The organism is Streptacidiphilus cavernicola (assembly GCF_042510955.1).
GTDB lineage: Bacteria > Actinomycetota > Actinomycetes > Streptomycetales > Streptomycetaceae > Streptacidiphilus > Streptacidiphilus cavernicola.
The window spans coordinates 1-45512 of sequence record NZ_JBHFAB010000041.1; the positions used below are offsets into that span (position 1 = coordinate 1).

Genomic DNA, 45512 nt, shown 5'->3' on the forward strand with positions numbered 1-45512 from the left:
TTGGCGTTGACTTTTGGCACGCTGTTGAGTTCTCAAGGAACGGACACTTCCTTCAGGACCCTCACCGGGACCCTCCGGGCGCTTCGTTCTTCGTTCTGTTTCAAACCTTAGCGGATTCCAGCTTCACAAGCCAAATCCGCCGATTTCCCGATAAACGGCATCACAAAACAACGCCACACCATCTGATCAGGGGGTTCGCCGCCACCACTCAGTCGTAGGGCAACTCGAAGGACACTACACGCCGCCACCAGCAGGGTCAAACCAGGACCTGGGCCAGGAATGCGTCCAGATTGGCCCGGGTCCGGGCGAGCTGTTCGTCCAGGGTCAGGGTCTCCTCGATGCGCTGGGCCTGGCCGCTCCGCTTCAGACCGCGTACGTACAGCGAGCAGGCGAGGTCCGCGCAGAGGTACGCGCCGACGGTGTTGCCCTCGCGGCCGGCCGGGCCGGCCTTGCGGGCGGTGAGCAGCGCCACACCGGAGCCTGCGTGCGAGGTCACGCAGATGGAGCAGAGGTTGCTGCGCAGGAAGCTCTTGCGCGGGCCGCTCGGTGCCCGGAGGGTGACGCCGACCAGGCGGTCATCCAGTTCGGCGACGAGGTATCCGCGATCCGGGGCTCCGGGGTCGCGCCAGCCCAGGTAGTCGAGATCGGGCCACCGGACGGCGTCGAGCGGCTTGGGTACGGAAAGCCTGCCTGCCTCGCCCTTGGAGCAGTTCACGAAGGAGGCGCGGATCTCGTTCTCGTCGAGCGGTCGCATGGGCGTAGAACCTAACAATCTCTCTGTCCGTTGTCGTCCGATTTACGCACGGGTGCCCCCGCCGGAGACGTCTGGGGACGTCCGGCGGGGGCACCCGGTGAAACGGGACCTGGCCTGCGGAGCGGTCAGACCTCGACCACGACCGGCAGGATCATCGGGCGGCGGCGGTAGGTGTCGGACACCCACTTGCCGAGCACCCGGCGGACCAGCTGCTGCACCTGACGCGGCTCGATGACGCCGTCCTGCGCGGACTTCGACAGCGCGTCCTGCATCTTCTGGATCGCCGGCCCGAAGGCGTCATCCTCGATGCCGGAGCCGCGGGCCTGGATGTTGGGGCCGCCGACGATCTTTCCGGTGGCGGAGTCCACCACCAGGAAGACCGAGATGATGCCCTCTTCGCCGAGGATCCGGCGGTCCTTGAGCGAGCCCTCGGTGATGTCGCCGACCGAGAGGCCGTCCACGTACACGTACCCGGCCTGGACCTTGCCGGCGATCTTGGCGACGCCGTCGACCAGGTCGACGACCACGCCGTCCTCGGCGAGGACGATGCGGTCCTTCGAGATGCCGGTCTTCTGCCCGAGGTCGGAGACCGCCCGCAGGTGGCGCCACTCGCCGTGGACCGGCATCAGGTTGCGCGGCTTGCAGATGTTGAAGAAGTACAGCAGCTCGCCGGCCGAGGCGTGGCCCGAGACGTGCACCTTGGCGTTGCCCTTGTGCACGACGTCGGCGCCCCACCGGGTGAGGCCGTTGATGACCCGGTAGACCGCGTTCTCGTTGCCCGGGATCAGCGACGACGCCAGGATGACCGTGTCACCCTCGACGATGCGGATCTGGTGGTCCCGGTTGGCCATCCGCGACAGCGCGGCCATCGGCTCGCCCTGCGAACCGGTGCAGACCAGCACCACGTCCTCGTCCGGCAGGTCGTCCAGCGTCTTCACGTCGACGACCAGGCCGCCCGGCACCTTGAGGTAGCCGAGGTCACGGGCGATGCCCATGTTGCGGACCATGGAGCGGCCGACGAAGGCGACCTTGCGGCCGAACTCGTGCGCCGTGTCCAGGACCTGCTGGATGCGGTGGACGTGGCTGGCGAAGCTGGCCACGATGATCCGCTTGTCGGCGCGGTCGAAGACCTGCTGGAGCACCGGGCCGATGTCCCGCTCCGGCGCGATGAACCCGGGGACCTCGGCGTTGGTGGAGTCCACCAGCAGCAGGTCGATGCCCTCCTCGCCCAGACGGGCGAAGGTCGGCAGGTCGGTCAGCCGCTTGTCCAGCGGCAGCTGGTCCATCTTGAAGTCGCCGGTGGCGACGACCATGCCGGCCGGGGTGCGGATGGCGACGGCAAGCGCGTCCGGGATGGAGTGGTTGACCGCGATGAACTCGCAGTCGAACGCGCCGATGCGCTCGCGGTCGCCCTCCTTCACCTCCAGCGTGTACGGCCGGATGCGGTGCTCGGTCAGCTTCGCCTCGATCAGCGCCAGCGTCAGCTTGGAGCCGATCAGCGGGAGGTCCGGCTTCTCGCGCAGCAGGAAGGGGACGGCCCCGATGTGGTCCTCGTGCCCGTGGGTGAGGACGATGCCGTCGATCTTGTCCAGGCGGTCCCTGATGGAGGTGAAGTCCGGCAGGATCAGGTCGACACCGGGCTGCTGCTCCTCCGGGAAGAGGACACCGCAGTCGACGATGAGCAGGCGGCCGCCGTACTCGAACACCGTCATGTTGCGGCCGATCTCGCCGAGCCCGCCCAGCGGGGTGACGCGGAGCGCTCCCTCGGCGAGTGGCGGCGGGGTGCCCAGGTCAGGATGCGGATGACTCAAAAGGTTCTCCTCTCCGCGCACGCCGCACACCCCAGGTGGGTGCACAGCGCACACGGCATCGATACGTCGTTGTTCGTGGTGCAACACGTCACCGCGCGAGGCAGGACGTGGAAGTCTGTTGTCAGAGGTGTACCCCGCCGGAGGCGAGATCCTTCCTCAACCGGTCGATCTCTGCCGCCGTGGCCTGGACCAAGGGCAGGCGCAGCGGACCTGCCGGCAGCCCCTGGAGGTTCAGGGCCGCCTTGGTGGTGATCACGCCTTGCGTACGAAACATACCGGTGAAAACGGGCAGCAGGCGCTGGTGTATCTCCGCGGCCTTGGCCACGTCGCCCGCGAGGTGGGCTTCCAGCATGCTGCGCAGTTCCGCTGTGACCAGGTGGGCGACCACGCTGACGTAGCCGACCGCGCCGATCGAGAGCAGCGGCAGGTTGAGCATGTCGTCGCCGGAGTACCAGGCCAGGTCGGCGCGGGAGAGCGCCCAGCCGGCGGCGGCGAGGTCGCCCTTGGCGTCCTTGTTGGCGACGATCCGGGGGTGCTCGGCGAGCCGGACCAGGGTCTCGGTCTCGATCGCGACCCCGCTGCGGCCGGGGATGTCGTAGAGCATCACCGGCAGCGCGGTGGCGTCGGCCACGGCGGTGAAGTGCTGGAACAGGCCCTCCTGCGGGGGCTTGTTGTAGTACGGGGTGACCACGAGCAGGCCGTGGGCTCCGACCCGTTCGGCCGCGCGGGCCAGCTCCAGGGTGTGCCGGGTGTCGTTGGTGCCGACGCCCGCGACCACGTGGGCGCGGTCGCCGACGGCCTCCAGTACCGCCCGGACCAGGTCGCTCTTCTCGGCGTCGGTGGTGGTCGGCGACTCGCCGGTGGTGCCGTTCACGACGAGTCCGTCGTTGCCCGCGTCGACCAGATGGGCCGCCAGACGCTGGGCGCCTTCGAGGTCGAGGGATCCGTCGACGGTGAACGGGGTCACCATCGCGGTCAGCGCTCGGCCGAAGGGGATCTCAGGAGTGGAGGTCGGAGCCATGAACCCAACGCTACTCGTTGCGGGTGTGTGCCAGCACAACCGGTCCACCAGGAGAAACCGGAAAGGTGAGCCCGGTGCTGCCTGCTCGGGGGTTCAGGCAGCACCGGGGCTCGTGATTTGAGACTAGGGAACGCTCCGATATCCCGCAAATGGGACATACGGGAGATCTGACTCGAAGTGAGATCGCACCGCTACGGCGCGACCCGTCCGTGCTCGTTGAAGGCGGCGTGAGTGAGCGGCATAAGCGCAGCCCAGTGCGCCTCCAGCTGCTCCGCGACCATCTCGATCTCACGCTGCGGGAAGGACGGCACCTTGGCCCGGTCGTCCTTGGTCCGAAGGGAGAGGAAGTGCATCAGCGAACGGGCGTTGCAGGTGGCGTACATCGACGAGAACAGCCCGACCGGCAGCACCGCCCGCGCCACCTCCCGGGCGACGCCCTCGGCGAGCATCGCCTGGTAGGCGTCGTACGACTGGCGGTAGGAGGACTCCATCGCGGCCGTGGTCGCCTTCTGCTGCTCGGGCGTCCCCTCGAAGAACTCGTACTTCCCCGGACGGCCCTTCTGGACCAGCTTGCGCTCCGCCCCGGGCACGTAGAACACCGGCTGCAGCTCGCGGTAGCGCCCGCTCTCCTCGTTGTACGACCATCCGCTTCTGTGGCGGTGGAACTCGCGGAAGACGAAGATCGGGGCGGTGACCAGGAAGGTCATCGAGTTGTGCTCGAACGGGGTGCCGTGGCGGTCGCGCATCAGGTAGTTGATGAGGCCCCTGGAGCGCGCCGGGTCCTTGTCCAGCTCCTCGATGGACTGCTCGCCCGCGGTGGAGACGCGGGCGGCGAACAGCACGTCGGCGTCCTGGGCGCTGCTGCGAACCAGCTCGACGGTGACGTCGTCCCTGAAGACGGGCTCCGGTACGGCGGGGGCTTCGTCGGTCACCTGGCACATTCCTTTCGTCGCCGGTCCGGTTGCGAACCGCCCACAGCGTAGCGGTCGCCGCCGACAGGTCCTGTTTATCCTGTTCGTCTTGAAGCGCCGACAGCCATGGAGGGAGCACCGTGCCGGGACCGCTGACAGCGCTCGCACCGCTCGCACCGGTGCGGGTCAGGCCCGCCACCGACGCCGACATCGGCGCGGTGCGGCGGCTGCGGGCGGCGTCGTGGCGGGCCGCCTACGCCGGGATCCTGCCGCCGGTGTACCTGGAGGCGATGGACACCGGGCCCGAGGAGGTCGCACGGGCGGTCCGCGACTTCCGGCAGAACCCGCCGGACCGGCATCTGCTGGTGGCCGAGCGGGACGGGCGGATCGTCGCCTTCGTCAGCTGCGGGCCGGAGCGGCCGATGCCCGAACACCTGCGCACCGGAGTGCCGCACGGCGAGGTGTACGCGCTGTACGCCCATCCGGAGGCCTGGTCCACCGGCGCGGGCGCGCCGCTGCTGGCCGCCGCGCTGGAACGGCTGCGGGCGGACGGGCGGGAGCGGGCCGTGCTGTGGGTGCTGGCGGCGAACACCCGGGCCCGTGCCTTCTACGAGCGGCAGGGGCTGCGCCCGACCGGCCGGTGCGGCGAGCTGCGGCTCGGCGGGGCGGTGCTGCCGGAGCTGCAGTACGGCACCACCGCGGTGCCGGTCGGCCCTGCCCCCGCCGCCGCTGCCCCGCTTGCCGAAGGAGCACCTGTGCACGCTCAGCGGCAGACGGCCGTCACGCCCGTGCGTCGTGGAGCTTGATGGCGTGCTGCATGGCCTTGCGGGCCCGGGGGGTGTCCCGGGCGTCGGCGTAGGCGACGGCGAGCCGGAACCAGGCCCGCCAGTCCTCCGGGGCGGCCTCGGTCTCGGCCTGGCGGCGGGCGAAGACCGCGTCGGCGGAGTCGCGGTCGATCCGGCCGCCCGCGCTGCGGGCCAGCTCGTCCACCGGCAGCGCGCCCTCGGCCTCCAGTTCGCGGGCCAGCGCGCCGCTGCGGCGGCCGAAGCGGTAGGTCTTCCAGAGGAACCAGACCCCGAGGAGCACCAGGACCTCGGCGCAGATCCCGATGCCGACGGCCAGGCGGTCGCCGGTGGACATCAGCTGGACCCCGGTGGCCACGATGACCAGGAAGCCCAGCAGCAGGGCGGCGGAGACGACGGCATAGGTGACGCGGGAGATCATGGGCTCATTCTCCGGGGAAGAGGAAGTGCTCCAGGCCGAAGGTCAGGCCCGGGGTGTCCACCACGCTGCGCACGCCGAGCAGGATGCCGGGCATGAAACTGCTGTGGTGCAGCGAGTCGTGACGGATCGTCAGGGTCTCGCCGGTGTCGCCGAACAGCACCTCCTGGTGCGCCAGCAGCCCGCGCAGCCGGACCGAGTGCACCGGGACGCCGTCCACGTCCGCGCCGCGCGCGCCGGGGAGGCCGTGCGTGGTCGGGTCGGCCGGGGCGGTGAGTCCGGCCCCGGTCCTGGCGGCGGCGATCAGCTGCGCGGTGCGGGTGGCGGTGCCGCTGGGGGCGTCGGCCTTGTTGTTGTGGTGCAGCTCGATGACCTCGGCGGTCTCGAAGAAGCGGGCCGCCTGCTGGGCGAAGCGCATGGTCAGCACCGCGCCGATGGAGAAGTTGGGCGCGATCAGCATGCCGGTGGACGGGGAGGCGGCGAGCCAGCCGCGGACCGTCGCCAGCCGCTCGTCGGTCCAGCCGGTGGTCCCGACCACCGTGTGGAGGCCGTGGGCGGTGCAGTGCTCCAGGTTGCCCATGACCGCGTCCGGGTGGGTCAGGTCGACCACGACCTGGGCTCCGGCCTCGGCCAGCGCGTCCAGCTTGTCGTCCCGGTCCAGGGCGGCGACCAGTTCCAGGTCGGCGGCGGCCTCGACCGAACGGGCGGCCTCGGAGCCGATCCGGCCCTTCGCGCCGAGGACGGCCACACGCAGCGGGGTGCTCATTGTCGACAACTCCATAGGTAGACCAGGAAAGGGACTAGGAGACGGCTTCGGTGAGGCGGGTGGCGCGCTTGCCGTTGACCGGGCCGATGACGGCCAGCGACGGCCGGTACGCGCCCAGCACGGACCCGGCGACCTCGCGGACGTCGTCCAGGGTGACCGAGGAGATCTTGGCCAGCAGGTCGTCCACCGAGAGGTGGGTGCCGTAGCAGAGCTCGGCCTTGCCGACCCGGGTCATCAGCGAGCCGGTGTCCTCCATGCCCAGCACGGTGGAGCCGGAGATCTGGCCGACCGCCCGCCGCAGCTCCTCCTCGGTGATGCCGTGCTCGGCGACCTTCTGGAGCTCCTCGCGGCAGATCGACAGCACCTCCTCGACCCGCTTGGGCTGGCAGCCCGCGTAGATCCCGAAGAGACCGGTGTCGGCGTAGGAGGAGGAGTAGGAGTACACCGAGTACGCCAGCCCGCGCTTCTCCCTGACCTCCTGGAACAGCCGGGAGCTCATCCCGCCGCCGAGGGCGGAGTTGAGCACGCCGAGCGCCCAGCGCCGGTCGTCGTTGCGGGCCACCCCGGGCAGGCCGAGCACCAGGTGCGCCTGCTCGGTGGGGCGGTCCAGGATCTCGACCTTCCCGGCGGTGCGCAGCGCCCTGACCCCGGCGCGCGGCCCGGCCGGGGCGGTGTCGGTGCGGGTCAGCGCGCCCGCCGCGGCGAAGGCCCGCTCGACCTGGCGGACCACCTTGGCGTGGTCGACGTTCCCGGCCGCGGCGACGACCAGGTGCTCGGGGCGGTAGCGGCGCTTGTAGAAGCCGGCCACCTGGTCCCGGGTCAGCGCGTTGATGGTGTCGACGGTGCCCAGCACCGGGCGTCCCAGCGGCGAGGAGCCGTACATGACCTGGGCGAACAGGTCGTGCACCACGTCGCCCGGGTCGTCCTCGGTCATCGCGATCTCTTCGAGGACCACGTCACGCTCGGTGTCGATGTCCTCCTGGCGGATCAGCGAGCCGGTCAGCATGTCGCTGACCACGTCGATCGCCAGCGGCAGGTCGTTGTCGAGCACCCGCGCGTAGTAGCAGGTGTACTCCTTGGCGGTGAAGGCGTTCATCTCGCCGCCGACCGCGTCCAGCGCGGAGGAGATGTCCAGTGCGCTGCGCCGCTCGGTGCCCTTGAAGAGCAGGTGCTCCAGGTAGTGGGTGGCGCCGTTGAGGACCGGGGTCTCGTCGCGGGAGCCGACGCCGACCCAGATGCCGAAGGCCGCCGAGCGGACCGTCGGCAGGGTCTCGGTGACGACCCGCAGGCCGCCGGGGAGGACGGTGCGGCGGACGGTGCCGGCGCCGTCCACGCCCTTGAGGAGCGTCTTGGTGGTGCCGGGGCGCTGCTGGGCAGCCGTGGGCTGCTGTGCCACGTGGGTTCCTTAGACGAGCGAGGGGTGACTACGGAGTACGGCCCGGCCCTCCTGACGGGGGGCCGGGCCGCGTGACCTGCGTGTGCCGACTACTTGGCCTCGGCCTCGGCGGCCGGGGCCGCCTCCTCGCCCTCGACCACGGGGATCAGCGAGAGCTTGCCGCGCGGGTCGATCTCAGCGATCTCGACCTGCACCTTGGCGCCGACCGCGAGCACGTCCTCGACGTTCTCGACGCGCTTGCCGCCCGCGAGCTTGCGGATCTGCGAGATGTGCAGCAGTCCGTCCTTGCCCGGCATCAGCGACACGAACGCCCCGAAGGTCGTGGTCTTCACCACGGTGCCCAGGTAGCGCTCTCCGACCTCCGGCATGGTCGGGTTGGCGATCTGGTTGATCGTCGTGCGGGCAGCCTCCGCCGAGGGACCGTCGACAGCGCCGATGTAGATGGTGCCGTCGTCCTCGATGGTGATGTCCGCGCCGGTGTCCTCCTGGATCTGGTTGATCATCTTGCCCTTGGGGCCGATGACCTCGCCGATCTTGTCGACCGGGATCTTGATGGTGATGATCCGCGGTGCGAACTCGGACATCTCGTCCGGGACGTCGATCGCCTCGTTCATCACGTCCAGGATGTGCAGACGCGCGTCGTGGGCCTGCTTCAGCGCGGCGCCCAGGACCGAGGCGGGAATGCCGTCGAGCTTGGTGTCGAGCTGCAGCGCGGTGACGAAGGTCTTGGTGCCGGCGACCTTGAAGTCCATGTCGCCGAACGCGTCCTCGGCGCCGAGGATGTCGGTCAGCGCGACGTAGTGGGTCTCGCCGTCGATCTCCTGCGAGATCAGGCCCATGGCGATACCGGCGACGGCGGCCTTGAGCGGCACACCGGCGTTCAGCAGCGACATGGTGGAGGCGCAGACCGAGCCCATCGAGGTGGAGCCGTTGGACCCGAGGGCCTCGGACACCTGGCGGATCGCGTAGGGGAACTCCTCGCGGGTCGGCAGCACGGGGATCAGCGCCCGCTCGGCGAGCGCGCCGTGGCCGATCTCGCGGCGCTTGGGCGAGCCCACGCGGCCGGTCTCGCCGACCGAGTACGGCGGGAAGTTGTAGTTGTGCATGTAGCGCTTGCGGGTCTCCGGCGCCAGGGTGTCCAGCTGCTGCTCCATGCGGAGCATGTTCAGCGTGGTGACACCCAGGATCTGGGTCTCGCCGCGCTCGAACAGGGCGGAACCGTGAACGCGCGGGATGACCTCGACCTCGGCGGCCAACGTGCGGATGTCGGTGACCCCGCGGCCGTCGATGCGGACCTTGTCCTTGATGACGCGCTGGCGGACCAGCTTCTTCGTCAGCGAGCGGTACGCGGCGGAGATCTCCTTCTCGCGGCCCTCGAACTGCGGGAGCAGCTTGTCGGAGGCGAGGCCCTTGACCCGGTCCAGCTCGCCCTCGCGGGCCTGCTTGCCGGCGATGGTGAGGGCCTGCGCGAGCTCCTCGCTGACCGCGGCGCTGAGCGCCTCGAACACGTCGTCCTGGTAGTCCAGGAAGATCGGGAACTCGCCGGTCGGCTTGGCGGCAGCGGCGGCCAGCTCGGACTGGGCCCGGCACAGCTCGCGGATGAAGACCTTGGCGGCCTCAAGACCGGCGGCCACGACGTCCTCGGTCGGCGCGGTGGCCCCGCCCTTGACCAGCTCGATGGTCTTCGCGGTGGCCTCGGCCTCGACCATCATGATCGCGACGTCGCCGTCGGCGAGGGTGCGGCCGGCGACGACCATGTCGAACACGGCCTCCTCCAGCTCGCTGTGGCGCGGGAACGCCACCCACTGGCCCTTGATCAGGGCGACCCGGACGCCGCCGATCGGGCCAGAGAAGGGCAGGCCGGCGAGCTGGGTGGACGCGGAGGCGGCGTTGATGGCCACCACGTCGTACAGGTCGTCGGGGTTGAGCGCCATGATCGTGCAGACGACCTGGATCTCGTTGCGCAGGCCCTTGACGAAGGACGGGCGCAGCGGGCGGTCGATCAGACGGCAGGTGAGGATCGCGTCCTCGGAGGGGCGGCCCTCGCGACGGAAGAACGATCCGGGGATGCGCCCTGCGGCGTACATCCGCTCCTCGACGTCCACCGTGAGCGGGAAGAAGTCGAAGTGGTCCTTGGGCTGCTTCGAGGCGCTGGTGGCCGAGAGGATCATCGTCTCGTCGTCCAGGTAGGCGACGGCGGAGCCGGCGGCCTGCTTGGCCAGACGGCCGGTCTCGAAGCGGATGGTGCGGGTGCCGAAAGAGCCGTTGTCGATGACGGCTACGGCCTCGTGCGTGGTGTTGTCTTCCACCTGGAAGATCTCCTTCGTGTTCCTCAGGTGGAGCGTCCCCGCACGCTGCCTGGTGAGGCGGCCCGGCTGGGCCGGTCTTCGATCGAAGCCTCCGGGCGGTCACGGCGCGTCGCGCTGTCACTCCTCCGGCGGCCACTACCGAGGACCGGCGCCTGGTGGCGCCTGCGGTCGGCATGCGTGTGGACGCTCCGCGTCTTTGCGGGCGGCGACCGGTCCGGTCGTCCCGCGGCGTCGGACCGCCTCTCCTTCACGCGCGGCGCGCGTGCCGGGGCGTCCTTCACCCTTCGTTCCCACCTTACGCACGCAGTCTTTCCCACGCGTGCGCCCTGCCCAATCATCGCTCCGGCATTCACCGGGGAGAGGACGCGGGCCAGGGTGTGCCGAAGGGCGGCTCCCACAGATTGGGAGCCGCCCCCGGGCGAGGTGCTAGCGAGCGGCGCCGGCGGCGCCGCGGCGGATGCCGAGGCGGTCGACCAGCGTACGGAAGCGCTCGATGTCCTTCTTGGCCAGGTACTGGAGCAGGCGACGGCGCTGGCCGACGAGCAGCAGCAGGCCACGACGGGAGTGGTGGTCGTGCTTGTGGGTCTTGAGGTGCTCGGTCAGGTCCGAGATACGGCGGCTGAGCATGGCGACCTGGACCTCGGGGGAGCCGGTGTCGCCCTCCTTGGTGCCGAACTCGTCCATGATCTGCTTCTTGACAGCGGCGTCGAGGGCCACAGCAACTCCTTGTGGGTCTGGTGCCGGGTGGTCCTGGTCTGCTTCACAGGAACTGGTGGAACCCGGCGGCGGGGCTTACGCCCTGCTCCAGCCTACCAGCGCGGCAGAGCGCCCCTGACCGGGGCCCGGTTCTGCCTCCGGTGGCCGCTAGCTGGTGAAGCCGCGCACCGCCGCGTAGACGTCGAGGACGGCCAGCGCCAGCGGGATCAGGGCGAGCAGCATCAGGCTGTCGACCAGGTCCAGGATCCGCCCCCAGAACGGGGAGACGCCGCGGGCCGGGACCACCAGGGCGACGCCGACCAGGACCGCCGAGCCGACCGCGATGGACCCGCCGAGCAGGACCGTGCGGACGTCGACCGCCGAGGTGTTGCCCAGGTTCTGGTAGAGGAACAGCTGCATGTGCAGGGCCACCCCGAGCACCAGCAGGCCCAGGCTGAGCAGGCCCGCGACCAGCAGGCTGAGCACCTGCGAGGTGTGCCGGAACAGCCGGGCCCTGAGCATGGTGGTCACCCCGAGCACCGCGGCCAGCAGCTCCGGCCAGCGGCCGTCGGTGAAGGAGAGCACGGTGGCGCAGCCCACGGCGACCGCGGCGCAGCCGCCGACCAGGCCGACCAGCAGTTCGTGGCCGCGGCGGGCCTGGGCCGCGATCCGGCTGTAGTCGGCGGTGTCCTCCTCCTCGGCGGCCTGCTGGCTGCCGGCCATGCCGCCGGACTGGACCGGGGCGTGGAAGGCGACCGGGAGCCGGGCGAACCGGGCCGAGAGCTGCGGCAGGTAGCCGATCAGCCCGGTCACCACCACTGCGGCGACGGCGGCGACCTGCGCGGCGGAGGCCTGGGTGAGCACCGCGCCGAAGGTGGCCAGGGTGCCGACCGCGGCGACCAGGGTGGCCGCGACGAAGGGGGCGTCGCCGCCCGGCATCAGCGCGGTCAGCAGGACGGCCGCGAGCAGCACGGCGATGCAGCCGATCAGGAACTGGATCCGGCCGGGGCCGCTGCCCTGGTCGGCGGCGACGATGCCGGAGCCGCCGATCAGGGCGTGCGGCAGGGCGGCCAGGCCGAGCGCGAGCGCGGAGCCGCGGTCGTCGTAGACCCGGGCCCTGACCCCGGCCAGGGCGACCAGGACGACCGCGGTCACCCCGGAGAGCAGGCCGGGCAGCGAGTGCATGTCGTGCCGCAGGTCGGAGAACCAGAGCGCGAAGCCGAGCAGCGAGAGCAGCACCACCCCGCCGATCAGGCCCGCGCCGCGCATCAGCCCGGGGCTCCACAGCGTGCGGTCGGCGGAGACCGCGGTGGCGATGGCCTCGGCGACGTCGTCGTAGACGGCCGGGGGGAGCGAGTCGGCGAAGGGGCGCAGGCTGAGCAGGTCGCCGTCGCGGACCTGTTGGGCGAGCAGCGGCAGGCTGCTGTCCAGCACCGTGCCGTCGCGGCGGACCAGGTGGAAGCCGGTGGGGGCGCCCTCGGCGAGGGTCTGTCCCGACAGCCGCAGCACCTCGGGGTAGACGTCCGCGAGCGGGACGTCCTCGGGCAGTGCCACGTCGATCCGGCTGTCCGGTGCGACGACGGTGACCCGGCAGAATCCGGTAGCGGTGCTGGTGCCCACCCGGAGCCCCTCCCCCTGTGAGTGTCCGCGGCCTGAGAGACAGGCGCTGATAGCCGCACACCCTACCGTCGGAGCCGTCCCGTTCCAGCCCCGGCCCCGATTCGTCCGGTCACGCACGGTTCCTCCGCCGGGGGCGGGTCGGGGTGGTTCCCCCTGGCCTGCCCCTGTCAGGGCAGGGACTAGGATCGGCCCCTGCGGAGAGCGGTGACACGGGGGGACGCCTGCGGCGGCCCGGACCCGTGCCCGTCAGGGGACTCGACAGGACGAGGCTGGTACCGAGTTGAGCGTGGTAACCGTCAAGCGACCGCCGCGGGCCTATCCGCCTGCGGTACCCAATGAGGACCTGCGACTTGAGTCCCCGCCCGAACTGCCGCGGGCGGCTGGCGGCAGCTGGTGGCAGTCGCTGCTGCCGATGCTGGCCACCGCGGGCTCGGCCGCGTTCTTCTTCATGCCCGGCATGCAGATGATGATGAAGGTCATGGGCGGGATGATGGTCGCCTCGACCGTCGCCATGGCCGTCGCGCAGCTGAACCAGCAGCGCAAGGGCGGCGGCGGGGAGATCGAGGACGAGCGCCGCGACTACCTCAAGTACCTGGCCCAGCTGCGCAAGCAGGTCCGCCGCACCGCGCTGCGTCAGCGCGACGCCCAGCTCTACCTGCACCCGCAGCCGGACCAGCTGTGGTCCGTGGTCGCCGAGGGCAGCCGGCTCTGGGAGCGCCGCTCCGGCGACGCCGACTTCGCGCAGATACGGCTCGGCACCGGGCCGCAGCAGCTGTCGACCCGTCTGGTCCCGCCGCAGACCGCGCCGGTGGACGAGCTGGAGCCGCTCACCGCCGAGGCGATGAAGAGTTTCCTGGCCGCCCACGGCACCCTGCCCGACCTGCCGCTGGCCGTCTCGCTGCGCGCCTTCTACCACCTGACCGTCTCCGGCGACCCGGAGACCGTGTACGGGACGCTCCGGGCCGCGCTGGCGCAACTGGCCACGCTGCACTCCCCGGACGACCTGATGATCGGCATCGCCGCCGCCCCGGGCGCGGCCCCGGAGTGGGAGTGGACCAAGTGGCTCCCGCACGTCCAGCACCCGTCGGACGCCGACGGCGCGGGTTCGCTGCGGATGATCTGCCCCTCGCTGGACGAGTTGGAGGGCCTGCTCGCCGACGAGCTGTCCGGCCGGGCCCGGTTCCACCGCGACGCGACGCCGGTCCCCGAGCAGCCGCACCTGGTGGTGGTCCTGGACGGGGCCTCGGTCAGCGCGGACTCGCTGCTGGCGGGCGGCGACGGGCTGCAGGGGGTGACCGTGATCGAGGTGGTCCCCGGCGACATGGACGAGCCGCGCGGCGCGCTGGCGGTGGTGGTGACGCCGGAGCGGATGCGGCTCACCTCGGCCGGCGGCGGGGTCTACCGCGGCCGTCCTGACGTGCTCAGCGCCTGGCAGGCCGAGGCGCTGGCGCGGCAGCTGGCGCCGCTGCGGGCCTCGGTCGGCGACGACGACGAACCGCTGCTGGCGAACCTGGACTTCACCGACCTGATGGGGGTCGGCGACGCCATGTCGGTGGACGTGGCCCGCACCTGGCGGCCCCGGCCGATGCACGAGAAGCTGCGGGTCCCGATCGGCCTCGGCGCCAACGGCGAGCCGGTGATGCTGGACCTCAAGGAGGCGGCGCTGGAGGGCATGGGCCCGCACGGCCTGTGCGTCGGCGCGACCGGCTCCGGCAAGTCGGAGCTGCTGCGCACGCTGGTGCTGGGGCTGGCGATGACGCACTCCTCCGAGGTGCTGAACTTCGTGCTGGCCGACTTCAAGGGCGGCGCGACCTTCGCCGGCATGGCCGACATGCCGCACACCTCGGCGGTCATCACCAACATGGCCGAGGAACTGACCCTGGTCGACCGGATGCGCGACTCCATCACCGGTGAGCTGAACCGCCGTCAGGAGATGCTGCGCGCGGCCGGCAACTACGCCAACATCCACGACTACGAGCGGGCCAGGGCGGCCGGGGCGCCGCTCGAACCGCTGCCCTCGCTGCTGCTGATCATCGATGAGTTCAGCGAACTGCTGACCGCCAAGCCCGACTTCATCGAGATGTTCATCCAGATCGGCCGGATCGGCCGCTCGCTCGGGGTGCACCTGCTGCTGGCCTCGCAGCGCCTGGAGGAGGGCCGGCTGCGCGGCCTGGACACCTACCTCTCCTACCGGATCGGGCTGCGGACCTTCTCCGCGGCCGAGTCCCGGGCGGCGCTGGGCGTCCCGGACGCCTACCACCTGCCGCCGGTGCCCGGGGTGGGCTACCTCAAGTTCGGCACCGATGTGATGTCCCAGTTCAAGGCGGCCTACGTGTCCGGCCCCTACCGGGCCGGGGCGACCCAGCAGGACACCGGCCGGATCCGGCGGCGGCACTCGGTGCTGTTCACCGGCGCCCCGGTGGCGATGCCGCTGCTGCCGCTGAACGAGGTGGAGCCGGAGGCCCCGCAGCGCCAGGACGACGCACTGGCGGACACCGTCCTCGACGTGATCGTGGACCGGCTCGAAGGCCAGGGCCCGCCGGCCCACGCGGTCTGGCTGCCGCCGCTGAGCGAGGCCCCCTCGCTGGACCAGCTGCTGCCCCAGCTGTCCGCCACCGCGGAACGGGGCCTGGCCGCGGCCGAGTACGCCGGGACCTCGCGGCTGGTGGTCCCGGTCGGCCTGGTCGACAAGCCGTTCGAGCAGCGCCGCGACCTGATGTACCTGGACTTCTCCGGGGCGGCCGGGCACGGCATGGTGGTCGGCGGTCCGCGGTCCGGCAAGTCCACCCTGATGCGCAGCATGGTCGGCGCCTTCGCGCTCAGCCACACCCCGTCCGAGGTGCAGTTCTACCTGCTGGACTTCGGCGGCGGCGGGATGCTCGGGCTGCGCGACCTGCCGCATGTCGGCGGGGTCGCCGGGCGGCTGGACGCGGACAAGGTCCGACGCATGATCAGCGAGGTCTCCGGGCTGCTGAACCAGCGCGAGGAGCTGTTCCGGGCGCAGTCCATCGACTCCATCGCGACCTTCCGCAACCGCCGCAGGGCCGGCACCCTGCCGGGCGAGCAGTACGGCGACGTCTTCCTGGTGGTGGACGGCTGGCTCACCTTCCGGCAGGAGTTCGAGCAGCTGGAGCCGCTGGTCACCGACATCGCCCAGCGCGGCCTGGCGTACGGCGTGCACGTGGTGATCGGGGCGTCCCGGTACGGCGAGATCCGCCCGGCGCTCAAGGACCTGATGCAGACCCGGGTGGAGCTGCGGCTCGGCGACCCGATGGAGTCCGAGATCGACCGCAGGGTGGCCCAGAACGTCCCGGTGGGCGCCCCCGGGCGCGGGCTCACCGGCGACAAGCTGCACTTCCTGGCCGGGCTGCCGCGGATCGACGGCTCCAGCGGGATCGACGACCTGGCGGACGGCGTGACCGCGTTCGTCCAGGCGGTCAACGGCTCCTGGACCGGGCCGCGGGCCCCGCAGGTGCGGATGCTGCCGGAGGTGCTCCCGGCCGACCGGCTGCCCAAGGGCTTCGAGAGCCCGGAGCTGGGCATCGCCATCGGCGTGGACGAGTCCTCGCTGTCCCCGGTGTACCTCAACTTCGACACCGACTCGCACTTCATCGTCTTCGGCGACGGCGAGACCGGGAAGACCGCGCTGCTGCGGCTGCTGCTCAAGGGCATCACCGAGCGGTACACCCCGGAGCAGGCCCGGATCGTCATCGGCGACTACCGGCGCTCGCTGCTGGGCGTGGTCACCACCCCGCACCTGCTGGAGTACGCGGCGGCGCAGCCCGCGCTGCAGGCGTTCCTGGGGGACATCCGCGGCTCGATGGAGCGGCGCATCCCCGGCCCGGACGTGACCCAGGAGCAGCTGCGGGACCGCAGCTGGTGGTCCGGCGCGGAGCTGTTCCTGGTGGTGGACGACTACGACCTGGTCGCCACCTCCACCGGGAACCCGCTGCAGCAGCTGCTGGAGGTGCTGCCGTTCTCCAAGGACATCGGGCTGCACATCATCATCGCCCGCCGCTCCGGCGGCGCCGGGCGGGCGCTCTACGAGCCGATGATGCAGCGGCTGAAGGAGCTGGGCGCGCAGGGCATCGTGCTGTCCGGTGAGAAGGACGAGGGCGTGCTGCTGGGCAATGTGAAGCCGCAGCAGATGCCGCCGGGCCGCGGGGTGCTGGTCACCCGGCGCAGGGGCACCTTCACGGTGCAGACCGGGTGGCTCCCGCAGTAACGCTTTGGCCTCGGGGCCGTCGGGTGCTCCGGCACCCGGCGGCCCTTTTTGCCGCTTTCAGCCGCCAGTGGAACAGTGGAAAATCAGCTGCATGACCTTCTCATCACAGGTTGCTTGAATATTCAAGCTTGGAATCAAAGGCCGATGAACAAAAGGGCTATTTGTGTCGGCCGGGCAAACCTCGCTCAGATTCGTCGCCCCATCGTCACCATGCAACGAAATCCGAAGGAAACACCGCCTTGACGCTTTCATAACAGCAGGGGTTACATGGCGGGCATGACCGACACCCTGAGCCGCCCCGTCGAAGACGCCGGTCCGGCGGCAGCGGCGCCGCCGCAGAAGCTGAAGCGCTCCATCGGCGTCGTCGGCGGGACCCTGCTGACACTGTCGTGCGTGACTCCGGCGTCCTCGCTGTTCGTGATCGTTCCGGCGTCGTTCGCCTCGCTCGGCACCGGCACCGCGCTCACCCTGGTGATCGCGATCGTGCTCTGCGTCGGCGTCGCCTGGTGCTACTCGGAGCTGGGCACGCTGATCCCGAGCGCCGGCGGCGAGTACGCCATGGCCGGGCACACCATCGGCCGCTTCGCCGGCTGGCTCGCCTTCGTCCAGGCGCTGATCGTCGTCATGATCGTGCCGCCGATCATCGCCCTGGGCACCGCCGACTACCTGGCGCCGATCATGCACGTGGACGCCCGGGTGATGGGCGCCGTGGTGATGCTGGCGGCCACCGTGGTCGGCCTGCTGGACCTGCGGGCCAACGCCTGGATCACCGGCATCTTCCTGGTCCTCGAGGTCATCGCGGCCAGCCTGGTGGCCGTCCTGGGCTTCGCCCACGCCAACCGCCCGGCCTCGGTGCTGATCCACCCGCAGCTCCCCGGCGGCGCGGTGGGCGCGTCCACGATCGTGGTCGGGCTCGCGGCGGCGCTCTTCATCACCCAGGGCTTCTCCACCGCGGTCTACCTCGCCGAGGAGATGGAGAAGCCGCAGCGGACCGTCCCGCGCACGGTGATCTGGACCCTGGCCATCGGCTCCGCGGTGATCCTGGTCCCGGTGGTCGCGATCACCCTCGGCGCGCCCAGCCTGCAGGCGCTGGCCAACGGCGACATCGCCGGCATGGTGACCGCCTGGAGCAACTCGGCGGTCGGCGACGTGGTCAGCCTGTGCGTCGCCCTGGCGATCATCAACGCCGCGATCGTCATGGTGATCCAGAACTCCCGGGTGCTGTACGCCTCGGCCCGGGACAAGGCCTGGCCGGAGCCGGTCAACCGGGCCTTCTCCACCCTGAGCAAGCGCTTCGGCGCCCCCTGGATCGCCACCCTCGCGGTCGGCGTCCCCGGCGCCGCGCTCTGCTTCGTCAACCTGGACACGCTGAGCCTGGTCACCGGGGTCGCGGTGACCCTGCTCTACGGCTTCGTCGCGGTGGCCGTGCTGGGCGCCCGCAGGGGCGGGAACCGCGAGGCCGCGGCCTGGCGGATGCCGATGTGGCCGGTCGTGCCGGTGCTGATCCTGCTGGTGCTGGGCTATGTGATGTACCAGCAGGACCTCAAGGCGCTGGCCATCACCGGCGGGATCACCCTGGCCGCCGCGCTCTACTGGGTGTGCTACCTCCGGCCCCGGCCCGAGTCGCGCTGGGTGATCACCATCCCCGAGGACGAGAAGCCCGCCCTCTGAGCAAGCGCCCCGACCCGCCGCTCCCGCCGCCGTACGGCTCAGGCCGTACGGCGGCGGCGTGTGTCGCGCAGCACCACCGCGGTGCCGGAGACCAGCAGCACCGCGAGCAGGCCGAGGCCCAGCGCGTAGACGGCGGTGCGCTGCTGCCGTTCGGCCCGGGTCTCGCCCAGGCCGAGCGGCCGCGCGGTGACCGGGGCGGCCGAGCCGTGCTGACGCACCGTCGGAACCGGCGCGGACTCGGCGGGCGTACCGGCCGAGAGCGCGGCCACCGGGTCCACCACGCCCCAGCCGATGAAGTCGTTGCGGCCCGGGTCGGTGCGCTGCGCGGTCTGCTCGATCCGGGCGATGATCTCCGCCGCGGTCCACTTCGGGTACTCCTGCTTGAGCAGCGCGGCGACCCCGGCCACGTACGGGGCGGCGAAGCTGGTCCCGCTGTCGACGCAGTGGCCGCCCTTGGGCACGGTGGAGACCATGTCCACCCCCGGCGCGGCGACGCCGACCGAGCTGCCGGTCTCCGAGAAGGCGTCCGCACGCTCGTCGTCCCGGTCCGAGGCGCCGACGCCGAGGACGCCGGGCAGCGAGGCCGGGTAGGTCGGCACGGACAGGCCCTCGTTGCCGGCCGCCGCGACCACCACGATGTTCGCCTGCACCGCGGCGGCCACAGCCTTGGCCAGGAGGCCGTCGGGGGCGACACTGGCCGGCTTGCCGTCGGTGGAGACGTCCTGCGAGATGTTGATGACGTCGACCTTCTTGGCGATCGCCGCGCGGACCGCCTGCGCCATGGTCTTCTCGTTGCCGGTGCCCTGGGCGTCGTTCTGGCGCAGCGAGTAGACGGTGGCGTCCGGGGCCAGCCCGACGAAGCCGGTGTCCCCGGCCTGGCGGGCGGCGATGATGCCGGCCACCATCGTGCCGTGGCCGACCGGGTCGGTCAGCGAGCCGCCGGTGGCGCCGGACAGGAAGTTCGGCCCGGCCTCGACCGCGTTGCGGAGCTGCGGGTTGGTGTCGTCCACGCCGGTGTCGATCACGGCGACGGTGACGCCCTTGCCGGTGGCGTAGTGCCACAGCTGCGGCAGCAGCACCCGCTGGAGCGACCAGGGGGTGCTCTTGATCACGGCGGCCGGGAAGACGCACTTGCCGTTGGACTGCAGGGCACTGGAGGACAGGCCGTTCCGGGACGGCTCAGCGGAGGACAGGGCACTGGCCTGGACCGGTGCGGACAGCGACAGCACCGCCATGGCTGCCGCCACGGAGAGCGCCCTGCGTCGGTGGTGCCTGCTCACAGCTTTTCGCTTCCCCCACGATGTTCCCGACCGACGTTCCCGACCGGAGCCCGACGCGCCTGCGCGGCGCCCGCACCGATCCGGTACGGACGCCTCGCCGGTGGGGCTCAGCCGCCCCAGATGCTCGCGTTCTTGTTCTCGGTCGCCTGGTAGTTCTGCGCGGCGTTGTCGAGGGCGCCGGCGATCTGGGACAGCACCGCGTGCAGGTCGGCCGCGGAGGCGTCCCACTCCGCCTGCCGGGCCTGGTAGCCCTCCTGGGCCTTGCCTTCCCAGCTCTGGGCGATCCGGCTGACGCCGGCCTTGAGGTCGTCGAGCTGCGACTGGACCCGGGCGGCGGTGCTGCGGACCTCTTCGGCCGCGTTGGAAACGGTGGAGAAATTGACCAGGATGTGGCCGGGCGTGGACATGGTGTCTCCTTCTCAGGCGGTGGAAGTAGGGTCAGCCGAGAGCTGAGGTGATCTTGCTGATCGAGGAGTGCTGCTCCTGCTCGGTGCTGGTGTACTGCGCCGAGGTGGAGTCGATCGCTTCCTTGATCTCGTTGAGCACCTTGTTCAGCTTGCTCGCGTCCTCGTTCCACTTCTGCTGGAGCGTGTTGTAGGACTGCGCGGCCTCGCCCTGCCACCCCGAGGTCACCGATTCGACCAGGTTGTTGAGCCGGCCGAGCTCCTGCTGGATCTGGGCGTTGACATCCGAGATGCGGCTGGAGAATGCCCGCATCTCATCGGCGGTAGTCCTGAACTGACCTGACATATGCACCGTCCCCCATGAGACAGACAACGAGACCGGCGTCCGGTCGAGAAGGACCCGGCCGACATCACAGCAATGACGTCCCGCAGAACTCTAGCTGTCATGCGCAATGCCCCCAACACCGGGTTGTGGACAACTTTCGGACCGGGCCGGGCACTCCTCGGTGGACGAACCGTCAGGCCAGGTCAGGAGCCCTGCTGCTGGACCGCCGCGCCCGAGTTGAGACTCGGCCCGGCCGGCAGCAGGCTGGACCAGGCCTCGGGGACGGCCGGCATCGGGTCGACCGACTTGTAGCCGAGCCGCGCGGCGGTGGTGTTCGACTGGGCGTCGCCGGAGGCGCCGGCTGACGGTGCGTCGGTGGACCCGGCGCCGGCCGCGGCGGCGCCGGCGGACGCGCTGCCGTCCGCGTTCATCTGCACCGGGTAGCGCAGACCGGTGTCGGTCAGCAGGTTGACCGCGCCGGAGTCGGTGCTGGTGCCGCTGACCGCGCGGTAGAGCAGCCCGGTGCCGGGGGTGACGTAGACGCCGGCCGAGCCCGAGGTGCTGTCCACCGGGTAGTCGGAGCCGGTCCACAGTGCCTGCACCGGTGCGCCGCTCGGCCCGGTCGCGCCGGTGTAGACGCTGCAGGAGACGGCGGGGCCGCCGCCCGCGTTCGCCTGGCTGACCAGGTTCTGCGGCCAGTCCTTGCCGGGCTGGAACGGGGGCAGGGTGTTGGCCCCGACCGCGGCCAGCGGGTCCACCTTGGGCTCGGGCGACTTGTCCTGGTGCAGGGCGACGATCAGCCGGTCGGTGAAGTCGGAGACCCGGTGGTAGCCGTCCTTGAGGACCACGTAGTGCAGCACCTGGCCGCTGTTGTCGGTCTCCTGGAACAGGTCGCCGACGTTGAAGTGGATGCTGCCGATGCTCCGGCCGCTGGACTGGCCGAAGTCGGGCATCGCCGCCCTGGGGAGGCTGATCGGGTCGCCCGGCCGCAGCGTGGCCAGCCACTCCTTGGTGACCGTCTGCGGCTGGCCGACGTTGCCGCCGAAGGCCGCGGTCGCCAGCAGCTGCGCGCCCGGGTCGGCCGCCGGGCCGGTGCCGGTGCCGGGCGTGCCGGTGCCGATGGGGGCCGCCGGCTGGACGCCGGTGCTGACCAGCTGGTGCGCCGTGCCGGTGGAGTCCACCAGGTAGAGCCCGTCGGGGGCCTCCACATAGAGCGCCTGACGGATGTTCAGCGGGCCGCCGGCGGTGGCGCCCGGCTGAGCCGGGGTGCCGGGCTTGGCACTTGCCGCGACGGCCGTGGTGACCCTCGCGGCGTCCGAGCCGCCGAGGACGAACAGCTTCTGGTCGGTGCCGGACTGGCCGCCGGCGCCCGGACGGTCGCACTCGGCCCAGGTCTTCGGGGTGCCCGCGTCCTTGGCGGTGGGGAGGCTGTCCGGCGCGTAGGGGATGCCGAGGGTCGCGCCGTGCGGCACCGAGCCGGAGTTGAGGACCGAGTCGTCGACCTCCTCGACCGTGGAGTCCACGCCGAGCAGCAGCCGCGCGGAGGCGATGTTGAGCACCGGGTGCAGCTGGCCGTCGAGCATCACATAGCGGGTGGTGGTCTGCTTGTCGACGATGACCGCGTTGGCCTTGTCCCAGTTCAGCGGTGCCGACGGCTTGATCATCCCGTAGGCGCCGAACCCGGCCACCGCCACCGCGCCCACTATCAGGCTGGGCATGAAGGCCCGCCGCGGCTTCGGGACGTCCTCCTCGTTGCCGCCGCCCGAGGGCTGGAGGAAGGCCGCGACCGTCCGCCGCCGTGAGAACGTGTAGGCGCTCAGTTCGTTCCGGCGTGATGCCATGCTGTTGCTCTCCCCGTTCCGGTTACCGCGATGCCGCGCGCGAACGGTACGTACCGTACGGGTACGGTATTGCGATCAGCCAACCGGCCACCGGTTCGCCCGCGCTTCCGCGCCGGGAGGGGCGGGGCCCATCCAGAGAGGTTGACCCGGGGGATGCCAAGCCAGACCGTTCCACCGCGCGCGCACCACCGCGACGGACCCTCCCCCGCGCGCGGCTCCCGCCGCGGGGCGGCCGACCGGGCCCCGGTCGCGGACGCCGGGCCGGTGCCGAGCGGTCCGGTGCAGCCGTCGCTGCGGCCGCGGCCGGGACTGCTGGGGCCGCTGCGGCTGCCGCAGCTGGTGCTGGTGGAGACCGCCGCCGCGCTGGTGGTGATCGGGCTCGCCACGAACTCGCTGGTGCTGGCCCCGTGCGGGGCGGTCGCCGTACTGCTGGTGCTGCTGGCGCTGATCCGCAGGAACGGACTGTCCGTACCCCAGCTGCTGCGGGCCAGGTCGGCGCTGAAGGCGCGGCAGCGGCGGATCGCCATGACGCCCCCCGACCCCGAGACCGACCCGGCCATGGCCCCCGCGCTGGAGTGCGATCCCGCACTGCGGACCGTGCCGCACACGGTGGAGTTCGAGGGCGGCGCGACCACCTCCCGGCGCGACCGCCGCGAGATCGGCATGATCGGCGACGGCACCTTCCTCAGCGCGGTGATCCTGGTCGAGGCCCAGGACGAACCGCTCCGGCCGGTCCGCGGCACCCTGGGCCTGACCCTCGACCTGCTGGCCGACGGCCTGCAGGTGGACGATGTGACGGTGGACGCGATCCAGGTCGTCCAGTACAGCCAGACCTCCCCCGCGCCGCACCTGCCGGAGCAGGCACTGGCCGCCCGCGGCTACCGGGAGCTGCCGTTCGGCGCCGGGACCCCGGGGCTCCGGCTGACCTGGGTGGCGGTCAGGCTCGACCCCGAGCGCTGCCGCAGCGCGGTGGCAGCGCGCGGCGGCGGCGAAGCCGGGGCCCGGAAGGCGCTGCAACGGGCGACGGACCAGCTGGCCAGCCGGATGATCGGGGCCGGGCTGCGGGCGACCGTACTGGACCAGGCCGGGGTGGTCGCCGCGGTCTCCACCGCGACCTGCGGCAACCCGCTGCGCACCGGCGGGCCCGGCGGTGGTGGCGAGCGGCACCGGCGCACCGCGGAGACGGCCCGCTCCTGGCGCTGCGACGACCGCTGGAACACCAGCTACTGGGTCGGCAACTGGCCCCGGCTCGCGGTCGGAGCCGGCCGCGAGCGCGGCAACTCCGGCATCGAGTCCGGCGAGTTGGTGAACCTGCTGACCGGGACCCCGGCGCTGGGCAGCACCTTCAGCCTGACCGTCCGTCAGGCCTCGGCCGGGGCCGTCGCGGTGACCGGCCAGGTCCGGGTGACCGCGCGCGGTGAGAGCGAGTTGAGCCAAGTGGCACGGCAGTTGGAGACCCGGGCGCGTAGCGCCGGGGTCGGCCTGGTCCGGCTGGACCACGAACAGATTCCGGGCGTGCTGGCCACGCTTCCGCTGGGAGGGACGCGATGAGCGGCGGTTCGGTGGCGGTGCCGGGACGGCGGGTGCTGGCCGGGTTCGGGTTGCACGGACCGCGGCGGGAGCAGCACGTACTCACCCGCGACCAGTTGCGGGCACTCTCCCTGCCGGTCGGCGACGACGGCGTGGTGATCGGGACGGACGGTCGGGGCGCCCCGGCGGTGGTCGGCATGTTCCGGCCCTCGGCGTACGAGATCGTGCTGGTCGGCGGTGTCTGGACGGCGCAGCTGATCGCGCTGCGGGCCGCCGCGACCGGTGCCAGGGTCGCTGTGGAGACCGGCCGGCTGCAGGCCTGGGCGCCGGTCGCCCAGGCGGCGGGCGGCGGCCAGCCGTGCGTGACGGTGCACCCGGTCGGCCGGATCGGACCGCAGGGCGCGTCGGTGGCGGCCCCGGTGCTGGTGGTCAGGGACTGCGGGGCGCGGCCGATGCGGAGCCGGCTGTCGGCCGGTCCCTGGCAGACCACGCTGACCCTGCTCCCGTTCCTCGGCCCGGGGGCGGAGCGGCTGCTGACCGGCGCGGACCTGGTCGGCGTGCAGCGGGTGTCCCCGCAGGAGGCCGACCTGGCCGGGCGGGCGCTGGCCCTGCCGGAGGGCGAGACCGCGGCGCTGTCCGCGCTCGGCGACGGCGTGACGCTGTGGGCGAACCGCAGGCGCCGGGGCTTCGTACAGAGCGGGCCGACCGGGGCGGAGGCGCAGGTCCTCGGCCAGGCCCGGCGGGTGGACTGAGTTCCGCGGATCGGCACGCACCGGGAAGCCGACCGGCTGCCGGGAAAGAGGTGGGTCTGCCGGTCACCGCGGGCAGGTGACTAGGCTGAGGTGCAATCGAGGCGGACGAGAGGGCTACAGCAGTGACGAGCGATCGCGACGGCGTCTACGTCGGCGACCAGACGCCGGACGAGGACGAGGAGTGGTCGGACGCGCCTGAATACACGCCTCCGGCCTGGTACACCCAGAACGCCCAGCAGGTGGGGGCGTACCCGCAGGTCGCCGCGCCCGGCCCCGCACCGATCCCGGCCCAGGCCCCGCAGCCGACGGCACCCCAGCAGGTCCAGGGCCCGCAGCCCGCTGCCCCGCACCAGGTCCAGGCACCGCAGCCGGTGGCCCAGCCGGTCCAGGCGGGCCCGGTCCAGGCCCAGCCGCCGGCCGCGCCCCAGCCGACGCCGCAGCCGGTCCAGGCCGAGCCGGTCCGGGAGCCCGTGGCGGAGCCGGAGCCGGTGGAGGACGACCACACCCCGGCGACCGGGGTCCGGGTGGTCGCCCCGGCGTCCGAGCCGCGCCCCGCGCCGTCGTTCGAGCCGCCCTCCTTCGAGGCGCCGTCGTTCGAGGCGCCGTCGTTCGAGCCGCCCGCGCCGGAACCCGCCGCCGCCGTCCCCGCCGAGCAGCCGGAGCCGCTGGACCCGGAGGCCGCAGAGGCCGACGAGGCCCCGCAGCCCCCGGTGCAGCAGGCGTACCGCCCCGCCACCGGCGAGGTCCCGCCGCAGCCCGAGCCGTCCGACGCCGGGCAGCAGCCCTGGGGCGCGCCGCAGCCGCAGTGGACTCCCCCGCCGGCGCCCCCGCAGCCGCAGGAGCCGGGCGAGCAGCAGCACTGGGCCCCGCCGCCGCCCCCGCCGTACCCGCAGCAGGAGCAGCAGCCGTGGGCTCCCCCGCCGCTGCCGCCGCAGCCGCAGGCCCCGCAGCAGCAGTGGCCAGCCCAGCCGGGCGAGCAGCAGCCCCCGCAGGCCCCGCAACAGTGGGCCCCCGCGCCGCCGGTGGACCCCCGGCAGGGCGGCTGGCCGCAGCAGCAGCCGCAGCCGGGCGCACCGCTGGGCTACACCGCCGCCGTGGAGCTGTCCTCGGACCGGCTGCTGCGCAAGCAGCCGGAGGAGCGGCGGCAGCAGCCGCGGTTCCGGTTCGGCGGCAAGGCCGCGGAGGAGGAGCGCCGGCAGAAGCTGGCGATCATCCGCACCCCGGTGATGAGCTGCTACAAGATCGCCGTGATCAGCCTCAAGGGCGGGGTCGGCAAGACCACGACCACCACCGCCCTCGGCGCGACCCTGGCCTCGGAGCGCCAGGACAAGGTCATCGCGGTCGACGCCAACCCGGACGCCGGGACGCTGGGACGCCGGGTGCGCCGGGAGACCGGGGCCACCATCCGCGACCTGGTGACCGCGATCCCGCACCTCAGCAGCTACATGGACGTCCGCAGGTACACCTCACAGGCCTCCAGCGGGCTGGAGATCCTGGCGAACGACGTGGACCCCGCGGTGTCCACCACCTTCAACGACGAGGACTACCGCCAGGTCATCAACTTCCTCGGGCGGCAGTACCCGATCGTGCTGACCGACTCCGGCACCGGCCTGCTCTACAGCGCGATGCGCGGGGTGCTGGACCTCGCCGACCAGCTGATCGTGGTGTCCACACCCAGCGTGGACGGCGCCAGCAGCGCCAGCACCACGCTGGACTGGCTGTCCGCGCACGGCTACGCGGACCTGGTGCAGCGCAGCATCACCGTGGTGTCGGGGGTGCGCGAGACCTCGAAGATGATCCGGATCGAGGACATCGTGGCGCACTTCCAGACCCGCTGCCGGGGTGTGGTGGTGGTCCCCTTCGACGAGCACCTGTCGGCCGGGGCCGAGGTCGAGCTGGGCCGGATGCGCCCGAAGACCCGGGAGGCGTACTTCGACCTGGCGGCGATGGTCGCCTCGGACTTCCCGAGGACCCAGCCGCAGCCGGTCGGCTGGCAGGGCGGCCCGCCGCCGCAGGGGCCCCCGCAGGGCCAGCCGGGCCCGTACCCGGGCCAGCAGGAGCCGTACCCCGGCCAGCAGGGCCCGCAGAGCCCCTATCCGGGGCAGCCGCAGCAGCCCGCGCCGCCGCAGGGCCCCTGGGGGCCGCCGCCGCCCGGGTACTACCCGCCGCAGTAGTAGCGCGACGAGGGGCCGGGGAGCAGCGCGCTCCCCGGCCCCTCCGCCGTGTGCCGCCCGACGCGGTGTGCCGCCCGGCTACTTCTCGGTCAGCTCGCGGGCCTGCTTGACGTCGTCGGCCATCCGGTCGAGCAGGGCGTCGACGGAGTCGAACTTCTCCATCCCGCGCAGGTACGCCAGGAAGTCCACGCCGACGTGCTTCCCGTAGAGGTCGAGCCCGACCCGGTCGATGGCGTACGCCTCGACGGTACGGGCGGTGCCGTCGAAGGTCGGGTTGGTGCCGACCGAGATCGCGGCCGGCATCGGCTCCTGCTCCACCGTCAGCCAGCCCGCGTAGACGCCGTCCGCGGGGATCGCGGTGTGCGGCAGGGTCTCCACGTTCGCGGTGGGGTAGCCCAGCTCCCGGCCGCGCTGGGCGCCGCGGACCACGATGCCCTCCACCCGGTGCGGGCGGCCCAGCACCTCGGCCGCGCCGGCCATGTCGCCCTCGGCCACCAGCCGCCGGGCCAGCGAGGAGGACAGCGGCTCGCCGTTGGCGCACTGGACCGTGAAGTCGGCGACGTCCACCTCGAAGCCGTACCGGCCGCCCAGCTCGGCCAGCAGCGCCACATCGCCCGAGGCCCGGTGCCCGAAGCGGAAGTTGGGGCCCTCCACGATCAGCGCGGTGTGCAGCGCGTCGACCAGGATCCGCTGGACGAAGTCCTCCGGCGAGAGGTGCGAGAAGGCTGCGGTGAACGGGATCACCAGCACCGCGTCCACGCCGAGGTCACCCATCAGCTCGGCCCGGCGGCGCTGCGGGGCCAGCAGCGGGGGGTGGCTGCCGGGGCGGACCACCTCGCTGGGGTGCGGGTCGAAGGTCACCACGACGGAACGGGCGCCGAGCTCGCGGGCGTGCTCGATGGTCTTGTTGATGATCAGTTGGTGGCCCCGGTGCACCCCGTCGAAGGAACCGATGGTGACGACGCTGCGCCCCCAGTCCCCGGGGACTTCCTCCAGGCCATGCCAGCGCTGCACCCTGACCGCTCCTCGTTCGCTGTAGCTGTGACCCCTATAGCGTGCCATGCGGCTGATCGCCGCCCCGCACTGGCTCAAGCTGTCGCAGCGCCGACAGCAGTTCCCCGTGCACCGGGTCCTGGCCGGTGAGAGCAGCCGCGAAGGCGTTCCTGACCGCCTCGGGCTGGTCCCGGAGATCGTGGACGAAGCGGAGCAGGGTGGCGCGTTCGGCCGAGCCGTGCCGGGTCCGCGCCGCCAGCCAGGCGGCGACCCGGGCGGCTGCCTCCGGGTGCTCGGCGAGGTATTCGGCGACCAGCCGCGCGGTCGCGGCGCGGGCCCGCGGGGCCGGGGTGGCGCCGAGGGTGCGCAGCACCGCCGCGGCCTCCTCGCCGGGCTGGTGCAGCCTGGCCCGGTAGGCCGCCAGCACCAGCGCGGTGTGGCTGTCCAGCGCCGGGGCCAGCGAGTCCGGGGTGAGGTGCGGCTCGGCGGCGGCGTAGCCGGCCACCGCGTCCGGCAGGTGCCGCGGGCGCGTCTCCGGGTCGGCCACCAGCAGCGTCAGCGCGGCGCCGTGCAGCTCCCGTTCGGCCGGGCGGGCGAGCAGGGCCTGCGCCGCGAAGCGGAGCAGGGAGCGGTCCGGGCCGCTGGCCGGGGTGATCGCGGGCGCGTGCACGGCGGCGGCGACATGGCGCTCGGGGCGGGGGTCGTGGGCCCAGCGGTCCACCGCCCGGCACAGCGCCGAGGGCTCGATCACGGCCAGCTCGCGGAGCAGCGCGTCGGCCCGCGGGTGCGCGGCGGAGACCAGGGCCTCGGTCAGGTCGTCCAGCGCCACCCGGCGGTGGCCGCGCAGCAGGTGCACCGCGGAGGCCGCGAACTGCTCGTCGCGGAGCCAGCCGCAGAGCGCGGGCAGCGCCTCGGCCGGGTCGGCGACGAGCACGGCGGCGACCGCGTCCAGCGGGGCCGGGTCGCCGCCCCGGGCCAGCTCGCGGAGCAGGTCGATCCGGACCGGGGTCGGCAGCGGCAGCCGGGTCCAGAAGTCCAGCGGCAGCGGGGGTTCCGGGTGGGCCGACATCCGGGCCGCGAGGGCCCGCAGCAGCGGCAGCCGCTCGACCGGGTCGGGCAGCCGGAGCAGCACCGAGCTGAGCAGGTTCAGCGCCCACCAGTGCGGCGCGGAGCCGGGCTCGGCCGCCTCGGGGCCGTCCAGGCACAGCACCAGCCGGCTGAGCTGTTCCTCCGGCTGCTCCACCCGGAGCAGGGCCTCGCGGACCGGCCCGATCCGGTGCCGCGGCACTGGCAGGCCGCGCACCGGCGCCCGGGGCGGCGGCGGGACGGGCGTGCCGCGCTGGCCGCGGCGCCGGTGCGACACCGCCTGCCGCGGCAGGGCGGTGTCGCCGAGCAGCGCGCCCAGGGCGGCGGGCAGGTCGAGGTGGACCCCCTGGAGCCACTCGGACAGTTCCTCGTGCGCGAAGCGGTAGCCGGGACCGGCCGGCACCAGCAGCCCCTCGGCCAGCACCGCGGGGCCCCAGACGCCGGGGAACACCTCGTCGAAGTCGGCCCGGGTGAGCGCACCGCTGCCGGGGCCGAGCATCCGGCGGGCCGCCTCGTGCACCCGTCCGGCCGCCGCGGCAGCGGTGCGGCGGTCCGGGTGGGCCAGCCGCCTGGCGATCCGCAGGCAGGCGAAGTCCACGGTGGCTTCCAGGAGTTCGGCCCGGGTGGGGGCGGCGTCCGGGATCGGCAGCTCGGCCAGCAGCCGCAGCGCCAGCGGGTGGCGCGGGGCCGGGCAGCCGCCCGCGCGCAGCCCGAGCCTGCGGGCCAGTTCCTCCGCCGCCTCGGCCGGGAGGTCGCCGAGCAGGTGCGGGGGCTGGACGTCCTCGGCGGAGAATCGTTGCTGCTGCCAGAACTCCGGACGGCAGCCGATCAGCAGCCGGGCGCCGGTGCGGCGCAGTTGCCGGCCGGTCTCGGCGCTCCACTCGGCCAGGTCGGGCTGCAGGGACGGCGGCATCTCCTCCGGGCGGTCCAGCACCACCAGCAGCGGGCGGTGCCCGGCGGCGGCGAGCCGGCAGGCCCGTTCGGCGTCGGGCAGCACCCGCTCGACCGCGTCGAACAGCGAGGCGTCGTGCGGGTGCAGGTCGGCGCCGCGCAGCCAGACGGTCGGCTGCCGGGTGGCCGAGCGGGCCCGGCGCAGGGCGAGCGCGGCCAGCTCGGTGGTGAGGCCGCAGCCGGGCTCGGCGAGCACCGCCAGCACCGGCCGGTCCGCGGACCAGTCCCCCGGCGGCGCGTCCGCGCGCTCGACCCGGGGGCCGACCAGCGGGGTCAGCGCGCTGGTCGTGGCCGCGGTCAGCTCCAGTACCCCGGCCAGGTTCAGCGCCCGCCCGTACGCCGGGACCGAGGCCGCGTTGCGGGCCAGCAGGTCGGCCACGGCGGGGTGCCCGGCGGCGGCGCGCAGCGGGACGGCGAGCACCGCGCCGCGCCGGTGGCTGCGCAGGGCCGCGGTGGCGACGGCGACCACCGCGCCGGTCTCCGCGTCCAGCAGCGGCGCCCCGGAGAGTTCGACCGGCAGCCCGTGCGGGGCCTGGTCGAGCTCCAGCAGCCAGGAGTCGGCGACCAGGTGCCAGCGCTCGACGGCGGCGTACCGGGCGGTGACCGGTCCGACCACCCCGCCCTGCAGGGTCTGGGTCGGGCCCGCCAGCTGGACCAGCCGGGTCGCCGCGCTGCCGCTGCCGCCGCCGAGCGCCAGCGGCGGCAGTACCGCGTCGGTGCGCAGCAGCGCCAGGTCGTACTCGGGCAGGGCGATGACGTCGTCCGCGGTCACCCTGCGGACCGCCCCGCCGGGCCAGGTCAGCAGCAGCGCGGACTGCCCGTCCACGGTTTCGTGGCTGGTCAGCAGGGTGCCCTGGTGGTCCACCGGGAAGGCCAGCCCCCGCTGCCGCCCGCTGGAGTCGGACACCCGCACCAGCGCCTCGTCCACCCGCCGCACCGCACACCCCTCACCCGTTCGGACGGAGGGAGGGTGCCCGCTGCGGAGGGCGCGGGACCGGCGCTGCACCCGGTGCGCCGGTGGTTCGCTCCACGCGCTCGCCCGGGAGGGTGAACCGGGGTTTCAGCGGGCCGGGACTGCTGTCAGTCGGCCGGGACTGCTCAGACGAAGACGGCCAGCGACTTCGCCCTGCCGCCGCGCTCCTCGATCAGCGCGAGGAAGCGGCCGTCCGGGTCGAACACCGCGATCGGGTCGGCCGCGTCCAGGCCGGGAGCGTCGATCCGGACGCCGTTGACCAGCAGCCGGGCCTGCTCGGCGTCGACGTCCCAGCGCGGGAACGCCGCGGCGGCGGCGTCGGCGATCGGCAGCACCGCGTCGGCGAAGGAGTCCTCCAGCGCGGTCAGCGTGTGCGATCCGGCGACGGTGTACGGGCCGACCCTGGTCCGCCGCAGCGCGGTGAGGTGGCCGCCGACGCCGAGCCCTTCGCCCAGGTCGCGGGCCAGCGCCCGGATGTAGGTGCCGGAGGTGCAGTCGACGGTGACGTCCAGGTCGATCAGCGGGGTGCCGTCCTCGGCCGCGGCCTCGCGGCGGGCGTGCACCTCGAACCGGGAGACGGTGACCGGCCGGGCGGCCAGCTCGACGTCCTCGCCGTCGCGGACCCGGCTGTAGGAGCGCTTGCCGTCGATCTTGATGGCGCTGACCGAGGACGGCACCTGCTGGATGTCGCCGGTCAGCGCGGCGATCCCGGCCTCGATCGCCTCGGCCGCGACGCCCTCGGTCGAGGCGGTCGCGGTGACCTCGCCCTCGGCGTCGTCGGTGACCGTGGCCTGGCCGAGCCGGATGGTGGCCTCATAGGTCTTGCTGGTCAGCGCCAGGTGGCCGAGCAGCCGGGTGGCCCGCTCGCAGCCGATCACCAGCACCCCAGTCGCCATCGGGTCCAGCGTCCCGGCGTGGCCGACCTTGCGGGTGCCGGCCAGGCGGCGGATCCGGGAGACCACGGTGTGCGAGGTGATGCCCGCGGGCTTGTCCACGATGACCAGCCCGTCCGGGCCGGTTCCCTTGCGCTTCAACGATCAGTCTTTCGATGCGGGAACCGTCAGCCCGAGGGGCTGTCAGCTCGGGGTCAGCCCGTCGCGGAAACGCGCGACGGTGGTGTCGACGGTGCTGTGCGAGGTGAATCCGGCCGCGTAGACGTGCCCGCCGCCGCCGAGGCCCGCGCAGGCCGCCGCGACGTCCACCGCGCCCTTGGCCCGGGAGGAGCCGCGCAGGCTGCCGTCCGGGTCCTCCTTGAGCACCAGGGTGACCTCGGCCTCGGAGGCCTTGCGGACCACGTCGATCAGGCCCTCGATCTCCTCCGGCAGCACGCCGTGGGCGACCAGGTCGGCCCAGGGCACCCAGGTCCAGACGAGGCCCAGGCCGCCCGCGGCGTCGCGCTCCAGCACGGCCCGGTCCAGGGCGGCGGCCAGCACCTTGAGGTAGCCGAAGGACTGGGTGTCCCAGAGCCGGCGCGAGATCAGGTCGTGCCGCAGGCCGGTGGCCAGCAGCCGGGAGGCGAACTCATGGGTGGCCGGGGTGGTCGCGGCGTACTTGAAGGAGCCGGTGTCGGTGGCCACGCCGGTGTAGAGGCAGGTGGCGATGTCCCGGTCGAGCGGGACCCCGAGCCGCCGCAGCAGCTCGTCCACCAGGACGGCGGTGGCCGGGGCCGAGGGGTCGACCAGCGGGTGGGTGCCGAAGCCGCCGTTGGAGGCGTGGTGGTCGATCACCACCAGGGTCCGCGCCGCCTCGGCCTTGGGCCGCAGCAGGCCGAGCCGCTTGGCGTCGGCGACGTCGAAGGTGATCATCAGATCGGGCCGGTCCGGCACCGCCGAGGCCGGGACCAGCAGCTCCTGCGCCGGGAGGAACCCCAGCGAGCCGGGCACCACCTGCGGGTCGTCGCCGAAGGACACCCGCACCTCGACGCCGAGCGAGCGCAGCGCGATCCCGGCCGCGAGCGCCGAGCCCAGCGCGTCGCCGTCCGGGAGCACATGGCAGACCAGGTCGACCGCGGAGGCGCCGCGGACGGCGTCGAGGACCGGCTGCCAGTCGGCGTCGGTCAGTCCCGGCACCTGCTCGCAGCGGGGGGACGGCAGCGCGGGGGCGCCCGCCGCCTTCACAGCGGGGACCCCCGCGGCCTGCGGGCCCGAGGCCACGGCTACTCGTCCTCGGCGTCGTCGTCGAGGTCGTCGTCCTCGTCGGGCTTGCGGTACGGGTCCGCGTCCCCGGCATAGGTCTTGCCGACGGCGACGCTGCGGACCTCGGCGTCCTGCTGCCTGGCCTTGATCAGCAGGTCGTCCAGCTGCCGGGCGGTGTCCGGGACGGCGTCGGCGACGAAGGCCAGCGACGGGGTGAACCGGACCCCGGTCTGCCGGCCGACCTCGGACCGCAGCACACCCTTGGCGCTCTCCAGCGCGGCCGCGGTCGCGGCCCGCTCGGTCTCGTCGCCGTAGACGGTGTAGAAGACGGTGGCCTCGCGCAGGTCACCGGTCACCCGGGTGTCGGTGATGGTCACGAAGCCCAGGCGCGGATCCTTGATCCGACGCTCCAGGGTCTCCGCGACGACCACCCGGATGCGGTCTGCGAGCTTGCGCGCCCTCGCGGTGTCGGTCACTGGTCCTCCTCGTGCAATGGGCACAACTTACCCGGCGGCACCCGCCTGGGGATGCCTTGACTGATTGTCCTACTCGTCATCGTCGTCCCGCAGCCGTCGGCGTGCCGACAGCAGCTGGACCTCGGGACGCCCGGAGACCAGGCGCTCGCAACTGTCCAGGACCTCGGTTACGTACGAGACGTCCCCGGAGACCACGGCCAGCCCGATCTCGCTCCGGCGGTGGAGCTCCTGGTTCCCGGTCTCCGCAGCGCAGACGCTGTACTTGCGCTGGAGTTCGGCCACGATGGGCCGGACGATCGAACGCTTCTCCTTGAGCGAGTGGACGTCGCCGAGAAGCAGGTCGAAGGTCAGTGTTCCCACGAACATGTATGACAGGTCACGCCGACCTGAAGGCCTCGAAAATGTGGTGACGGCGTCACGCTACCAACGCGGCCGGGGCCGGTCGACACAGTTACCCGTGCCGACCGGCCCCCGCCCCTGCCGAGCCCTACGCGCGCGGCTTCTCGCGCATCTCGAAGGTCTCGATGACGTCGTCCACCTTGATGTCGTTGAACGACCCCAGGGTGACACCGGCCTCGAAGCCCTCGCGGACCTCGGTCGCGTCGTCCTTGAAGCGGCGCAGGCCCTCGATGGTGAGGGACTCCGCCACCACCTTGCCGTCGCGGACCAGGCGTGCCTTGGCGTTGCGCCGCAGCAGGCCCTCGCGGACGATGACACCCGCGATGTTGCCGAACTTGCTGGAGCGGAAGACCTCGCGCACCTCGGCGGAGCCCAGGCGCACCTCCTCGTACTCCGGCTTGAGCAGGCCCTTGAGCGCCGCCTCGATCTCCTCGATCGCCTGGTAGATGACCGAGTAGTACCGGACGTCCACGCCTTCCTTGTCGGCCGCGGTACGGGCACGCCCCTCGGCGCGCACGTTGAAGCCGATGATGATGGCGTCGGAGCCCATGGCCAGGTCGACGTCCGACTCGGTGATCGCGCCCACGCCGCGGTGCAGGATGCGGAGCTCGACCTCCTCGCCGACGTCCAGCTTGACCAGCGCGTCTTCCAGTGCCTCGACGGAACCGGAGACATCGCCCTTGATGATCAGGTTGAGCTGCTGGATACCGCCGGCCGCGATCGCCTTGTCCAGGTTCTCCAGCGAGATCCGCATCGGACGGCGGGCGAACATGGCGTTGCGGTCACGGGCCGAGCGCTTCTCCGCGATCTGCCGCGCGGTGCGGTCGTCGTCGACGACGATGAAGCTGTCGCCGGCGCGGGGCACCGAGGTGAGGCCGAGCAGCAGCACCGGCCGGGACGGACCCGCCTCCAGCACGTTCTTGCCGTTCTCGTCCAGCATGGCGCGGACCCGGCCGTGGGCGTCGCCGACCGCGATGGAGTCGCCGACCCGCAGCGTTCCGCGCTGGACCAGGACGGTCGCCATGGCGCCGCGGCCCTTGTCCAGGTGCGCCTCGATCGCGATGCCCTGGGCGTCCTGCTCCGGGTTGGCGCGCAGGTCGAGCGAGGCGTCGGCGGTGAGCACGACGGCCTCCAGCAGCGCCTCGATGTTGAGGCCCTGGCGGGCGGAGATGTCGACGAACATGGTGTCGCCGCCGTACTCCTCCGCGACCAGGCCGAACTCGGTCAGCTGACCGCGGACCTTGGTCGGGTCGGCGCCCTCGACGTCGATCTTGTTGACCGCGACCACGATCGGCACGCCGGCGGCCTGGGCGTGGTTCAACGCCTCGACCGTCTGCGGCATGACGCCGTCGTTGGCCGCGACCACCAGGATCGCGATGTCGGTGGACTTGGCACCACGGGCACGCATGGCGGAGAACGCCTCGTGACCGGGGGTGTCGATGAAGGTGATGGCACGCTCTTCGCCGTTCACCTCGGCCGTCACCTGGTAGGCGCCGATGTGCTGGGTGATGCCACCCGCCTCGCCGGCCACCACGTTGGTCTTGCGGATCGCGTCGAGCAGGCGGGTCTTGCCGTGGTCGACGTGACCCATGACGGTGACCACCGGCGGGCGCGACATGAGGTCGGCCTCGTCGCCCTCGTCCTCGCCGAACTCGATGTCGAAGGACTCCAGCAGCTCGCGGTCCTCGTCGTCACGGCTGACGATCTCCAGGACGAAGCCCATCTCCTCGGCGAGGAGCTGCAGCGTCTCGTCCGGGACGGACTGGGTCGCGGTGACCATCTGCTCCAGGTTGAGCATCACCGAGACCAGCGCGGCCGGGTTGGCGTTGATCTTCTCCGCGAAGTCGGTGAGCGACGCACCGTGCGACAGCCGGACCGTCTGGCCGTTGCCGCGCGGCAGCATCACGCCACCGATCGACGGCGCCTGCATCGACTCGTATTCCTGACGACGCTGACGCTTCGACTTGCGCCCACGGGCCGGACGGCCGTTCGGGCCGCGGCCGAAGGCGCCCTGGGTGCCGCCACGGGCACCCGGGCCGCCGGGACGGCCGCCGAAGCCGCCGGGACGGGGGCCGAAGCCGCCGCCACCGCCGCCACCACCCGGGCGACCGGCGAAGCCGCCGCCGGCCGGGCGCGCGCCCGGACCGGCCGGACGGCCCTGGAAGCCGGGACGCGCGCCACCGGCGCCGCCGGGACCGGCCGGACGGGCGCCGGGCCCACCGGGGCCACGGCCGCCGGGGCCGGGACGGCCCGCACCGGGACCGGCCGGACGCTGCGGCATCATGCCCGGGTTCGGGCGCGGCATGCCGGACGGGGTCGGGCCGCCGGGACGCGAGCCGCCCTGCGGACGGGGCATCCCCCCGGGAGCCGGACGGTCGCCGCCGGGACGCGGGGCCCCGGGACGGTCGCCGCCGGGACGGGCCGGACGGTCCCCACCCGGACGCGGAGCGCCCGGACGGTCGCCGCCGGGACGCGGGGCGCCACCGGGAGCCGGACGGTCACTGCCCGGACGGGCCGGACGGTCCGAGCCCGGACGCGGAGCGCCCGCGCCGGGAGCCGGACGGTCGCCGCCGGGACGGGGGGCGCCGGAGCGCTCGCCGCCGGGGCCGGCCGGGCGGGCGCCCGGACGCGACATGCCGGTGTTGCTGGACGTGAAGGGGTTGTTGCCGGGACGCGGACCGGCCGGGCGGGCGCCCGGGGTCGCGGCCGGACGGGGTGCGCCGGGGCGCGGTCCCGCGGCGGGACGCGCCGCGGGGGCCTCGGCCGCCGCGGGGGTCGCGGCCGGAGCCGGGGCCTGCGGCGCGGCCGGGGTGGCCTGGGCCGGAGCCGGCGCCGAGAACTCGGCGGCCGGGGCGGCCGGACGCGGCGCGGGGGCGCCGGGGCGCGGCGCGGCGGCCGGACGCGGCGCGGCCGGAGCAGCGGGCGCCGCGGCGGCGGGCCGGGGCGCGGGGCGCGGGGCGCCCGGACGGGGGGCAGCCGCAGGCGTCGCGCCTGCGGGCTTGGGGGGCGCCGGCTTGCTCGACGCGGCGGGCTTCGCGGGGGCACTGGCCCCGCCGAAGGCAACTTCCAACTTTCGTACGACTGGCGCCTCGATCGTCGAGGACGCCGAACGCACGAACTCGCCGAGCTCTTGGAGCTTGGCCATGACGACCTTGCTCTCAACGCCCAAATCCTTGGCGAGTTCGTAAACCCGGACCTTAGCCACTTCGCTCCTTTGAGGTCCGGGTGTTCCGCCGGACCGTCGCTACTTCATGCTCGTACTCATCGCGTACTCATCGAGTGCTCATCGCAATCTCGACCTACTTTCGAACTCGCGAGGTACCTGGTGCTCGGCCGCCGCACATGGGTGCGCCGGCTCCGTGCTCTGTCGTGTCTGCGACCCTGGGCAACGCCTCGACGTAGCGCACGAGTGCAGCGGTGTCGAGCGGACCCTGCAGGCGGAACGCCCGCGGGAACGCCCGGCGGCGCAGCGCCAGGTCAAGGCATCCCGGCACGGGGTGGAGGTGCGCTCCCCGGCCGGGCAGCGTGCCTCGGGGATCGGGGACGCAGGCGCCCTCGACCGCCGTCACACGCAGCAGGTCATGTTTGGCCGCTCGTTCCCTACACCCGACGCAGGTGCGTTCCGGGCATGAATGGTCACGCGTCCAGCCAGACACGTCCAAGTCTACCCCTCTGATGGTCTTCGTTCCGACCCGGTTGTTCCGAACGGTCAGCGCTCCGTCAACGGTCGCCGTCCTCGTCGGGACGGGTCGCGGGGCCCTCGGTGTCGACATCCGGACGGATGTCGATCCGCCAGCCGGTGAGCCGGGCGGCGAGACGGGCGTTCTGCCCCTCCTTGCCGATCGCCAGCGACAGCTGGTAGTCCGGCACGGTCACCCGGGCCGAGCGGGTGTCGTAGTCGACGATCTCGACCCGGGTCACCCGTGCGGGTGAGAGCGCGTTGGCGACCATCTCGGCCGGGTCGTCGGACCAGTCCACGATGTCGATCTTCTCGCCGAGCAGTTCGGCCATCACCGCGCGCACCCGGCCGCCCATCGGGCCGATGCAGGCGCCCTTGGCGTTCAGCCCGGACTTGCCGGTCCACACCGCGATCTTGCTGCGGAAGCCGGCCTCGCGGGCGATGGCGGCGATCTCCACCGTGCCGTCCGCGATCTCCGGGACCTCCAGCGCGAACAGCTGGCGGACCAGGTTGGGGTGGGTCCGCGACAGCGTCACCGAAGGCCCGCGGACGCCGCGGCGCACCGCGACCACGTAGCACTTCAGCCGCAGCCCGTGCTTGTAGTCCTCGCCCGGGACCTGCTCCTGGGCCGGCAGGATCGCCTCGATCTTGCCGATGTCGACCAGGACGTTCTTGGGGTCCTTGCCCTGCTGCACCACGCCGGTGACGATGTCGCCCTCGCGGCCGGCGTACTCGCCGAAGGTCAGCTCCTCCTCGGCGTCGCGCAGCCGCTGCAGGATGACCTGCTTGGCGGTGCTCGCCGCGATCCGGCCGAAGCCGCTCGGGGTGTCGTCGAACTCGCGCGGGGTGCCGCCCTCGGCGACCTCGTCCGCGTCCTCCTTGGCCCAGACCGTCACATGGCCGGTCCCGCGGTCCAGCTCGACCCTGGCCTTGTGCCGCGAGCCCTCAGTGCGGTGGTACGCAATGAGGAGGGCCGACTCGATCGCCAGGACCAGCTGGTCGAACTTGATCTCCCGCTCCTGCACCAACCTGCGCAGGGCACTCATGTCGATATCCACGGCTACGCCTCCTCTTCCTCGTCGTCGGTGTCCACGTCGTCCGCGAGGTCCTCGTCGGCGACGTCCTCGGCGAGGTCGTCATCGTCGTCGAGGCCCTTGCGGTTGAACTCGATCTGCACCCGGGCCTTGGCGACCTCGGCGAACGCGATCCGCCGCTCGGCGGCCCTGCCCCTGCCCTTGACCGGGGGGATCTCCAGCAGCACGCCGTCCTCGTCGGACTCCAGCACCCGGCCAGTGAACTCGGCGCCCTGCGCGGGCTGCACCTTGACCAGGCGGGTACGGGCCCGCCGCCAGTGCCGCGGCTGGGTGAGCAGCCGCTCGGCGCCCGGGGAGCCGACCTCCAGCCGGTACTCGCCGTCCCCCAGCACCGCGGTGCCCTCGGGGCCGTCCAGCAGCGCGCCGAAGGCACGGCTCAGCTCGGCCACGGTGTCCAGGTCCACCCCGCCGTCGGCGTCCAGGACCACGTCGAGAACGCGGCGCCCGCCGACCTTGCTGAGGGCGACCTCCTCCAGATCCACGCCCGCCTCGGCGGCGAGCGGTTCCAGCAGAACATGCAGCCGGTCGTTCAGGGTCGTGCTCATCCGGGTGACTCCTCGGCCGCGTCTGCTGTTGTCTGTAGGTCGCAAAGAACAGCCCACAGCCTATCCGCTCACACCCCGAACTGCCGATTCGACGGTTCCGGGCGACTTCGGCCGACTTTCCGGGGGTGGCGCCCACGGGAGTGGATCTTTCGATAACGTCCCTGGTCGTGACCACCTCTGCCCCCGGCATCCGGCGCCGCGCACTTCTCGGCACCGGACTGCTCGGTCTGCTCACCGCCTGCGGTAGCGGCACGGCCGGCTCCGCGGACGGCCGCACCGCCCGTACCGTCCTCGGCCCCGACCCCGACCTGCCGGTGCGGGCCAGGGCGCGGGCCGCCACCGCGGCCCTGGCCGGGGCCTACGACGCGGCGCTGCTGGCGCACCCCGACCTGGGCGGCCGGCTGCGGCCGCTGCGCGCGCAGCTCGCGGTCCAACTGACCGCGTTCGGGGCCGCGACCGCCACGCCGACGCCGTCCGCCACAGCCGTCCCGTCCGCCACCGCGCCGCCGGTGCCGCCCGCCGCGCCGAGCAGCGCCGCGGCGATGCTGCTCGGGCTCGGCACCGCCGAGCTGGGCACCGCCGCCGCCAGGACCGCCGACCTGGCGGCGGCCTCCCCCGCGCTGGCCCGGCAGCTCGCCTCGGCCGCCGCCAACGGGGCCCAGCACGCGATGCTGCTGCGCGGCAGCGTCCCGGCAGGACCCGCGCCCGCCGGGCCGCCCGCCGGCGCTCCGCTGCCCGCCCCGGCGCTCGCCGCGCTGCAGGCCGCGCTGGCGGCGGAGGACGCCGCCGTCTACGCCTACGGGGTGGTCGGCGCGGAGCTCGGCGGCGCTCGGCGGACCGCCGCCACCGCCGCGTACCAGGCGCACCGGGCCCGGCGCGGGGCGCTGCAGCAGTGGATCGCGGCCACCGGCGCCGTCCCGGTGGCCGCCGCGCCCGCGTACCAGCTGCCGGCGGCGGTCACCGGGACCGCCTCCGCGGTCCGGCTGGCCGGGCTGGTCGAGGACCGGACCTGCGCCGTCTACGCCAACGCGGTGCAGGCCACCGCGGGTGCGCTGCGCGGCGGCATGGCCGCGGCGCTGCGGCAGGCGGCGCTGGACACCCTGGCCTGGCGCGGCGCCGGCAGTGCCTTTCCCGGGATCGCCGATGGCTGACAATGGGCAGTGCTGACGACGGTCAGTGGCACCACCACGGGGGCGAACGAACCGAAAGGCCGGCATGTCAGCAGCAGAGCAGCAGATCGCGGTCCCGGTCCGGCTACGGGAGACCGTGACCGCCTGGGAGGGCGTGTCGGGAACGGCCTGGCTGGAATCGCTGCCGCGGCTGGCGCGGGAGCTGATGGAGCGCTGGAACCTCACCCTCGACCGGGTGTTCGAGCCGGGCGGACAGGTCAGCCTGGTGCTCTACGTCCGGCGTGACGACGGCTCAGCCGCCGTGCTGAAACTGGGACTTCCCTCCCCCGAGGCCGACCTTGAGCACGCCGCACTGGCACACTGGGACGGCCGCGGCGCGGTCCGGCTGTTCGAGGCCGATCCCGAGCACCGGGCGATGCTGCTGGAACGCCTGCACGGGGAGGTGCCGCTGCTGTCACTGGCCGAGGGCAAGGCGATGCTGGAGGCCGCCGGCACCCTGCAGCGGCTCTGGGTCGCCCCGCCGGACCGGCACTGCTTCACCACGGTCGCCGAACGGGTCGCCGGGCTCTGCGCGGAACTGCGGCGGCGCCGCGAGCTGGTGGCCGAACCGGAGCTGCGGCCACTGCTGGACGAGGCCCTGGCGGTCGCGGACGAGCTGCTGGCCGACCGGACCGAGCAGGTGCTGCTGCACGGCGACTTCCACCACGGCAATGTGCTCGCGGCCGAGCGCTCGCCCTGGCTGGCCATCGACCCCAAGCCGCTGGTCGGCGAACGCGCGTACGACCTGGCCTGGCTGGCCCAGGACCGGCTGGAGACCCTGGCCGGGGTGCCCGGCCCGCAGGCCGCCGCGCGCCGCAGGCTGCAGCGCCTGGCGGACTCGGTGGACGTGGACCGGGACCGGCTGCGCGGCTGGACCCTGTTCCGTACGGTCGAGGCCGGCGCCTGGAGCCTCGAGGTCGGCGACCCGCGCCAGGCCGCGCTGTACCTGGAGTTCGCCGCGATGCTCTGACCCCCGAGCCCTCCGCCCCGGCCCTTCACCGAGAAGCCAGAAAAGCCCGAGAACCCGAGAAGTCCGAGACCCGAGAGGACCGCGCCCGTGGCCGGCCGTCCCAGCCCCCGCCGCAAACGGATCTCCGACCAGGAGATCGAGAAGATCCGCGGCTTCAACCCGTACGCCCTGCTGCCCTGGATACTGCTGGCGCTCAGCCCGCTGCTGGGCGTGCTGCACGGGCACTACCCGCGGCCGGTGGCGGCGATGTTCGGGCTCGGGCTGTTCGCGCTGCTCTACGCGGGCACGGTGGTCAGCGCCTTCTCCGCACGGACCAGGGACGGACGGCTGCCGGTGGCGCTGGCGCTGGTCATGGTGCCGGTCACCGGGGCGCTGGCCGGCTCGCTGCCGAGCGGTCTGGCCCTGTACCCGCTGCTGGCCATCGCCTGCGCGGTGGTGGTGCCCGCCCGCGGCGGACCGCTGGTGCTGCTCGGCGTGCCGGGACTGGCCGCGCTCACCGCCTACATGCGCGGCCAGGACGGCAGCGTGCTCACCGCCGCCTGGAGCAGCCTGCTGCCCGGGGCGATCGTCTTCGTGATGCTCAAGCTGTTCTCGGTGGTGACCCAGCTCAAGGAGACCCGTGAGGAGCTGGCGCGGGCGGCGGTCGCCGAGGAGCGGCTGCGGTTCAGCCGGGACCTGCACGACCTGCTCGGCCACAGCATGTCGGTGATCGCGCTCAAGGCCGAGGTGGTGCGCAGGGTGGCGCCGACCGACCTGGACGCGGCGCTGGCCCAGGCCGCGGACATCGAGCAGGTCAGCCGCAAGGCCCTGGCCGAGATCCGGGAGGCGGTCACCGGTTACCGGGAGACCGGGCTCAGCGAGGAGCTGCACCGGGCCCGCTCGCTGCTGGCCGCCGCCAGGATCGAACCGGTGGTCCGCGAGTCGGGGCCGCCGCTGCCGGGACAGGCCGAGAGCCTGCTCGCCTGGGTGGTCCGGGAGGGGGTCACCAATGTGGTCCGGCACGGCGCCGGGGCCCGGCAGTGCGAGATCGACCTGGACCGGGGCTCGGACCCGGTCCGGCTCAGCATCAGCAACGACGGCCCCGCCTGCCCGGCCACGGCCGGGGACGGCAACGGGCTGCGCGGCCTGGCCGAGCGGGTCACCGCGGCCGGGGGCACGCTGACGGCCGAGCCGTCCGAGGCCGGGTTCCGGCTGCTGGCGACCCTCCCGGCCCAGCGCTGAGCCTCAGCTCCGCCCGGAGAACGGAAGCACCGCGCCCATCACCGCGTAGGGCACGGTGGTGTTCGGGAACATCACCTGATTGGCCAGGTCGCGATACCCGAGCGAGCGGTAGAGCACCCGGGCCGGGGTGTCCCGGTCGATCGCCGACAGGATCGTCCGGGGCAGCCCGGTCGCCCCGCACAGGGTGGTGATCAGCAGCCGGCCCAGGCCCCGGCCCTGGTACTCGGGGTGGACGTGCAGCTCGGTCACCGAGAACGACCGGTCCAGCCAGGCCCCGTTGCCGTTCGCCTCAAGATGCGGCTCGATCACCGAACTCCACCAGTGCGAGCGGTCGTTGGGCATCCCGTAGCCGAACCCGACCAGCCGCCCGTAGGCGCCAGGATGGCTGCGCTCGACCGCGCCGAAGGCCCGTACCCCGGGGGCCTGGGCGTGCCGGCCCACGATCTGCAGCCGCACCGCGACCTCCTCGCGGCTCAGGCCGAAGGCCGCGGCCTGGACCGCGAGTGCCTCGGCGGCCCGGCCGGCGAGGTCGAAGGGCTCGATCGTGACGTCGTTCATGGCCTCGCAGGTTACCCGGTCGGCGGGGACTCGACGCGAGCGGCGTACCGGCTCGCGCCCGCCGACGAGAACGAGGACGGGGCCGCGCTGGGACTCATGGCCGGGACGCCGATCTGCGGGGCCGGGAGGCCCGGTGGGCAGTGGAGGTTGGCGAGCGACGCGGTCAGCCGCGCGGTGAGGAAGTCGAACAGGTCGGTCCCGTCGTCCGGCGACACCGCCCCGGCGAGGAACCGCTGGTCGTCGTTGATCCGCTGGGCCCCAATCGTGGCCAGGCTGGTGCAGTAGGCCAACGGGTCGCCCCGGTCGCTGCGGCTCAGCGCCGGCATGTCGACTCCGGCCCGGTAGAGGTCGGTCTTGGCCCGGCTGGTCCTCCCGTCGACCTGGACCATCGGGTCGTTGACCGGGACCAGCGCGACCGGCGCGGCCTGGAACCGGGCCGCCTGGAGCTCGTCGAGACCGAGCGAGGTGACCCGCTGCCCCGGGTCCGCCAGGTCCGGCGCGGTGTACGGGGTGCAGCCGAGGGCCGGGTCAACGAAGCCGACCAGCAGCAGGTTGTCGCTGCCGTTGAGCAGCGAGCTCGCGCCGGGCAGGGCGGCCCGGTCGGCGGCGGTCCGCTGCGCCGTCCTGCCGTCCGCGGTGGCCAGGTAGTCGGTGGTGACGTTGTCGCTCTGGTCCTGGTCGACCAGGCCGAAGTCACGGGTGCTCAGGCAGGCCCTGCCGTCACTCCCGGTGCCCAGCGGCGGGACGACCAGCCGGCCGGACCGCTCCGCGGCGTCAGCGGCGCGGAAGAAGGCGGGGGCGTCGCAGTACGCGAACTGCGTGAACAGGGACCTGCCCAGGCCGTTGACGCAGTGTCCGGCGCGCAGGCTGCCGCCGGTGCCGCGCAGGGTGAGGGTATCGGCGTTGAAGCCGAACCAGATGCCGACCACGGCGTGGGCCGGGAGTCTGGGCCGGACCGGCGGGGCGGCGGGGCGGCTGCCCCGGTCGACCACCAGCGGGTCGTAGACCGACAGCGCGCCGGTGGCCGGGTCGATCACCGTGGCCTGGACGAAGGCGGACTGCGCGGTGTCCGCCTCATGGCAGGGGCCCTGCCGCGGGTCCGTGGCGGAGAGCAGGTACGGCGTCGCCAGGCCCTTGGCGCTCAGCGGGTTCGCCGGGACGGTGAGGGTGCAGGCCGCGTTGGGGCCGGCCGGTGCGGCGACCGGTCTGCCGGTAGCGCCGAGAGCGGTGCCGAGCAGCGCGGCCAGGCCGAGGAAGGCGGCCAGCGCGGCGAGCAGGTAGCGGAAGCGGTAGCGCATACGCGGTCCTCTGCCGGAGGTCACTCAAGGTGATGACGGCGCGAGTGTATGCATGGCGCGCAGCCGTACGAGCTGCTTCCCGGAACATCTGCACCAGACGTCACCGAAGCACGCAAAAGGTGCGCCGAATCAGAAGAGGACGCTCATGAACGTGCCTACTTCGGAGAAGCCGACCCGGCGGTAGGCGGCCCGCGCCGCGGTGTTGAAGTCGTTCACGTAGAGGCTGACCACCGGGGCCACCTCGCGCAGCGCGTGCTCCACCACGGTGGCCATGCCGCCCTCGGAGTAGCGCCGGCCGCGGTGCTCGGGGGCGACCCAGACGCCCTGGATCTGGCAGGCGTGCGCGGTGACCGCGCCGATCTCCGCCTTGAAGACGACCTTGCCGTCCTCGAACCGGGCGAAGGCGCGGCCGGTGGTCACCAGCTCGGCGATCCGGGCCCGGTAGAGCAGTCCGCCGTCCCCGGCCAGCGGGGAGACCCCGACCTCCTCGGTGAACATGGCCACGCAGGCGGGGATGAGCAGGTCCATCTCGTCCCGGCGGACCCTGCGCACCCCGGGGTCGGGGGCGATCTCGGCGGAGGGCTGCCAGGTGGCCATCAGCGGCTGGTTGGGGCGCAGCTCGCGGGCCGGGCCCCAGGCGGGTTCGAGCAGCGACCACAGCAGCGCGGTGGGCTCGGCCGGGCCGACGATGGAGGAGCAGCGGCGTCCCTGCCGCCGGGCCCGCTCGGCGAAGGCCCGCACCGCGTCGGGTCCGGCGCTCAGCGGGACCAGGTTGGCCCCGGCGTAGCACAGGGCCTCCAGTCGGCGGCCCTCGTACCAGCCCCACATCTCGCCGCCGAGACGCCAGGAGTCGAGCCCGGCGACGGCCACCCGGGCGGCGACGAAGGCGTTGGCGACCGGGTCGCGGTCGAGCACCTCAAGGGCAGCCGGGAGGTCACCGGGTTCCAGGACCCGCGTCGACGTCACCGAACTGCTCAGCACGGAGGAACCCTATCCCCTCCCGCACCACGGGAGGGGCCACCGGGGGTCACCCTCTTGCCGTACCGGCTACTCGCTGACGGCGACGACCGGCTCGCCGGAGGCGACGCCGTCCTTCTGCATCTGCTCGGCGAGCTTCAGTGCCTCCTCGATCAGGGTCTCCACGATCTTGGACTCCGGCACCGTCTTGATCACCTCACCCTTGACGAAGATCTGACCCTTGCCGTTCCCCGACGCCACCCCCAGATCAGCCTCACGCGCCTCACCAGGACCGTTCACC

37 protein-coding genes are annotated in these 45512 nt (G+C 73.1%); 9 read left to right on the plus strand and 28 right to left on the minus strand.

Going from position 1 to position 45512, the window contains the following annotated elements:
• Window positions 1-256: 256 nt before the first annotated feature.
• The 4 genes from ACEZDE_RS33020 to thyX form a co-directional block, all read right to left on the minus strand.
• The gene (locus tag ACEZDE_RS33020; RefSeq protein ID WP_380544635.1) at window positions 257-754 is read right to left on the minus strand and encodes an FBP domain-containing protein; all 498 of its coding nucleotides are present in this window, start codon (window positions 752-754) and stop codon (window positions 257-259) included.
• Between the two features lie 125 nt (window positions 755-879).
• Complete coding sequence (locus tag ACEZDE_RS33025; RefSeq protein ID WP_380544638.1) at window positions 880-2565, minus strand: ribonuclease J; 1686 nt, start codon at window positions 2563-2565, stop codon at window positions 880-882.
• Between the two features lie 121 nt (window positions 2566-2686).
• Window positions 2687-3586 (minus strand): 4-hydroxy-tetrahydrodipicolinate synthase, encoded by a 900-nt coding sequence (dapA, locus tag ACEZDE_RS33030; protein ID WP_380544641.1) that lies wholly within the window; start codon window positions 3584-3586, stop codon window positions 2687-2689.
• Between the two features lie 191 nt (window positions 3587-3777).
• Window positions 3778-4527: an FAD-dependent thymidylate synthase gene (thyX, locus tag ACEZDE_RS33035; RefSeq protein ID WP_380544644.1), complete on the minus strand. Its 750-nt coding sequence runs from the start codon at window positions 4525-4527 to the stop codon at window positions 3778-3780.
• A 110-nt stretch (window positions 4528-4637) separates the two neighbouring features.
• Between thyX and ACEZDE_RS33040 the strand changes: the two genes are divergently transcribed.
• Entirely contained in the window at window positions 4638-5303 is a 666-nt protein-coding gene (locus ACEZDE_RS33040; protein WP_380544647.1) for a GNAT family N-acetyltransferase, read from the plus strand.
• On the opposite strand, the gene ACEZDE_RS33045 is transcribed toward ACEZDE_RS33040, so the two are convergent.
• From ACEZDE_RS33045 to eccD, 6 genes are all read right to left on the minus strand, one after another.
• On the minus strand, window positions 5278-5721 hold the full coding sequence (locus tag ACEZDE_RS33045) for a hypothetical protein (RefSeq protein ID WP_380544649.1): 444 nt from the start codon (window positions 5719-5721) through the stop codon (window positions 5278-5280). The two genes, ACEZDE_RS33040 and ACEZDE_RS33045, sit on opposite strands and share 26 nt — an antisense overlap.
• 4 nt (window positions 5722-5725) lie before the next feature.
• Window positions 5726-6484, minus strand: a complete 759-nt coding sequence (dapB, locus tag ACEZDE_RS33050; protein WP_380544652.1) for a 4-hydroxy-tetrahydrodipicolinate reductase — start codon at window positions 6482-6484, stop codon at window positions 5726-5728.
• A 34-nt stretch (window positions 6485-6518) separates the two neighbouring features.
• Window positions 6519-7880, minus strand: coding sequence for a M16 family metallopeptidase (locus tag ACEZDE_RS33055; protein WP_380544655.1), 1362 nt, complete (start codon window positions 7878-7880; stop codon window positions 6519-6521).
• Between the two features lie 89 nt (window positions 7881-7969).
• Window positions 7970-10189 (minus strand): polyribonucleotide nucleotidyltransferase, encoded by a 2220-nt coding sequence (locus ACEZDE_RS33060; protein ID WP_380544658.1) that lies wholly within the window; start codon window positions 10187-10189, stop codon window positions 7970-7972.
• A gap of 426 nt (window positions 10190-10615) precedes the next feature.
• Window positions 10616-10906: a 30S ribosomal protein S15 gene (rpsO, locus tag ACEZDE_RS33065; RefSeq protein ID WP_030265570.1), complete on the minus strand. Its 291-nt coding sequence runs from the start codon at window positions 10904-10906 to the stop codon at window positions 10616-10618.
• Between the two features lie 147 nt (window positions 10907-11053).
• Window positions 11054-12505, minus strand: coding sequence for a type VII secretion integral membrane protein EccD (eccD, locus tag ACEZDE_RS33070; RefSeq protein WP_380544662.1), 1452 nt, complete (start codon window positions 12503-12505; stop codon window positions 11054-11056).
• Window positions 12506-12785: 280 nt separating this feature from the next.
• On the opposite strand from eccD, the gene eccCa reads away from it, so the two are divergent.
• Both eccCa and ACEZDE_RS33080 read left to right on the plus strand, forming a co-directional pair.
• The gene (gene eccCa, locus ACEZDE_RS33075; protein ID WP_380544665.1) at window positions 12786-16730 is read left to right on the plus strand and encodes a type VII secretion protein EccCa; all 3945 of its coding nucleotides are present in this window, start codon (window positions 12786-12788) and stop codon (window positions 16728-16730) included.
• A gap of 276 nt (window positions 16731-17006) precedes the next feature.
• Window positions 17007-18401, plus strand: coding sequence for an APC family permease (locus ACEZDE_RS33080; protein ID WP_380544668.1), 1395 nt, complete (start codon window positions 17007-17009; stop codon window positions 18399-18401).
• A gap of 38 nt (window positions 18402-18439) precedes the next feature.
• Here ACEZDE_RS33080 and mycP read toward each other — a convergent pair whose 3' ends face one another.
• The 4 genes from mycP to ACEZDE_RS33100 form a co-directional block, all read right to left on the minus strand.
• Window positions 18440-19648, minus strand: coding sequence for a type VII secretion-associated serine protease mycosin (mycP, locus tag ACEZDE_RS33085; RefSeq protein WP_380544671.1), 1209 nt, complete (start codon window positions 19646-19648; stop codon window positions 18440-18442).
• A 140-nt stretch (window positions 19649-19788) separates the two neighbouring features.
• Entirely contained in the window at window positions 19789-20088 is a 300-nt protein-coding gene (locus ACEZDE_RS33090) for a WXG100 family type VII secretion target (RefSeq protein ID WP_380544674.1), read from the minus strand.
• 31 nt (window positions 20089-20119) lie between these two features.
• Window positions 20120-20431 (minus strand): WXG100 family type VII secretion target, encoded by a 312-nt coding sequence (locus ACEZDE_RS33095; protein WP_380544677.1) that lies wholly within the window; start codon window positions 20429-20431, stop codon window positions 20120-20122.
• A 182-nt stretch (window positions 20432-20613) separates the two neighbouring features.
• Window positions 20614-22251, minus strand: a complete 1638-nt coding sequence (locus tag ACEZDE_RS33100; protein WP_380544680.1) for a type VII secretion protein EccB — start codon at window positions 22249-22251, stop codon at window positions 20614-20616.
• Window positions 22252-22404: 153 nt separating this feature from the next.
• Here ACEZDE_RS33100 and eccE point away from each other — a divergent pair, with 153 nt between their 5' ends.
• The 3 genes from eccE (at window position 22405) to ACEZDE_RS33115 (ending at window position 26707) form a co-directional block, all read left to right on the plus strand.
• Window positions 22405-23802, plus strand: coding sequence for a type VII secretion protein EccE (gene eccE, locus ACEZDE_RS33105; protein ID WP_380544683.1), 1398 nt, complete (start codon window positions 22405-22407; stop codon window positions 23800-23802).
• Window positions 23799-24533: a hypothetical protein gene (locus tag ACEZDE_RS33110; RefSeq protein WP_380544686.1), complete on the plus strand. Its 735-nt coding sequence runs from the start codon at window positions 23799-23801 to the stop codon at window positions 24531-24533. Before eccE ends, ACEZDE_RS33110 begins: the two co-directional genes overlap by 4 nt.
• Before the next feature lie 122 nt (window positions 24534-24655).
• A complete protein-coding gene (locus ACEZDE_RS33115) occupies window positions 24656-26707 on the plus strand; it encodes a nucleotide-binding protein (protein WP_380544689.1) in 2052 nt (683 codons plus the stop codon).
• 78 nt (window positions 26708-26785) lie between these two features.
• Here the strand turns inward: ACEZDE_RS33115 and ACEZDE_RS33120 are convergent, their stop codons facing one another.
• The 10 genes from ACEZDE_RS33120 to rimP all read right to left on the minus strand — a co-directional run bounded on the left by ACEZDE_RS33120 (window position 26786) and on the right by rimP (window position 39038).
• Window positions 26786-27721, minus strand: a complete 936-nt coding sequence (locus tag ACEZDE_RS33120; protein WP_380544691.1) for a bifunctional riboflavin kinase/FAD synthetase — start codon at window positions 27719-27721, stop codon at window positions 26786-26788.
• A 34-nt stretch (window positions 27722-27755) separates the two neighbouring features.
• The gene (locus ACEZDE_RS33125; RefSeq protein WP_380544694.1) at window positions 27756-30674 is read right to left on the minus strand and encodes a serine protease; all 2919 of its coding nucleotides are present in this window, start codon (window positions 30672-30674) and stop codon (window positions 27756-27758) included.
• A 161-nt stretch (window positions 30675-30835) separates the two neighbouring features.
• Window positions 30836-31744 (minus strand): tRNA pseudouridine(55) synthase TruB, encoded by a 909-nt coding sequence (gene truB, locus ACEZDE_RS33130; protein ID WP_380544697.1) that lies wholly within the window; start codon window positions 31742-31744, stop codon window positions 30836-30838.
• A 42-nt stretch (window positions 31745-31786) separates the two neighbouring features.
• Window positions 31787-32863 (minus strand): DHH family phosphoesterase, encoded by a 1077-nt coding sequence (locus ACEZDE_RS33135; protein WP_380544700.1) that lies wholly within the window; start codon window positions 32861-32863, stop codon window positions 31787-31789.
• Window positions 32864-32865: 2 nt separating this feature from the next.
• Window positions 32866-33321 carry a 30S ribosome-binding factor RbfA gene (gene rbfA / locus ACEZDE_RS33140; protein ID WP_380544703.1) on the minus strand — a complete coding sequence of 152 codons (456 nt, stop codon included), beginning with the start codon at window positions 33319-33321 and terminating at the stop codon, window positions 32866-32868.
• A 69-nt stretch (window positions 33322-33390) separates the two neighbouring features.
• Entirely contained in the window at window positions 33391-33687 is a 297-nt protein-coding gene (locus tag ACEZDE_RS33145) for a DUF503 domain-containing protein (protein WP_380544706.1), read from the minus strand.
• A 121-nt stretch (window positions 33688-33808) separates the two neighbouring features.
• Entirely contained in the window at window positions 33809-36925 is a 3117-nt protein-coding gene (gene infB, locus ACEZDE_RS33150; protein WP_380544709.1) for a translation initiation factor IF-2, read from the minus strand.
• Between the two features lie 94 nt (window positions 36926-37019).
• Window positions 37020-37376 carry a YlxR family protein gene (locus tag ACEZDE_RS33155; RefSeq protein ID WP_380544712.1) on the minus strand — a complete coding sequence of 119 codons (357 nt, stop codon included), beginning with the start codon at window positions 37374-37376 and terminating at the stop codon, window positions 37020-37022.
• A gap of 64 nt (window positions 37377-37440) precedes the next feature.
• On the minus strand, window positions 37441-38457 hold the full coding sequence (gene nusA / locus ACEZDE_RS33160) for a transcription termination factor NusA (RefSeq protein ID WP_380544715.1): 1017 nt from the start codon (window positions 38455-38457) through the stop codon (window positions 37441-37443).
• Between the two features lie 2 nt (window positions 38458-38459).
• The gene (gene rimP / locus ACEZDE_RS33165) at window positions 38460-39038 is read right to left on the minus strand and encodes a ribosome maturation factor RimP (protein ID WP_380544718.1); all 579 of its coding nucleotides are present in this window, start codon (window positions 39036-39038) and stop codon (window positions 38460-38462) included.
• Window positions 39039-39205: 167 nt separating this feature from the next.
• Here rimP and ACEZDE_RS33170 point away from each other — a divergent pair, with 167 nt between their 5' ends.
• The 3 genes from ACEZDE_RS33170 (at window position 39206) to ACEZDE_RS33180 (ending at window position 42398) form a co-directional block, all read left to right on the plus strand.
• Complete coding sequence (locus ACEZDE_RS33170) at window positions 39206-40189, plus strand: DUF4439 domain-containing protein (RefSeq protein ID WP_380544721.1); 984 nt, start codon at window positions 39206-39208, stop codon at window positions 40187-40189.
• Between the two features lie 64 nt (window positions 40190-40253).
• Window positions 40254-41177 carry an aminoglycoside phosphotransferase family protein gene (locus ACEZDE_RS33175; RefSeq protein ID WP_380544724.1) on the plus strand — a complete coding sequence of 308 codons (924 nt, stop codon included), beginning with the start codon at window positions 40254-40256 and terminating at the stop codon, window positions 41175-41177.
• A gap of 87 nt (window positions 41178-41264) precedes the next feature.
• Entirely contained in the window at window positions 41265-42398 is a 1134-nt protein-coding gene (locus ACEZDE_RS33180; RefSeq protein WP_380544727.1) for a sensor histidine kinase, read from the plus strand.
• A gap of 3 nt (window positions 42399-42401) precedes the next feature.
• Here ACEZDE_RS33180 and ACEZDE_RS33185 read toward each other — a convergent pair whose 3' ends face one another.
• The 4 genes from ACEZDE_RS33185 to ACEZDE_RS33200 form a co-directional block, all read right to left on the minus strand.
• Entirely contained in the window at window positions 42402-42956 is a 555-nt protein-coding gene (locus ACEZDE_RS33185) for a GNAT family N-acetyltransferase (RefSeq protein ID WP_380544730.1), read from the minus strand.
• A gap of 11 nt (window positions 42957-42967) precedes the next feature.
• On the minus strand, window positions 42968-44254 hold the full coding sequence (locus ACEZDE_RS33190) for a hypothetical protein (protein ID WP_380544733.1): 1287 nt from the start codon (window positions 44252-44254) through the stop codon (window positions 42968-42970).
• A 129-nt stretch (window positions 44255-44383) separates the two neighbouring features.
• Window positions 44384-45232, minus strand: coding sequence for a GNAT family N-acetyltransferase (locus ACEZDE_RS33195; RefSeq protein ID WP_380544739.1), 849 nt, complete (start codon window positions 45230-45232; stop codon window positions 44384-44386).
• Between the two features lie 69 nt (window positions 45233-45301).
• Window positions 45302-45512: flavodoxin-dependent (E)-4-hydroxy-3-methylbut-2-enyl-diphosphate synthase (locus ACEZDE_RS33200; RefSeq protein WP_380544736.1), on the minus strand; the 211-nt coding region annotated here is incomplete at its 5' end.

Coding starts and splice junctions, on each gene's coding strand:
- ACEZDE_RS33045 (WP_380544649.1), bottom strand. CDS start 5,721: ATGATCTCCCGCGTCACCTATGCCGTCGTCTCCGCCGCCCTGCTGCTG.
- ACEZDE_RS33185 (WP_380544730.1), bottom strand. CDS start 42,956: ATGAACGACGTCACGATCGAGCCCTTCGACCTCGCCGGCCGGGCCGCC.
- ACEZDE_RS33110 (WP_380544686.1), top strand. CDS start 23,799: ATGAGCGGCGGTTCGGTGGCGGTGCCGGGACGGCGGGTGCTGGCCGGG.
- ACEZDE_RS33080 (WP_380544668.1), top strand. CDS start 17,007: ATGACCGACACCCTGAGCCGCCCCGTCGAAGACGCCGGTCCGGCGGCA.
- rimP (WP_380544718.1), bottom strand. CDS start 39,038: ATGAGCACGACCCTGAACGACCGGCTGCATGTTCTGCTGGAACCGCTC.
- eccE (WP_380544683.1), top strand. CDS start 22,405: ATGCCAAGCCAGACCGTTCCACCGCGCGCGCACCACCGCGACGGACCC.
- ACEZDE_RS33090 (WP_380544674.1), bottom strand. CDS start 20,088: ATGTCCACGCCCGGCCACATCCTGGTCAATTTCTCCACCGTTTCCAAC.
- ACEZDE_RS33095 (WP_380544677.1), bottom strand. CDS start 20,431: ATGTCAGGTCAGTTCAGGACTACCGCCGATGAGATGCGGGCATTCTCC.
- dapB (WP_380544652.1), bottom strand. CDS start 6,484: ATGAGCACCCCGCTGCGTGTGGCCGTCCTCGGCGCGAAGGGCCGGATC.
- dapA (WP_380544641.1), bottom strand. CDS start 3,586: ATGGCTCCGACCTCCACTCCTGAGATCCCCTTCGGCCGAGCGCTGACC.
- thyX (WP_380544644.1), bottom strand. CDS start 4,527: ATGTGCCAGGTGACCGACGAAGCCCCCGCCGTACCGGAGCCCGTCTTC.
- ACEZDE_RS33190 (WP_380544733.1), bottom strand. CDS start 44,254: ATGCGCTACCGCTTCCGCTACCTGCTCGCCGCGCTGGCCGCCTTCCTC.
- ACEZDE_RS33020 (WP_380544635.1), bottom strand. CDS start 754: ATGCGACCGCTCGACGAGAACGAGATCCGCGCCTCCTTCGTGAACTGC.
- ACEZDE_RS33175 (WP_380544724.1), top strand. CDS start 40,254: ATGTCAGCAGCAGAGCAGCAGATCGCGGTCCCGGTCCGGCTACGGGAG.
- ACEZDE_RS33145 (WP_380544706.1), bottom strand. CDS start 33,687: ATGTTCGTGGGAACACTGACCTTCGACCTGCTTCTCGGCGACGTCCAC.
- ACEZDE_RS33100 (WP_380544680.1), bottom strand. CDS start 22,251: ATGGCATCACGCCGGAACGAACTGAGCGCCTACACGTTCTCACGGCGG.